This is a genomic window from Enterobacter hormaechei ATCC 49162 (assembly GCF_001875655.1).
Classification (GTDB): Bacteria; Pseudomonadota; Gammaproteobacteria; order Enterobacterales; family Enterobacteriaceae; genus Enterobacter; species Enterobacter hormaechei.
Genome location: NZ_MKEQ01000003.1, coordinates 1 through 56,963, shown reverse-complemented (window position 1 = coordinate 56,963; position 56,963 = coordinate 1). Strand labels below are relative to the sequence as shown.

Sequence of the window (56,963 nt, the reverse complement as noted above, 5' to 3'; positions counted from 1 at the left end):
ACTGCTCTTTAACAATTTATCAGACAATCTGTGTGGGCACTCAAAGTGACATGGATTCTTAAATGTCCTCGGACACTAAAATGAATACCAAGTCTCAACGAGTGAACACGTAATTCATTACGAAGTTTAATTCATTGAGCATCAAACTTTAAATTGAAGAGTTTGATCATGGCTCAGATTGAACGCTGGCGGCAGGCCTAACACATGCAAGTCGAACGGTAACAGGAAGCAGCTTGCTGCTTTGCTGACGAGTGGCGGACGGGTGAGTAATGTCTGGGAAAACTGCCTGATGGAGGGGGATAACTACTGGAAACGGTAGCTAATACCGCATAACGTCGCAAGACCAAAGAGGGGGACCTTCGGGGCCTCTTGCCATCGGATGTGCCCAGATGGGATAGCTAGTAGGTGGGGTAACGGCTCACCTAGGCGACGATCCCTAGCTGGTCTGAGAGGATGACCAGCCACGAACTGAGACACGGTCCAGACTCCTACGGGAGGCAGCAGTGGGGAATATTGCACAATGGGCGCAAGCCTGATGCAGCCATGCCGCGTGTATGAAGAAGGCCTTCGGGTTGTAAAGTACTTTCAGCGGGGAGGAAGGCGATAAGGTTAATAACCTTGTCGATTGACGTTACCCGCAGAAGAAGCACCGGCTAACTCCGTGCCAGCAGCCGCGGTAATACGGAGGGTGCAAGCGTTAATCGGAATTACTGGGCGTAAAGCGCACGCAGGCGGTCTGTCAAGTCGGATGTGAAATCCCCGGGCTCAACCTGGGAACTGCATTCGAAACTGGCAGGCTAGAGTCTTGTAGAGGGGGGTAGAATTCCAGGTGTAGCGGTGAAATGCGTAGAGATCTGGAGGAATACCGGTGGCGAAGGCGGCCCCCTGGACAAAAGACTGACGCTCAGGTGCGAAAGCGTGGGGAGCAAAACAGGATTAGATACCCTGGTAGTCCACGCCGTAAACGATGTCGACTTGGAGGTTGTGCCCTTGAGGCGTGGCTTCCGGAGCTAACGCGTTAAGTCGACCGCCTGGGGAGTACGGCCGCAAGGTTAAAACTCAAATGAATTGACGGGGGCCCGCACAAGCGGTGGAGCATGTGGTTTAATTCGATGCAACGCGAAGAACCTTACCTACTCTTGACATCCAGAGAACTTAGCAGAGATGGCTTGGTGCCTTCGGGAACTCTGAGACAGGTGCTGCATGGCTGTCGTCAGCTCGTGTTGTGAAATGTTGGGTTAAGTCCCGCAACGAGCGCAACCCTTATCCTTTGTTGCCAGCGATTCGGTCGGGAACTCAAAGGAGACTGCCAGTGATAAACTGGAGGAAGGTGGGGATGACGTCAAGTCATCCATGGCCCTTACGAGTAGGGCTACACACGTGCTACAATGGCGCATACAAAGAGAAGCGACCTCGCGAGAGCAAGCGGACCTCATAAAGTGCGTCGTAGTCCGGATTGGAGTCTGCAACTCGACTCCATGAAGTCGGAATCGCTAGTAATCGTGGATCAGAATGCCACGGTGAATACGTTCCCGGGCCTTGTACACACCGCCCGTCACACCATGGGAGTGGGTTGCAAAAGAAGTAGGTAGCTTAACCTTCGGGAGGGCGCTTACCACTTTGTGATTCATGACTGGGGTGAAGTCGTAACAAGGTAACCGTAGGGGAACCTGCGGTTGGATCACCTCCTTACCTTAAAGAACCTGCCTTTGCAGTGCTCACACAGATTGTCTGATGAAAAACAGCAGTAAAAAACCTCTACAGGCTTGTAGCTCAGGTGGTTAGAGCGCACCCCTGATAAGGGTGAGGTCGGTGGTTCAAGTCCACTCAGGCCTACCAAATTCTCCCTGAATACTGCGTTGCGAAATAACTCACATACTGAGTATGCTTCGTTATTCCACGCCTTGTCTCAGGAAGAATTACCGGTACAGAGGTGACTACGATGGGGCCTATAGCTCAGCTGGGAGAGCGCCTGCCTTGCACGCAGGAGGTCTGCGGTTCGATCCCGCCATAGCTCCACCATCTTTTACTGCGAACACAAGAAAACTTCAGAGTGAACCTGAAAAGGTGCACTGCGAAGTTTTGCTCTTTAAAAATCTGGATCAAGCTGAAAATTGAAACGACACACAGCTCATGTGTGTTCGAGTCTCTCAAATTTTCGCAATCAGAAGTGAAACATCTTCGGGTTGTGAGGTTAAGCGACTAAGCGTACACGGTGGATGCCCTGGCAGTCAGAGGCGATGAAGGACGTGCTAATCTGCGAAAAGCGCCGGCGAGGTGATATGAACCTTTGACCCGGCGATGTCCGAATGGGGAAACCCAGTGTGATTCGTCACACTATCGTTAACTGAATACATAGGTTAACGAGGCGAACCGGGGGAACTGAAACATCTAAGTACCCCGAGGAAAAGAAATCAACCGAGATTCCCCCAGTAGCGGCGAGCGAACGGGGAGCAGCCCGGAGTCTGAATCAGCGTGTGTGTTAGTGGAACGGTCTGGAAAGTCCGACGGTACAGGGTGATAGTCCCGTACACGAAAATGCACATGCTGTGAACTCGAAGAGTAGGGCGGGACACGTGGTATCCTGTCTGAATATGGGGGGACCATCCTCCAAGGCTAAATACTCCTGACTGACCGATAGTGAACCAGTACCGTGAGGGAAAGGCGAAAAGAACCCCGGCGAGGGGAGTGAAAAGAACCTGAAACCGTGTACGTACAAGCAGTGGGAGCCTCTTTATGGGGTGACTGCGTACCTTTTGTATAATGGGTCAGCGACTTATATTCTGTAGCAAGGTTAACCGTATAGGGGAGCCGAAGGGAAACCGAGTCTTAACTGGGCGTTAAGTTGCAGGGTATAGACCCGAAACCCGGTGATCTAGCCATGGGCAGGTTGAAGGTTGGGTAACACTAACTGGAGGACCGAACCGACTAATGTTGAAAAATTAGCGGATGACCTGTGGCTGGGGGTGAAAGGCCAATCAAACCGGGAGATAGCTGGTTCTCCCCGAAAGCTATTTAGGTAGCGCCTCGTGAACTCATCTTCGGGGGTAGAGCACTGTTTCGGCTAGGGGGCCATCCCGGCTTACCAACCCGATGCAAACTACGAATACCGAAGAATGTTATCACGGGAGACACACGGCGGGTGCTAACGTCCGTCGTGAAGAGGGAAACAACCCAGACCGCCAGCTAAGGTCCCAAAGTCATGGTTAAGTGGGAAACGATGTGGGAAGGCACAGACAGCCAGGATGTTGGCTTAGAAGCAGCCATCATTTAAAGAAAGCGTAATAGCTCACTGGTCGAGTCGGCCTGCGCGGAAGATGTAACGGGGCTAAACCATGCACCGAAGCTGCGGCAGCGACGCTTATGCGTTGTTGGGTAGGGGAGCGTTCTGTAAGCCGTTGAAGGTGGCCTGTGAGGGTTGCTGGAGGTATCAGAAGTGCGAATGCTGACATAAGTAACGATAAAGCGGGTGAAAAGCCCGCTCGCCGGAAGACCAAGGGTTCCTGTCCAACGTTAATCGGGGCAGGGTGAGTCGACCCCTAAGGCGAGGCCGAAAGGCGTAGTCGATGGGAAACAGGTTAATATTCCTGTACTTGGTGTTACTGCGAAGGGGGGACGGAGAAGGCTATGTCAGCCGGGCGACGGTTGTCCCGGTTTAAGCATGTAGGCGGAGGTTCCAGGTAAATCCGGTACCTTGTTAACGCTGAGGTGTGATGACGAGGCACTACGGTGCTGAAGTGATAAATGCCCTGCTTCCAGGAAAAGCCTCTAAGCATCAGGTAACACGAAATCGTACCCCAAACCGACACAGGTGGTCAGGTAGAGAATACCAAGGCGCTTGAGAGAACTCGGGTGAAGGAACTAGGCAAAATGGTGCCGTAACTTCGGGAGAAGGCACGCTGATATGTAGGTGAAGCCCCTGCGGGCGGAGCTGAAATCAGTCGAAGATACCAGCTGGCTGCAACTGTTTATTAAAAACACAGCACTGTGCAAACACGAAAGTGGACGTATACGGTGTGACGCCTGCCCGGTGCCGGAAGGTTAATTGATGGGGTTAGCGGCAACGCGAAGCTCTTGATCGAAGCCCCGGTAAACGGCGGCCGTAACTATAACGGTCCTAAGGTAGCGAAATTCCTTGTCGGGTAAGTTCCGACCTGCACGAATGGCGTAATGATGGCCAGGCTGTCTCCACCCGAGACTCAGTGAAATTGAACTCGCTGTGAAGATGCAGTGTACCCGCGGCAAGACGGAAAGACCCCGTGAACCTTTACTATAGCTTGACACTGAACACTGGTCCTTGATGTGTAGGATAGGTGGGAGGCTTTGAAGCGTGGACGCCAGTCTGCGTGGAGCCGCCCTTGAAATACCACCCTTTAATGGCTGGTGTTCTAACGTAGACCCGTAATCCGGGTTGCGGACAGTGTCTGGTGGGTAGTTTGACTGGGGCGGTCTCCTCCCAAAGAGTAACGGAGGAGCACGAAGGTTGGCTAATCCTGGTCGGACATCAGGAGGTTAGTGCAATGGCATAAGCCAGCTTGACTGCGAGCGTGACGGCGCGAGCAGGTGCGAAAGCAGGTCATAGTGATCCGGTGGTTCTGAATGGAAGGGCCATCGCTCAACGGATAAAAGGTACTCCGGGGATAACAGGCTGATACCGCCCAAGAGTTCATATCGACGGCGGTGTTTGGCACCTCGATGTCGGCTCATCACATCCTGGGGCTGAAGTAGGTCCCAAGGGTATGGCTGTTCGCCATTTAAAGTGGTACGCGAGCTGGGTTTAGAACGTCGTGAGACAGTTCGGTCCCTATCTGCCGTGGGCGCTGGAGAATTGAGGGGGGCTGCTCCTAGTACGAGAGGACCGGAGTGGACGCATCACTGGTGTTCGGGTTGTCATGCCAATGGCACTGCCCGGTAGCTAAATGCGGAAGAGATAAGTGCTGAAAGCATCTAAGCACGAAACTTGCCCCGAGATGAGTTCTCCCTGAGACTTTAAGTCTCCTGAAGGAACGTTAAAGACGATGACGTTGATAGGTCGGGTGTGTAAGCGCAGCGATGCGTTGAGCTAACCGATACTAATGAACCGTGAGGCTTAACCTTACAACGCCGAAGATGTTTTGGCGAAGAGACAGACAATCACATTTCAGCCTGATACAGATTAACAGAATTTGCCTGGCGGCTTTAGCGCGGTGGTCCCACCTGACCCCATGCCGAACTCAGAAGTGAAACGCCGTAGCGCCGATGGTAGTGTGGGGTCTCCCCATGTGAGAGTAGGGAACTGCCAGGCATCAAACAAGTGAAGAGGCCATCCGGAAGGATGGCCTTTTTGCGTTTTTGTACCCTATTCCTTTCCATAAACAAATCACCTATCCCCCTATATATACGGTAAACTATCCCGGTTTTTGCATCAGGATAGCGTCTATGAATCACTCCCTTAAGCCCTGGAATACCTTTGGTATTCAACGGAATGCTAATCAAATTGTACGTGCCGACAGTGCTCAGCAGTTGCTGAATGCATGGCAAAACGCAACAGAAAACGGTGAACCCGTACTTATTCTGGGCGAAGGAAGTAATGTCCTGTTTCTCGATGATTTTGCGGGGACGGTCATCGTCAATCGCATCATGGGGATTGAGCGTAAAGAGAGCGCTGACAGCTGGCATTTACACGTGGGTGCTGGCGAGAACTGGCACCATCTGGTGCAATATACCCTTGAAAAAGGGATGCCCGGCCTGGAAAACCTGGCCCTGATCCCGGGCTGTGCAGGATCATCTCCTATTCAAAACATCGGTGCCTATGGCATTGAACTGAAACATGTTTGCGAATACGTCGATTGCATTGAACTGTCGACCGGAACGGCGAAGCGCCTGACCGCAGAGCAGTGCCGCTTTGGCTATCGCGACAGCATTTTCAAGCATGACTATCAGGATCGCTTCGTCATTGTGGCGGTCGGTCTGCGTCTGGCGAAAGCCTGGAAACCCGTTCTGACTTACGGCGATCTGACCCGTCTCGATCCGGCCACTGTCACACCGCGTGAGGTTTTTGATTCCGTTTGCCATATGCGAATGACCAAGCTCCCGGACCCGAAAGTCAACGGAAATGCGGGCAGTTTCTTTAAAAACCCAGTGATCAGTAGCGAAAATGCGAAAACGCTTCTCACCGGCTGGCCAACGGCCCCGCATTATCCTCAGGCGGATGGCAGCGTGAAGCTGGCCGCAGGCTGGCTTATCGATCAGTGTGAATTAAAAGGTACGACTATTGGCGGCGCTGCCGTTCATCGTCAGCAGGCACTGGTACTGATCAATCAGTCCAACGCGACAAGTGAGGATGTCGTCAACCTGGCGCACCATGTTCGCCAGTGCGTGGGCGAAAAATTTAACGTCTGGCTGGAGCCTGAAGTTCGCTTTATTGGCCGAACGGGCGAAGTGAATGCCGTGGAGACCATTGCGTGAAGGACAATACTATTCCGTTAACGCTCATCGGTATCCTTGCCGATGGCGAGTTTCATTCTGGCGAGCAGCTGGGCGAACAGCTGGGCATGAGCCGCGCGGCTATTAATAAGCATATTCAGACGCTCCGCGACTGGGGCGTGGATGTGTTTACGGTGCCGGGAAAAGGCTACAGCCTGCCGGAACCGATCCAGTTACTGAATGAAGAGACCATCCGCAGCCAGATTGGGCACGGTAACGTCGCGGTATTGCCGGTCATTGATTCGACGAACCAGTATCTGCTGGATCGCCTGAGCGAGCTGAAATCCGGTGATGCCTGCGTTGCCGAGTACCAACAGGCAGGACGTGGCCGCCGGGGACGTAAGTGGTTTTCACCCTTTGGCGCCAACCTCTACCTTTCCATGTACTGGCGGCTTGAACAGGGGCCAGCTGCGGCCATTGGGCTGAGCCTGGTCATCGGCATTGTGATGGCAGAGGTGCTGCACGATCTGGGTGCCGATCAGGTGCGGGTAAAATGGCCTAACGATCTGTATCTTAACGATCGAAAGCTGGCGGGGATCCTGGTCGAACTGACGGGCAAAACAGGCGATGCCGCACAGATCGTCATTGGGGCGGGGCTGAACATGGTGATGCGAAACGTGCAGAACGATGTTGTGAACCAGGCGTGGACCAACCTACAGGAAGCGGGGATCACCATTGATCGCAATACGCTTGCCGTCCGCATGATCAATGAGTTGCGTAGTTCGCTGACGCTCTTTGAGCAAGAGGGATTAGCACCATTCCTCTCCCGCTGGGAAAAACTGGATAACTTTATTAACCGACCGGTGAAGCTGCTGATTGGGGATAAAGAGATTTACGGCACATCACGCGGCATTGACGCGCAGGGCGCGTTGCTACTTGAACAGGATGGCGTGATTAAGCCCTGGGTGGGCGGTGAAATTTCGTTACGAAGTGCGGAGTAACCCTCTCCCCCGCAGGGGAGAGGGTGTAGCAGGTCATCACTGCGGATAAGGCACCCAATCCCCGGCATTCAGTCGGACATAAGGCTTATTCTGATACTGGATCACCACCGCGTTGGCGTTTTCCGACACCTCCGCCGTCTGTGGCAGTCCGCTGGTGAGCTGATCCCAGTTCACGCTATCCTCCACGAACAGCTTACCGTCTACTGCACGAGCGACCAGTTCCGAGATAGCCAGATAGCTGCTTGGCTGGGTGATCTCAACTGGCGCGCCCTGATGCGGCGCCTTCATGCCAAAGAACTTAATCCCGGCCGGAACGTTAGTGATAGACGGGCTTGGGATATCGCGCAGACCAGACACCTGCATCCTGTCGCCTTTCAGCGCTCCCCCATGTTCCGGTACTACCACCACCATCACTTTACGGCCTGATTTTTCCAGCTCGTTGAAGAACGCATTCAGCTCGTCAAAGAACTTCTGCGCACGGGCCTTATAGTCGGCCGTTTTGCTCACACCCGGATAATGGTTCCCGTCGTGGAGCGGCAGCGTGTTATAGAACGTCGCACTACGTGTCCCTTCCTCTTTGCCGACGGTATCTAACCAGCGCTGAAGCACGGCGGTATCGTCATACACCGGCGAGCCATCAAAGCCCAGCAACGTTACCGGTAGCCCTTTCTGGTCCATCAGCGGGGCCTGCATGCCACCTTGTTCACGCACTTCTTTCAGGAAATTACCGAACTGCCCGTTATGGCCCATCATCAGGTGTTGGGTAAAGCCCAGTTTTGCCAGGTTATCAAACAGATAACACTGGTTAGCCGCTGGCTGGTAGAGGTTCTTATGCGAAGGTTGTCCGCAGCTTGCGCGCAGCAGGCGGATAGCCGCCGGTCCGCTGTACGACGTGGCGGAGTTGAAGTCTTTAAACTGAATATCGAAATGCGACCACAGCGGGTGCGACATCAGACCAGCCGCGTCAACGTCAGCCCAGGACAGAGAACAGATGTTAATGACCAGCAGCTCAAACGGCTGAGCATCGGCAGGCAGCGTGTCCGGGAACTTCGTCTGGCGCTTATCTTCCGCAGCGTAAAAACTGGAGAGCCACGCGTTCAGGTTAGTGGATGTCGGCGGTGCAGTCTGCGCGGGAATATCGCCTACCACAGGCGTATCCCCCGCTGTCGCGACGGTCGCGGCGGCGGAACCGCCCGTGGTGGTTACGGTTGTCGTCGGCTGACCGGCTGGCCACAGCGAGAAGCTCGGGCCCGTCAGCGTCAGGACGTTTAGCCAGATCATAATCGCGACGACAAACACCGTCACCCGGATCCACTGAGACAGGAACAGCCAGGCGACCAGCAGGACAAATACCGCGCCAATCATCTGCCAGTTAATAAAGCGCTCAACCAGATCGAGCATATAGTCCGCACTGAAACCTGCGACCTGAGAGCCCTGGCTCATGATGCTTTCAGGGCCAGGCAGCCAGGTATCATGCCAGAACAGGGCGAAACCGATGGGAATAGCAACCCAGTGACGGATACGGTGCAACCTGCGGTTCGGGACAGGCATCAGCAGGAATGCCATAAACACCAGGTTAAGCAGAGGGTGAAAATTAAGATAGCCTGCCCACAGCAGACCAAACTTCACCAGAAAGTAGAAATTCCAGCCGGACAGGCCGCGCCAGTATTGCCAGAGTGGCGATGGCGCCGAAGAGGTATAGGTAGAATTAGTCATGTTTTCGGTTTGCCTTGACGTTCGGAGCGCGAGTCAGTGTTCCGGCGGGTTTAATATAGCGAGGTTTAACGAACAGTAATCTGACCGTATCGCGAATACGGCGCAGGGAATGGCGTGCATAGTAGCCAAGCGGCAAAAAAATCAGCGCACACAGAACAACCAGTTGGATGATATCGCTGATATTCATAATGGCGCGCTCTCCTTGTTCTCATCCAGTAAGCGTAGCGGCTCAGGTACCCGACGCCAGATGTGCCCGTCGTGTTTCGCGTTGAGAACCGGTTTGGCACCGCTTGTGACAGGCAGCGGTTTTGCCCACTGTTCAGGGGCCAGAGTTCGCATCTGGACAAGCTCAGCGCTGATCAAATTATCTTCAAACCAGACCATGCGGTTCGAGAAAATATCTCCGGTAGGAAGCGGGAAGATATGGTTAAGCGCAGTATCCAGATCGTTCACCCGGCAGAAGGAGAGGAACAGCACCAGGCGGTTATCGCCAATGGTCATAATGTCCCCGATACGGTTAGGGCGGCACAGAGTGAGCGCCTGCTCAACGCGAATACCCGGCACGGGGCGCAGGGCAACCATCACCCCTTTTCCGTCTGCCGGTAACAGCGTATTGCTCATCATGTTACCCACCGCATCGCAGAAGGTGTCCCACTTCTGGTAACCGCGCAGTTTCATCGGCTGCGTCATTGAAAGCAGGGTGCTGATATCTTCCGGAACATGTCGATTAAACTGCTGGCCCTGGATGCTTTCGATCAGCGTCAAACAGCGCGACAGCGGAGCATTCCAGGGAATGACCATATTCGCGCCGCAGCCCAGTAATAAGCGCTCATCGGTGGCGCGCAGGCTGGTATTATTTTCACGCACCACAATTTTTAACGCGCTGCCGCGCTGCCGACGTAATGTGTGAATGTGCCTTGCCAGCGTTTCGATTTGGTTATTCTGAATCAACGAGAAGATAATGGTCGCCGCCTGCGTGGTGCGCGCTTCATCAAATAAGGCTTCGTTGGTATCGAACAGTGACCAGTGCTCAGACAGCGCAGGCGCACCTTCCAGTACCGCAATATGGCTCAGAATGCGTTTTTCATCACTACGTGGCTGAACGACCGTCTCTTCCTGTTGAGCAAGATGCCACTCGTCCCCGACATGTTTGAGGGTAAGTTGTTGTCGGGAGCTGACCCCTTTTTCATTGCACCAGAAAGCCACGTCGTAAAGATGACTGTCAGTCTGGATGCGAATACTGGCCAGGCCATAGAGGGAACGGTATTCACTCATTAAAAGTGAAAAAAGCTTGTCATTATTACTGCCAGGGTTAACAACCAATAAAGTGCAATTTTGATTTTTTGCCCATCTGTTGATTCTTCCCAGCCATTTCAGCAGTTTTTCCGACGGGATATTTTGCAAGCCGTTATTAGAGCATTTTAGAATCAGTAAATAGTGTTCAGGAACAATAGAACACTGAATATCGCGGGGTAAAAAGTCCAGACCGTCTGCCTCCGCTGGCATGGAAAATAATCGTACTGTCTGGGGGCCACGGTCACTGTCGAGCCTGATGATTGACTTCGGCGCTTCGCCCATCGTAATCACGGCCACGCGGGAATCCTTACCCTGCGCCGCTATCGTCTGGTTTACCAGACTGATGGCATCTTCATTACGATCCGTATTAACCCACCAGACTCCTCCGACTGGCATGTGGCGCAATTCGTCCCATAATGACTGGATGCCAATAGAAAATATGGAGTCCACGGTGTCCCTCTTTTCGTCGAATTTCTATCTCTCTCAGTTTACTAGCGAAAGCGTAGAAATAAACCTAACATTGAAATTAAAGAACATCAGATTTAGCATGTAAATGAAATTTAGTGGGCAGGACGCCTCGCTGTATCTGAATCTTATGATTTTACTCAAAGGGATGAAAAAAGAATGCAAAATAACGAACCCGCAACCCCGGTCGACTCAAGTCTGGGCTACACATTCCAGAACGATTTTTTGGCACTCACGCAGGCTTTTTCTTTGCCTGAAATAGATTACACCGATATTTCCCAGCGGGAACAGTTGGCGGCGGCTATTAAACGTTGGCCGTTATTAGCTGAGTTTGCCCAACAACAATAAGGAAGCCATTGATGGCTGTACTAGGATTACAGGGCGTCCGTGGTGGAGTAGGTACAACTTCCGTTACCGCGGCGCTGGCGTGGTCATTGCAGGTATTAGGTGAATCGGTACTGGTCATTGATGCCTGTTCCGATAATTTGCTGCGCATGTCTTTCAATGTCGACTTTGCGCATGCAAACGGCTGGGGACGCGCGCTTCTGGACGATAAAGACTGGCGGGATGCGGGTTTGCGCTATACCTCCCAGCTCGATTTGCTTCCCTTTGGTCAATTGACCGAAACCGAGCGCGGGAATGAAGCCGCGTATCAGCGCCTGTTCTCTCGCTTCACCACCGCATTGCAGAGCCTGAAAGAGAGCGGGCACTATCAGTGGATCCTGCTGGACCTGCCGCACGGCGCCGCGTCGCTGACCCGCCAGCTGCTGGCCCAGTGCGACCATGTGCTCTCCATCGCGAACGTAGATGCGAACTGTCATATCCGTCTGCATCAGCAGGCCATGCCTGCCAATGCCCATATTCTGATCAACGATCTGCGCATTGGCAGCCAGATCCAGGACGATCTCTACCAGGTCTGGCTCCAGAGCCAGCGCCGCCTGTTGCCGATGGTGATCCATCGTGACGAAGCGATGGCGGAGTGCCTCGCGTCGAAACAACCCCTCGGGGAGTACCGTAGCGATTCACTGGCGGCGGAAGAGATCCTGACGCTGGCAAACTGGTGTCTGCTGCACTTTGCTAAAAGGCCGGAGTCTGCCGGGAGTTCAGTATGAGCCGCCTGACCCACTGGCTGCTCATTCCGCCGGTCAGTTCGCGCTTAAGTGAACGTTACCGCCATTACCGTCATCACGGCGCTTCGTCGCTGAGCGCTGCGCTGGGCTGTTTCTGGATGATTCTGGCGTGGATGTTCATCCCCCTCGAACATCCCCGCTGGCAAATTATTCGTGCGCGCCACGGTGAACTCTATCCGCATATCAACCCAGACAAGCCGCGTCCGCTGGATCCCGCGCGCTACGCTATTCAGTCCATCTGGCTACTGGCGACCTCAACGGGTGGAGAGAGAAAAACATCCCGCTGGCGCAGCTTCGATCGTGTGCAGAACTTACGTGAACACTATCACCAGTGGCTTGACCGGCTACCCGACCGGGTTGGCGACAGAACGGGTCATTTAGATAACCACAAAGAGCTCGGGCACCTTCACCCGGGCTTGCGGCGTTTTATTCTCGGCGTGGTTGTGGTGTTCTCGCTTATTCTGGCGCTGGTCTGTATTACTCAGCCTTTCAACCCGCTGGCGCAGTTCACCTTCCTGATCCTGCTGTGGGGCGTGGCGCTGCTGGTGCGGCGCATACCGGGGCGTTTTTCGGCCCTGATGCTGATTGTGCTGTCGCTGACCGTTTCCTGCCGCTACATCTGGTGGCGATATACCTCAACGCTGAACTGGGACGATCCGGTCAGCCTGGTGTGCGGGTTAGTCCTGCTGTTTGCCGAGACCTACGCCTGGATCGTGCTGGTGCTGGGTTACTTCCAGGTTATCTGGCCGCTGAATCGACAGCCGGTGCCGCTGCCAAAAGACACGACCCAGTGGCCAACGGTGGACCTCTTCGTGCCGACCTACAACGAAGACCTGTCGGTGGTGAAAAACACCATTTACGCCGCGCTGGGTATCGACTGGCCGAAGGATAAAATCAAAATCTGGATCCTCGATGACGGTGGCCGCGCCGAGTTCCGCCAGTTCGCGGACGAAGTGGGGGTCGAGTATATCGCCCGTACCACGCATGAACACGCGAAGGCCGGTAACATCAACAATGCGCTGAAATATGCCAAAGGGGAGTTCGTTTCTATATTCGACTGCGACCACGTGCCAACGCGCTCGTTCCTGCAAATGACCATGGGCTGGTTCCTGAAGGAGAAAGAGCTGGCGATGATGCAGACGCCGCACCACTTCTTCTCGCCGGACCCGTTTGAACGTAACCTCGGTCGTTTCCGTAAAACCCCGAACGAGGGCACGCTGTTCTATGGTCTGGTGCAGGACGGAAATGACATGTGGGACGCAACGTTCTTCTGCGGCTCCTGTGCGGTGATCCGCCGTAAACCGCTGGATGAAATTGGCGGGATCGCCGTCGAGACGGTCACGGAAGATGCGCACACCTCGCTGCGTCTGCACCGGCTTGGCTATACCTCCGCCTATATGCGTATTCCTCAGGCGGCGGGGCTGGCCACGGAATCCCTGTCGGCGCACATCGGGCAGCGTATTCGCTGGGCGCGCGGCATGGTGCAAATTTTCAGGCTCGATAACCCGCTAATGGGTAAAGGGCTGAAGCTGGCGCAGCGCCTGTGCTACGTCAACGCCATGTTCCACTTCTTATCGGGTATTCCACGGCTAATCTTCCTCACTGCGCCGCTGGCGTTCCTGCTCCTTCACGCTTACATCATCTATGCTCCCGCGCTGATGATTGCCCTGTTCGTTCTGCCGCACATGATCCACGCCAGCCTGACGAACTCGAAGATTCAGGGGAAATATCGCCACTCCTTCTGGAGTGAAATCTACGAAACGGTGCTGGCCTGGTACATCGCGCCGCCAACCATGGTGGCGCTGATTAATCCGCATAAAGGGAAGTTCAACGTCACCGCGAAGGGCGGGCTGGTGGAAGAGGAGTATGTCGACTGGGTGATCTCCCGGCCCTATATCTTCCTGGTGCTGCTCAATATTGTGGGGGTGATTGTCGGAGTCTGGCGCTACTTCTACGGCCCGGAAAACGAAATCCTGACGGTCTTCGTGAGTATGGCGTGGGTGTTTTACAACCTGATTATCCTCGGTGGCGCGGTGGCGGTATCGGTGGAGAGCAAACAGGTTCGCCGCGCGCATCGCGTCGAAATCAGCATGCCAGCGGCCATTGCCCGCGATGATGGCCATCTCTTCTCCTGTACCGTACATGATTTCTCGGATGGCGGTCTGGGTATCAAGATCAACGGTCAGGCGAAGGTGCTGGAGGGGCAGAAGGTCAACTTACTGCTTAAGCGCGGCCAGCAGGAGTATGTCTTCCCGACGCAGGTTGTACGTGTGAGAGGAAATGAAGTCGGTCTGCAACTGATGCCGCTGACCAAAAAGCAACACATCGATTTTGTGCAGTGTACGTTTGCCCGCGCGGATACGTGGGCTCTCTGGCAGGACAGCTTCCCTGAGGATAAGCCTCTGGAAAGCCTGCTGGATATTCTTAAGCTGGGGTTCCGTGGCTATCGTCACCTTGCAGAATTTGCCCCGTCGTCGGTGAAATTAATTTTCCGGTCACTTACTTCACTGGTTTCCTGGGTCGTGTCGTTCATTCCGCGTCGACCTGAGCGAGATGAAGCGAAGCAGGCGGACCCGGTTATGGCTCAACAATGATGATAACGCGATGAAAACAAAACTTTCCTGGTTATGTGCAGTGGCAATGGGGATGAGTGCGCTCCCTGCAACAGTGGCTAACGCGGCGCCTGATAACGCAGCGACCACGCCCGCGCCAACGGTGCCTGTCGTCGCGCAAGCGACCGATCCGGTTGTGACGGCGGCACCGGGGCAGACGGAAAACGTCGTCCCGAATCAGCCGACGACGGGCAATACGCTGCCCGCCGATAACCCAGTGGTCGGGCAGGTTATGCCCGGCGTGCCGGGGGCCAGTGCGCCGGTGGTTGCCGAAAATACGCCGTCGCGTGACGTTAAGCTGACGTTCGCCCAGATTGCTCCTCCTCCGGGCAGCATGGTGCTGCGCGGCATCAACCCAAATGGCGGTATCGAATTCGGCATGCGCAGCGATGAAGTCGTGTCGAAAGCGATGCTCAACCTGGAATACACGCCATCGCCGTCACTGCTGCCGGTGCAGTCCCAGCTTAAGGTCTATCTGAATGACGAGCTGATGGATGTCCTGCCCGTCACCAAAGAGCAACTGGGTAAGAAAACCCTGGCTCAGGTGCCGATTAACCCGCTGTTTATCACCGACTTTAACCGCGTGCGCCTGGAATTTGTCGGCCACTACCGCGATGTCTGTGAAAACCCGGCCAGCAGCACCCTGTGGCTGGATGTCGGTCGTAACTCTTCGCTACAGATGACCTATCAGCCGCTGGCGTTGAAAAACGATCTCTCCGCCTTCCCGGTGCCGTTCTTCGACCCGCGTGATAACCGTCCGCTGAACCTGCCGATGGTGTTTGCTGGCTCGCCGGATGTGACCGAACAGCTGGCGGCCTCCATCGTGGCATCCTGGTTTGGTTCCCGCTCCGGCTGGCGTGGTCAGAGTTTCCCGGTCATGTACGACAAAATGCCGGACAAAAACGCGATCGTGTTTGCCACGAACACCAAACGTCCGGCATTCCTGCGTGACCATCCGGAGGTAAAAGCACCCACCATCGAGATGATCAGCCATCCGGACAATCCATACGTGAAGCTGCTGGTGATCTTCGGGCGTGATGATAAAGATCTGGTGCAGGCGGCGAAAGGCATTGCGCAGGGGAATATCCTGTTCCGCGGTAACAGCGTTGTGGTGGATGAGGTGAAACCGCTGCTGGCGCGTAAGCCTTATGATGCGCCGAACTGGGTGCGTACCGACCGTGCGATCACCTTCGGCGAGCTGAAAACCTATGAAGAGCAATTGCAGTCAACCGGGCTTGAACCGTCTCCTGTCAGCCTGTCACTGAACCTGCCGCCAGATCTCTATCTGCTGCGCACCAACGGCATTGATATCAACCTGAACTACCGCTACACCGCGCCAGCAACCAAAGACAGCTCGCGCATGGATATCAGCCTCAACAACCAGTTCCTGCAATCGTTCAGCCTGACCAGCAGCCAGGAGACAAACCGGTTAATGCTTCGTCTGCCTGTATTGCAGGGGCTGCTGGACGGCAAAACCGATGTGTCGATCCCGGCGCTGAAGCTTGGTGCGGTAAACCAGCTGCGGTTTAACTTCCAGTATATGAACCCCATGCCGGGAGGATCGGTGGAAAACTGCATTACCTTCCAGCCGGTGCAAAACCACGTGGTGATTGGTGACGACTCCACGATCGACTTCTCGAAGTATTACCACTTTATTGCGATGCCGGATCTGCGTGCCTTTGCTAACGCCAGCTTCCCGTTCAGCCGCATGGCAGACCTCTCTGAATCGATTGTCGTGATGCCAAAAGCGGCCAACGAAGGCCAGGTTACTACGCTGCTGGACACTATGGGCATCGTCGGGGCGCAAACCGGCTTGCCGGCTATCAACGTGACGGTGACGGATGACGGTAGCCAAATCCAGAACAAAGATGCCGATATCATGGTCATCGGCAACATTCCGGACAAGCTGAAAGACGAGAAGCGCGTCGATCTGCTGGTGCAGGCGGCTCAGTCATGGGTCAATACGCCGCTGCGTCAAACCGAGTTCCCGAGCATCATGCCGGACAGTGGCGATCGTCAGGCCAATATCAGGACGACCGTCAGCTCAACGGGCCCGATGGCCGCGATTGTCGGCTTCCAGTCGCCGTATAACGACCAGCGCAGCGTTATCGCCCTGCTGGCGGACAGCCCGCGCGGCTATGAGCTGCTCAACACGGCCATGAACGACAGCGGTAAACGCGCGGCCATGTTCGGTTCCGTCTCGGTTATTCGTGAGTCGGGGGTGAATAGCCTGCGCGTGGGGGATGTCTACTACGTCGGTCATCTGCCGTGGTTCGAACGCCTGTGGTACGCCCTGTCTAACCACCCGGTGCTGCTGGCCGTGCTGGCTGCGCTCAGCGTTGTATTGCTGGCCTGGGTACTGTGGCGTCTGCTGCGAATCATCAGCCGTCGTCGTCTTAACCCGGACCATGAGTAAGCGGTGATGAAAATCTTTCGCGGGTGTGTCGTTGCAGCGTTGATGCTGGCGGCGGCGAATCTTCACGCCGCCTGTCGCTGGCCTGCCTGGGAGACGTTCAAACAGGATTACATGAGCGACGGTGGGCGCGTCATTGATCCCAGTGACGCGCGCAAAATCACCACCTCCGAAGGGCAAAGCTATGGGCTGTTCTTTGCCCTGGCAGCAAACGATCGCAAGGCGTTCGATCTGTTGCTGGCATGGACGCGCGATAACCTTGCCGAGGGGGATTTAGCCCAACATCTTCCTGCCTGGCTGTGGGGGAAAAAGGACGACGAAACCTGGGCGATTATCGACTCTAACTCTGCGTCTGATGCCGATATCTGGATTGCCTGGTCGCTGCTGGAAGCCGGGCGGCTGTGGAAAAATCCCGATTATACGCGCACGGGTAAAGCACTGTTGACGCGCATTGCCAGCGAGGAAGTGGTGAAGGTGCCGGGGCTGGGTTCGATGCTGTTGCCGGGTAAAGTCGGTTTTGCCGAAGAAAATGCCTGGCGCTTCAATCCCAGCTACCTGCCGCCGCAGCTTGCGAGCTATTTCACCCGTTTTGGCGCGCCGTGGACGACGCTGCGTGAAACCAACCTGCGTCTGCTGCTGGAGACCGCGCCTAAAGGATTTTCTCCGAACTGGGTGAAATACCAGAAAAAGGGCGGCTGGCAGCTGTCGCAGGATGCATCCCTGACTGGCAGCTACGATGCGATTCGTGTCTATCTGTGGGTGGGAATGATGAACGATAGCGATCCGCAGAAAGCCCGATTACTGGCGCGGTTCAAGCCCATGGCGACCACCACAATTAAACAAGGCTTACCGCCGGAGAAAGTGGACGTAGCGACCGGGAAACGCACCGGAGATGGGCCGGTAGGGTTTTCTGCCTCCCTGCTTCCGTTTTTACAAAACCGGGACGCGCAGGCGGTGCAACGTCAGCTCGTCGCCGATCGTTTTCCCGATAAAAATGCTTATTACAGCTACGTTCTGACCCTCTTTGGACAAGGGTGGGATCAGCATCGTTTTCGCTTCACCGCGCAAGGTGAATTACTACCGGATTGGGGCCAGGAATGCGCACGTTCTCACTAAATCTACTCACTTTATCGCTTGGCCTGGCGCTAATGCCCCTGGCCCAGGCCGCCAACTCCCCGCAGCAGAGACAGCTGCTGGAACAGGTCCGTCTGGGCGAATCCACCCAGCGTGAGGATTTGGTGCGCCAGTCGCTCTACCGCCTTGAGTTGATTGATCCCAATAATCCGGACGTGATTGCCGCGCGCTTCCGCTACCTGTTACGACAGGGCGATACGGCGGGCGCGCAAAAAGAGCTGGATCGTCTGAAAGGGATGGCGCCCGATTCCAGTGCGTACCAGTCCTCCCGGACGACCATGCTGCTCTCCACGCCGGATGGTCGTCAGGCCCTTCAGCAGGCTCGCCTGCTTGCCACCACCGGCCACACGCAGGAAGCCATTGCCGCGTATGACAAACTGTTTGACGGTAAGCCGCCCAGTGGCGACATCGCCACGGAGTACTGGAACGTGGTGGCGAAAGAGCCTGCCCGCCGCAACTCGGCCATTAATCAGCTTAAGAAAATAAACGCCAGCAGCCCGGGCAACGTCACGCTACAGTCCTCGCTGGCACAGCTTCTGTTCCAGAGCGGACGCCGTGATGAAGGATTTGCGGTGTTACAGGAGATGGCCAAATCGAACAATGGCCGCAGTCAGGCGTCGGACATGTGGTACCAGCAGATCAAAGATCAGCCTGCCAGCAGCGCCAGCGTCAGCGCGCTGCAACAATACCTGAGCGTGTTCAGCGATGGCGATAACGTGACGGCGGCGCGCGCCCAGCTTGAAGCGCAGCAAAAACAACTTTCCGATCCGGCGTTCCGCGCCAAAGCCGAAGGGTTAGCCGCAGTGGATGCCGGGCAGGGCAGTAAAGCAGTGGCGGAGTTGCAGAAAGTGGTCAGCGCCAACCACGCCGACAGTGAAGCCGTCGGCGCGCTGGGGCAGGCCTATTCCCAGAAAGGCGATCGCGCGCGCGCGGTTGCGCAGTTTGAGAAGGCAATCGCCCTCGATCCGCAGAGCGATAATCGGGGCAAATGGGACAGCCTGCTGAAGGTCAACCGATACTGGCTGCTGATCCAGCAGGGGGATAACGCCCTGAAAGCCAACAATACGGCCCAGGCGGAGCGCTATTACCAGCAGGCGCGCAACATTGACAACACAGACAGCTACGCGGTGCTGGGGTTGGGTGACGCGGCGGCGGCGCGCAAAGATAACGACGCGGCTGAGCGCTTTTATCGCCAGGCGTTGCGGATGGACAGCGGCAACAGCAATGCGGTGCGCGGTCTCGCCAACATTTATCGCGCGCAGTCACCACAGAAGGCGACGCAGTTTATTCAGTCGCTCTCTGCCAGCCAGCGCCGCAGCATTGATGATATTGAACGTAGCCTGACGAACGAGCAGCTGTCAGCCCAGGCCGAACAGCTGGAAAGCGAGGGGAAATATGCGCAGGCCGCAGAAATTCAGCGCCGACGCCTTGCGCTTTCTCCGGGCGATGTGTGGATCACCTACCGGCTGTCACGCGATCTGTCCAGCGCAGGTCAGCGCAGCCAGGCGGATAACCTGATGCGTCAGCTGGCAAGCCAGAAACCGGGCGATCCGGATCAGATTTACGCCAGCGGGCTGTACCTGTCCGGTAACGATCAGGACCGGGCCGCGCTGGCGCATCTGAACACGCTGCCGCGCGACAAGTGGAACAGCAACATTCAGGAGCTGGCAGACCGCCTGCAAAGTAACCAGGTGCTGGAAACCGCCAACCGCCTGCGCGACAGTGGAAAAGAGCAGGAGGCGGAAACGCTGCTTCGCCAGCAGCCGCCGTCAACCCGTATCGACCTGACGCTGGCGGACTGGGCCGAACAGCGTGGCGACCACGAGGCCGCGAAAACCGCCTACAACACCGTCCTGCAACGCGAACCGCAGAACGAAGACGCGATCCTCGGCCTGACCGAGGTCTATCTTGCCCAGGGCAACAAGGACGCGGCGCGCAAGGCGCTGGCGAAACTGCCCGCGGCACAGAACGGCGAACCGCTCTCCATTAATATGCAGCGCAGGCTTGCCATGGCGCAGGCCGGTCTGGGGGATCCTGCTGCGGCAGAAAAGACCTTCAACGCCATTCTTCCGCAGGCCAAATCGCAGCCACCTTCGATGGAAAGTGCGCTGGTGATGCGTGATGCCGCCCGTTTTCAGGCTCAAAATGGCCAGCCTCAGCAGGCGCTGGACACCTGGAAAGATGCGATGGTCTCATCGGGCATCACGACGACCCGTCCGACCGATAACGACAGCTTTACGCGGCTCACGCGTAACGATGAGAAAGATGACTGGCTGAAGCGCGGGGTGCGCAGCGATGCAGGCGATCTTTATCGTCAGCAGGATCTGAACGTCACGCTGCAACATGATTACTGGGGGTCCAGCGGCACGGGAGGCTATTCCGACCTGAAAGCGCACACCACCATGCTCCAGGTTGATGCGCCGCTGGCGGACGGTCGTATGTTCTTCCGTAGCGATCTGGTCAATATGAACGCCGGTTCCTTTGACACCGACAACGGAACCTACGATCCGACATGGGGCACCTGCGCCGAAACGCCATGTCACGGCAGCACGAACCAGTCGGCCAACGGTGCCAGCGTGGCTGTCGGCTGGCAGAACAAAACCTGGGCATGGGATATCGGTACTACGCCGATGGGCTTTGACGTGGTCGATGTGGTGGGCAGCCTGAGCTACAGCAACGACTTAGGGCCGATTGGCTACACCCTGAACGCCCATCGCCGTCCGATTTCCAGCTCGGTGCTGGCCTTCGCCGGGCAAAAAGATCCCAATACCGATACCACCTGGGGCGGCGTGCGTGCCACCGGTGGCGGCGTGAGCGTGAGCTACGACAAAGGCGAAGCTAACGGTATCTGGTCAAGCCTGAGTGCCGACAGCCTCACCGGGAAGAATGTCGAAGATAACTGGCGCGTCCGCTGGATGACCGGCTATTACTACAAGCTCATCAATCAGAACAACGAACGCCTGACGGTTGGTGTGTCCAACATGCTGTGGCATTACGATAAGGATTTAAGTGGTTATTCGCTGGGCCAGGGCGGTTACTACAGTCCCCAGGAGTATGTGTCGTTCGCCTTACCGGTGAACTGGCGTAAACGCACAGAGAACTGGTCCTGGGAGCTGGGCGGCTCCGTCTCCTGGTCCCATTCAAAAACAAAAGATGTGATGCGTTATCCGTTGCAGGGGCTGATCCCGGACAATGAGCCAGGCCGTTACACCGATAAAGGTGTGATGGAAACCGGGAGTAGCTCGTCAGGGACGGGTTATACCGCAAGGGCGATTGTTGAACGCCGCGTGACGTCCAACTGGTTTGTCGGTCTGGGCGTCGATATTCAGGAAGCAAAAGACTATACCCCGAGCCATGCGCTGCTCTACGTTCGGTATTCTGCCGCGGGCTGGCAGGGTGATATGGACTTACCACCGGAACCGCTGGTGCCTTATGCAGACTGGTGATCGGATTTTTACTTAATCTAATTGTAAGTCTCTCTTAAAAGTGCAGCTATCGGGTATACTCGGACGCACCAGGTTTACACCCTGGTGCGCCCTGCGCTTCGAGTTTTGTGGAGAGTCATTTTGCGTGTCAGCCGTTCTTTAACGATCAAACAGATGGCGATGGTGTCTGCCGTCACAATGCTGTTTGTCTTCATCTTCTGCGTCATTTTGCTGTTTCATTCCGTACAGCAGAACCGCTATAACACGGCTTCGCAACTGGAAAGTATTGCCCGCTCGGTGCGGGAACCCCTGTCAGCCTCGATCCTGAAAGGGGATATCCCCGAGGCGGAATCCATCCTGAAGCGCATCCAGCCCGCCGGTATCGTGAGCCGCGCGGATGTGGTGCTGCCGAACCAGTTTCAGGCGCTGCGGATGAGCTTTATCCCGGAGCGTCCCGTCCCGATGATGGTAATGCGCCTGTTTGAACTGCCGGTGCAGATTTCCCTGCCGCTCTATTCTCTGGAAAGACCGGCTAACCCACAGCCGCTGGCCTACCTGGTGCTACAGGCTGACTCGTATCGCATGTATAAATTTGTCATGAGTTGGGTTGCTACGTTAGTAACTACTTACTTACTTTTGACATTAATGCTGAGCGTGGCGCTGACGTGGTGTATCAACCGTTTAATTGTGCATCCGTTGCGCCGCATAGCCCGGGAGCTGAACGACCTCTCTCCACAGGAGCATATGGGGCATCAGCTTCCCTTACCGCGCCTGCATCACGACGATGAAATCGGCATGCTGGTCCGCAGTTACAATATCAACCAGCAGCGTGTCCTGCGTCAGCAGGAAGAACTCAGTAACAACGCCACCCGTTTTCCGGTTTCCGATCTGCCAAACAAAGCGTTTTTAATGGCGTTGCTGGAGCAGACCGTCGCCCGCCAGCAGACCACTGCGCTGATGGTGATTGCCTGCGAAACCTTGCAGGACACGGCGGGCGTGCTGAAAGAGAGCCAGCGCGAAATGCTTTTACTGACGCTGGTGGAAAAGGTGAAATCCGTTCTGGCCCCGCGCATGGTACTCACCCAGGTCAGCGGCTATGACCTGGTGGTGATCGCGCACGGAGTTAAAGAGCCATGGCACGCCATTACGTTAGGTCAGCAAGTACTCACTGTCATTAATGAGCGGCTACCCATTCAGGGTATCCAGCTTCGCCCGAGCGCCAGCATCGGTATTGCGATGTACTATGGTGGCCTGACCGCCGAGCAGCTTTACCGTCGGGCCTTCTCGGCAGCATTCACCGCGCGCCGGAAAGGAAAAAACCAGATCCAGTTCTTTGACCCGGAGCAGATGGAAAAAGCCCAGCAGCGCCTGACCGAAGAGAGCGACATTCTGACGGCGATGGACAATCGCCAGTTTGCGCTCTGGCTACAGCCGCAGGTGAATCTGCGCACGGGTGAAGTGACCAGCGCCGAAGCGTTGCTGCGTATGCAACAGCCGGACGGCACGTGGGAGCTGCCTGAAGGGATGATCGAACGTATCGAGTCCTGCGGCCTGATGGTCACCGTCGGCTACTGGGTGCTGGAAGAGTCGTGCCGCCAGCTTGCGGCCTGGCAACAACGGGGCATCACGCTGCCGCTGTCGGTGAATCTCTCTGCGCTACAGCTGATGCACCCGACCATGGTGCCGGAGATGCTCGAGCTGATCCACCGCTACCGCATTCAGCCCCACACGTTGATCCTGGAAGTCACCGAGAGCCGTTGTATCGACAATCCTGACGATGCTGTCGCCATTCTGAAACCGCTGCGTAACGCCGGGATCCGCATTGCACTGGACGATTTTGGTATGGGGTATTCCGGCCTGCGTCAGCTTCAGCACATGAAAACCCTGCCGGTGGACGTCCTGAAAATCGACAAAACCTTTGTGGAAGGGCTGCCGGAGGATTGCAGCCTGGTACAGGCCATTATTCAGATGGCGCACAGCCTGAATCTGCACGTGATTGCCGAGGGTATCGAAACCGACGCCCAGCGTGAGTGGCTGGCTGCGGCGGGTGTGGAGAGCGGACAGGGCTTCCTGTTTGACCGCGCCGTACCGTCGGATATCTTCGAGCAACGCTATCTCGCCGACGCTGGCAATAACGCAAAAGTGTAATTTTGTTGCTGGCTTGTGCGAGCCAGCTCAAATTTCTTAACATTTGTGTTTCAAATTTGAACCCCGTTTATTTCTGTCCTGTTATGTGGGTGTTATTTTAAAGCCGCAGGTTAACCATAACCTTACAAAGCCTGTAGTTTTTCTTCCCAGGGACACCCTATGAAAACCTCACTCTTCAAAAGTCTTTACTTCCAGGTCCTGACAGCCATCGCCATCGGTATTCTGCTCGGTCACTACTACCCGGAGCTTGGCGCGCAAATGAAACCGCTTGGCGACGCGTTCGTTAAACTCATTAAAATGATCATCGCACCGGTCATTTTCTGTACCGTGGTGACTGGCATCGCTGGCATGGAAAGCATGAAGGCGGTCGGGCGTACGGGGGCGGTTGCCCTGCTGTACTTTGAAATTGTCAGTACCATCGCGCTGATTATCGGCCTGATTATCGTCAACGTGGTACAGCCTGGCGCGGGCATGAACGTCGACCCGGCCACGCTGGATGCGAAAGCGGTGGCGGTTTACGCTGAACAGGCGAAAGATCAGGGGATAGTTGCCTTCCTGCTGGACGTGATCCCGAGCAGCGTGATTGGCGCGTTCGCCAGCGGAAACATCCTCCAGGTGCTGCTGTTTGCGGTGCTGTTTGGCTTTGCCCTGCACCGTCTGGGCAGTAAAGGCCAGCTGATTTTTAACGTCATTGAAAGCTTCTCGCAGGTTATCTTCGGCATTATCAACATGATCATGCGTCTGGCCCCGATTGGTGCCTTTGGCGCGATGGCCTTCACCATCGGGAAATACGGCGTCGGCACGCTGGTACAGTTGGGCCAGCTGATCGTCTGCTTCTACATCACCTGTATTCTGTTTGTGGTGGTGGTGCTCGGTTCCATCGCCCGTGCGACCGGCTTCAGCATCTTCAAATTTATCCGTTATATTCGTGAAGAGCTGCTGATTGTCCTCGGCACATCCTCTTCGGAGTCCGCGCTGCCGCGTATGCTCGATAAAATGGAAAAGCTGGGCTGCCGTAAGTCAGTTGTGGGGCTGGTTATTCCTACGGGCTACTCCTTTAACCTGGACGGCACCTCGATATACCTGACGATGGCGGCGGTCTTTATTGCCCAGGCCACTAACAGCCACATGGATATCTTCCATCAGATTACGCTGCTGGTGGTGCTTCTGCTCTCTTCAAAAGGGGCGGCGGGCGTCACGGGCAGCGGATTTATCGTGCTGGCGGCCACCATTTCAGCGGTGGGGCATCTGCCGGTGGCGGGCCTGGCCCTGATCCTCGGTATCGACCGCTTTATGTCCGAAGCCCGTGCGTTAACCAACCTGATTGGCAATGGCGTGGCGACGGTCGTGGTGGCGAAGTGGGTGAAAGAGCTGGATCACAAGAAGCTTAACGATACGCTGAATAACCGCCCATCTGAGGACAAAACCCCCGGTTTATCCTCTTAATCCCTCATAAATGCCCGTATTCCCTTGTGGGGATGCGGGCACCTGCGCATAATAACCGTTCATACCTGTCATAATTCGACAAGATTTTTTTTGGGTATATTTCACTTCCGCCCGTGACGTTTAGCCGAACACGCTGTCTAATCGGAAGGTTTTCATCGTCATCTTTGAGTGCTCACGTCGCGAGACACTCTCTTTAACCAGGAATGTTGATCAGGGGTTCACATGCAGGGCACAAAAATTCGACTCTTAACCGGCGGTTTGCTGATGATGGCAGCAGCCAGTTATGTGCAGGCAGATGCGCTCCAGCCAGACCCGGCCTGGCAACAGGGAACACTGGCGAACGGCTTTCAGTGGCAGGTATTATCCACTCCGCAACGTCCGAGCGATCGCATTGAAATCCGTCTTTCTGTGAATACCGGCTCCCTCACTGAAAGCACCCAGCAGACCGGTTTAAGCCATTTTATTCCACGACTGGCGCTCACCCAGAGCGGCAGTTTGCAGGCGGTTCAGGTGCGTTCTTTATGGCAACAGGCCATCGATCCGAAACGCCCGTTGCCCCCGGCTGTGGTCTCCTATGACTACACCATGTTTAATCTGAGCCTGCCCAACAACCGTAACGATCTGCTTAAAGAAGCGCTAACCTATCTTTCCGATGCTACCGGCAAACTGGCGATTACGCCTGAAACCGTTAACTATGCGTTGAGCAACAGCGACATGGTGGCGACCTGGCCGACGGATACCAAAGAGGGCTGGTGGCGCTACCGCCTGAAAGGGTCAACGCTGCTGGGCCACGACCCGGCAGAGCCGCTGAAACAGCCGGTTGATGCCGCGCAGGTGAAATCTTTCTACCAGCAGTGGTACACCCCGGACGCCATGACCCTGATTGTGGTGGGCAACGTGGACAGCCGTGCGGTGATAGAACAGATCAACAAAGCATTTGGCGATCTGAAAGGGAAGCGTGAAACGCCCGCCCCGGTTCCTACATTGTCCCCGCTGCGTCCAGAGACGGTCAGTATCATGACCGATACCGTGCGTCAGGATCGTCTTTCTATGATGTGGGATACCGCCTGGCAGCCGATCCGCGAGTCTTCAGCCCTATTGCGATACTGGCGTGCGGATCTCGCCCGTGAAGCGCTGTTCTGGCACGTTCAGCAGACGCTCAGCAAGAACAACGTGAAGGATATTGGCCTGGGCTTTGACTGTCGCGTGCTGTTCCAGCGCGCCCAGTGCGCCATTAACGTGGAATCGCCGGGCGATAAGCTGAATGCCAATCTCGGCGTGGTGGCGAAAGAGCTGGCAAAAGTGCGTAAAGAGGGCCTGTCTGAAGAGGAGTTTAATGCGCTGGTGGCGCAGAAATCCCTCGAATTGCAGAAACTGTTCGCCACCTATGCCCGCGCCGATACCGATATCTTAATCAGCCAGCGCATTCGATCCTTGCAGAATCAGGTGGTGGACATCGCGCCGGAGCAATATCAGAAACTGCGTCAGGATTTCCTGAACGGTCTGACCGTGGAGATGCTGAATCAGGATTTGCGTCAGCAGCTGTCGCAGGACATGGCGTTGATTCTGTTGCAGCCGAAAGGTGAGCCGGAATATGACATGAAAGAGTTGAAGGCCACCTGGAACGCCATCATGGCGACGCCGCCGCAGCCAGCGCAAACGGCAGCCGATGATTTACATCAGGATGCGAGTGATATTCCGCAGGGCCAGTAAGCCCTGCGTTCCCTCTCCCTTGAGGGAGAGGGTTAGCGTGAGGACATCAGCCCGCACAGTCCTTAAGCAGGCATCGCCTCGCGCGGAATAATCGCTCCGCGATACTGAATCACCGTGCTGGCCGTCAAATGGCCGCGCTGCGCCGCCGCTTCCGGCGTCCCCCCTGTCAGACGTACCGCGAGATACCCCGCGCTGAAGGAATCTCCCGCCGCAGTGGTATCAATCACTTTCTCTTTCGCCAGCTTCACCGCCGGTACTTCTGTCACGGCTTCACCTGCAATCGCCACCAGGCAAGACTCCGCCCCGCGCTTAATCACCACTTCGCTGACCCCAGCGGCCTGCGTCCGGGCGATGACCTCATCAACCGGTTTTTCGCCCCACAGAGCATCTTCATCATCCAGCGTCAGGAAGGCGATATCGGTGCATTCGAGCATCTGCTGGTAAACCTGCTGGGTCTCTTCACGGCTGGCCCACAGGCGCGGACGGTAGTTGTTATCGAAAATCACCTTCCCGCCATTGGCGCGGCATTCGCGCAGCAGTGACAGCAGCTTCTCACGGCTCTGCTGGCTCAGAATTGCCAGGCTAATCCCGCTCAGGTAGAGATAATCAAAGGTCGCCAGTTCTTCGCAAATCGCAGCGGCGGCCTCGCTTTCCAGCCAGAATTTGGCGGCCGCTTCATTACGCCAGTAGTAGAAGGTGCGCTCGCCGGTACTGTCGGTTTCGATGTAGTACAAACCCGGCAGACGGTTTTCCATTCGCTGGATCAGCGAGGTCCCAACGTTTTCACTCTGCCAGGCTTCCAGCATCTGCTGGCTGAAGCTGTCCGTTCCCAGCGCGGTAACGTAGCTCACGCTCAGCGCATCGGGGGCGACCTGACGGGCAATGTAAACGGAGGTGTTCAATGTATCGCCACCAAAACCGCGGCTGACTTCCGCGCCTTTCTGGGACAGCTCAATCATGCATTCGCCAATCACGGCAATTTTTTTAGACATAGTCGTGAACCTGAACAGAGTAATTAAAGGTAGTGTGCGCTGTGTGTTTTTTACGGTCAACTATATTAAAACGACGTTCCATTATTTTTTTTGAGCCAGCGCGTATTCCGGCATATTTCTGTCATCTTAATTTCATTTTCCTGATGAATTGAACATAAAGTTCTCACCTGGCGGGCCGATAACTCAGTGACGAGTCCAGAAAGGCTATCCCATACAACAGGACATCCGAAATGAAGTCAGAGCAGGTTATCCAGCGGCTGAACACTACGCCTGAGGCAAGTATTGAGAACTTGCAGGAGCATCGCTACTGGCTGCAATGTGAGCGAGCGTATACCTATCAGCCCATCTACCGTACCGACGGTCGGTTAATGGCGATTGAGGTGTTAACGGTCGTCACTCATCCATCGAATCCTTCACAGCGTATCGCGCCGGACCGCTATTTTGCGGAGGTTGCCGTGCGTCAGCGTATCGACGTACTGGAAGAGCAGCTGAGAATGCTGGCGACGAAGCAGGCGTTCTTCGAGCAGCACGGTATCCTGGCGTCGGTGAACGTGGATGGCCCAACCCTGATGGCGCTACGTCAGAACGCAACGTTGCAGGCGCTGATTGCCACCCTGCCGTGGATGCGCTTCGAACTTGTGGAACATGTTCGGCTGCCGCAGGACTCCTCGTTTGCCTCAATGTGTGAATTTGGCCCGCTGTGGCTGGATGATTTCGGCACCGGTATGGCGAACTTCTCCGCCCTGAGCGAAGTGCGTTATGACTACATCAAAGTGGCCCGCGATCTGTTTATTATGCTGCGCCAGACGCCGGAAGGGCGGAATCTGTTTACTATGCTCCTGCAACTGATGAACCGCTATTGTCAGGGCGTCATTGTGGAAGGCGTAGAAACGCTGGAGGAGTGGCGCGACGTGCAAAATTCCCCGGCCGCGGCCGCACAGGGTTATTTCCTCTCTCGTCCTGTCCCCATGGATACCCTGGAAAAGGTGATAACCACCCTCTGATCTGCCCGCTTCCCTTTGTCTGAACTATAGTTTTAGAGGCAAGTTCATCAGGAAAGGGGACAACAATGACAAAAACAACCAGGGTGATTTCCTGGACAGCAGGGATTTTCTTGTTGCTGATCGTGGTCTTAATCATCATTATCGCCACGTTTGACTGGAACCGCCTCAAACCGACCATCAACCAGAAAGTCTCAGCCGAGCTGAACCGCCCCTTCGCAATACGCGGCGATTTGGGCGTCGTGTGGGAGCGCCAGAAAGAGGAAACCGGCTGGCGAAGCTGGGTGCCATGGCCGCACGTTCACGCCGACGATATCATTCTCGGCAACCCACCCGACATCCCCGAAGTGACCATGATCCATCTGCCGCGCGTGGAAGCCACGCTGGCGCCGTTAGCCCTGCTAACCAAAACGGTGTATCTGCCGTGGATCAAACTCCAGCAGCCCGACGCGCGGCTGATTCGCCTGTCAGAGAAAAACAACAACTGGACGTTCGATCTCGCCAGCAGCGGCGATAAAGATCCGAATGCGCAGCCCTCTTCGTGGTCCTTCCGCCTCGACAATATTCTGTTCGATCGGGGGCGGATCGCCATTGACGATAAAGTGAGTAAGGCTGACGTGGAGATCCTCGTCGATCCGCTGGGCAAGCCGCTGCCGTTTAGCGAAGTGACGGGCAGCAAAGCCAAAGGCGATGACAGCAAAGCGGGTGATTACGTCTTCGGCCTGACGGCGAAAGGGCGCTACAACGGACAGCCGCTGACGGGGAAAGGAAAAATTGGCGGTATGCTGGCGCTCAGAAGCGAGGGTACGCCGTTCCCGGTGCAGGCGGATTTCCGCTCCGGTAATACCCGTGTGGCGTTCGTGGGCACGGTTAACGACCCGATGAACATGGGCGGCGTCGACCTCCAGCTTAAGTTTGCCGGTGATTCGCTGGGTGAATTGTACGATCTCACCGGCGTACTGCTGCCGGATACCCCGCCGTTTGAAACGGACGGGCACCTGGTTGCCAAAATCGACACCGAAAAATCGTCCGTTTTTGACTACCGGGGGTTCAACGGTCGTATTGGCGACAGCGATATTCACGGTACGCTGACCTACACCACCGGAAAACCGCGTCCGAAACTGGAAGGGGACGTTGAATCCCGCCAGCTGCGTCTGGCCGATCTTGGGCCGCTGATTGGCGTGGATTCGGGTAAAGGCACGAAGTCAAAAGAGGTTAAAAAGGACGTTCAGCCTGCGGGAAAAGTGCTGCCCTATGACCGCTTCGAAACCGACAAGTGGGACGTGATGGATGCGGATGTGCGCTTCAAAGGACGTAAAATTGAGCATGGCAGCACGCTGCCGCTGAGCAATCTCTCGACCCATATCATCCTGAAAAACGCCGACCTGCGCCTGCAACCGCTGAAGTTTGGCATGGCGGGGGGGACGATTTCCTCGAATATCCACCTTGAGGGAGATAAAAAGCCGATGCAGGGACGGGCGGAGATCCAGGCGCGTCGGCTGAAGCTGAAAGAGCTGATGCCGGACGTGGAGCTGATGCAGAAGACCCTCGGTGAGATGAACGGCGACGCGGACATTCGCGGCACGGGTAACTCCGTGGCGGCGCTGCTGGGCAGCGGAAACGGCAACCTGAAACTGCTGATGAACGACGGGCTGGTGAGCCGTAACCTGATGGAGATCCTGGGGCTGAACGTCGGGAACTTTATCATCGGGCAAATCTTCGGTGACGACGAAGTGCGCGTTAACTGCGCGGCGGCAAATCTGGATCTGGTCAACGGCGTGGCGCGTCCGCAAATCTTCGCCTTCGACACGGAAAACGCGGTTATCAACGTCACCGGCACCGCCAGCATGGCGTCCGAGCAGCTGGATTTAACCATCGATCCGGAAAGTAAAGGTATACGTATCATCACCCTGCGCTCGCCGCTGTACGTCCGCGGGACCTTCAAAGATCCGCAGGCGGGCGTGAAGGCCGGGCCGTTGATTGCGCGCGGTGCAGTCGCCGCCGCGCTCGCCACACTGGTCACCCCTGCGGCGGCGCTGCTGGCGTTGATTTCGCCGTCAGAAGGCGAAGCGAATCAGTGTCGCACGATCTTATCGCAGATGAAGAAGTAGCTTCCTTTCTCCCTCTCCCTGTGGGAGAGGGCCGGGGTGAGGGCATCAGGCCGCAGTGAATTACAGCGCCTGATGCTTCGTCTCGTGCGTCAGCAGCAGCGCAATCAGCGTCAGCGCTGCCATTGCCGCCAGATAGACACCCACATAGAACAGGCCATAGTTCGCCTGAAGCCACGTGGCGATATACGGCGCTACCGAGGCGCCCAGAATCGACGAAACGTTATAAGAGAACGACGCGCCGGTATAACGCACTTCGGTCGGGAACAGCTCCGGCAGCAGCGCGCCCATCGGGCCAAAGGTCAGCCCCATCAGGCTCAGGCCAATCAGCAGATACGCCATCACCAGCGCAGGGCTACCTGAACCCAGCAGCGGCGGGAAGACAAACAGCGCGAACAGAATAATCAGCGAGGTGATGACGATCATGCTTGAACGACGGCCAAATTTATCCGCCAGCAGGCCCGCGATGGGCACCATCACACCAAATCCGATGACCGCCATCATCAGCATCCACAGCACTTCATTACGCGGCAGGCCCAGTCCGACCGGCGCGGCGGCGGTACTGTAGGTCATGGAGTAAACGGTCATGATGTAGAACAGCGTGTAGGTCGCCAGCATGATGAACGTGCTCAGCACGGTCACGCGCACGTGTTTGGTCAGCAGCGTACCCAGCGGCACTTTTACCTGTTTTTTCGCTGCGGCCACTTTTGCAAACACCGGCGTCTCATGCAGGGAAACACGAACATACAGGCCAATCAGCACCAGCACCGCTGAGAACACAAACGGAATACGCCAGCCCCAGCTCATGAACTGTTCATCGGTCAGCAGCCAGGAGAGCAGCAGGAAGGTGCCGTTAGCAAAGAAGAAACCAATCGGCGCGCCCAGCTGTGGGAAAGAGCCATACAGGGCACGCTTGCGCGCCGGGGCGTTCTCGGTCGCCAGCAGCGCCGCGCCGCCCCATTCACCGCCCAGCCCCAGACCCTGACCAAAGCGCGCCAGCGCCAGCAGCACAGGCGCCAGAATGCCGATAGTTTCATAGGTCGGGAGCAGGCCAATGGCGACGGTAGAGATCCCCATCGTCAGCAGCGAGGCAACCAGCGTCACTTTACGGCCAACGCGATCGCCAAAGTGACCAAAGACCGCTGAACCAATCGGACGTGCAACGAAGGCGATAGCAAAGGTGGCTAAAGACTGTAGCGTGGCTGCCGTCGGATCGCCCTGGGGGAAGAAAATATGCGGAAAGACAATGACCGCAGCGGTGGCGTAAATATAAAAGTCGAAGAACTCAATGGCGGTGCCAATCAGCGATGCGACGACGACTTTATTGCGCGAGTTGACCGGAACGTGTTCCGCCCCTTCGTTAAGTGTGGTGGCTGTTGCTTGCATAATATTTTCTTATTTTTGGACGAACGAAGGGCCATATTAGGCATAGCAAAAGCGACATTTCAATCTGTAACAAAGGCGTGGCGTGGTCATAAAAGCAACAAAAAGCGGATAATTTTCAGACCAGCGAAAACACTTCCATGAAATGCTTCACACTTTTTAAATATCAGACATTAAAACTGGTTTTGCGTTAAATAAAAGTTACGGTCTGGATTTATATGCTGAATTGATGAATCGGGCTGAAATATCAGCCCGACAGCACCTCAGCGGTGAGTTTTACCCGGCATGCGCGGGTCATCTTTATACTCTGCCGTGGCGATCCACGCGGCGCAGAACAGCGTCAGGCGAGCGAAGAAATAGAAGAAAGCCATCAGCCCCAGTACCGAACCAAAGGCCGCGCCGGAGGGAGACTTCACCAGCGACGGCAGTGTATAGGTCATCACAATTTTGATCACCTCAAAACCAATGGCGGCAATCAGCGTCCCGCGCATCAGCGCCTTCTTGCGTGGACGATGGCGGGGCAAACGCCAGAAGATCCAGAAGAACAGCAGATAGTTAGCAAAGATGGAGATGGCCAGCCCAATGCCGCGCCAGGCCGGTTTCAGCCATTCAATGTAATCCAGATACAGCGCGGAGATGATCATCTGCTGTGCTGAACCGGCGACCGAGGTGATGGAGAGCGTGATGACCAGCGCCACCAGCAGTCCAATCAGCGAAATAAAGTCGCGCAGATACTTCACCCATATCTTCTCCTGATCCTGCGGCGTACGCTCCCAGACGTCACGCGACTGGGCGCGAATGGCCTCACGCAGGTTGCCCATCCAGTTCACGCCCGAATAGAGTGCAATCAGCAACCCGACGATACCCACGGTAGTACGCTGCTGCACGGCGGTATTGATGGTGCTTTTGAGCGTCGTGGCGAGCGTCTGGTCGCTGACGTTGGTCAGGATCTTATTGAAGATGTCCTGCAATAGCGTCGGGTGAGACGCCAGCACAAAACCGGCGGCGGCAAATGACACCATCAGGATGGGGATCATCGACAGGAAAGAGAAGTAGGTGATCGCCGCGCCGAACTGATTTCCCATGCGGTCGTTAAAGCGCTCAGCGGCGCGGATCAGGTGAGCAATCGCGGGTATCTGCTGAATTTTTTCGGCTATGCCGGTCACGGTGCCCAGCGCTTTGCTGGCCGTTCCAGGCTCTTTCGGCGCTTCAGGCTCGTTATCCATCTTTTTGATGGGGTCATAATCTAAATGTTGAGTCGGTCGTTGCGGGTTATTTTCCGGCGTCACGCGCGTTTTCCTTTTCGTTGAGCTGGATGTTACTGAATTATAGCTTGCGACTAGTCCACGTAACCTTTTGTGAGTTCGGTAAGCCACTCCATAAACACATGCACCCGGCGGGAGAGGTTACGGCGATGGGGATAAATGAGGGAGACGGGCATCGGTTCGGCCCGGTATTGCGGCAGGATCTCGACAAGTTTTTTCGTGCGCAGGGCGTCACGCACCCCAACGCGCGGGACCTGAATAATGCCAAGCCCGGCAATACAGGCGGCCTGGTAGGTTTCCGTGCTGTTAACCGTTAATACGCCTCCCGTTTTTACCCACTGGGTCGCGCTGCCGTTGTAATACTCAAAACCCTGCGGACGTGTGCCCAGCGTGGCGGAGTAGTGAATGAGGGCATGCGAGGCCAAATCGTCCAGCGTCTCCGGGAAGCCGAATCGCGTCAGATAATCCGGGCTGGCGCAGTTAATCACCGAGAGTTGTCCAAGCGGGCGGGCGATAAGCCCGGAGTCCTTCAGGTTTCCCACGCGAACCACACAGTCAAATCCTTCGCGGATGACATCGACCAGACGATCGCTGCTACTCAGCTCCAGCTCAATGCCGGGATACTGTTGTAAAAAAGCAGGCAGTTTCGGAATGACTACATTTCGCGCAATGGCAACGGGCATATCCACACGTAGCCGACCGCTGATGGTGGAAGGATCGTGCAGGAACATGCCGTCCAGTTCGTCCAGATTCATCAGCAGATCTTTTGCGCGCTCGTAATAAACCATGCCGTCCTGCGTCAGGCTGACGCGGCGGGTCGTGCGGTGCAGCAGCTGCGTGCCAAGCACGTTTTCCAGCGCCTGGATCTGTCGCGATACGCTCCCCTTCGGCAGGCTTAACGTCTCCGCCGCACGGGAAAAACTCTCCAGTTCCGCGACGCGAAGGAAAAGCTGCATTGCGTGTATTTTATCCATAGATGTTGGTCATTGTTGTTATGAATGAAACAGTAAAACGCTATATGCGGTATTTATTGATTTTCTACCATCTAATAAGCTCTTTCTCAATCTTCATCACAGCCGAAACGAGGTGAATTATGAGTGAACGTATTGCTTTAGTGACTGGCGGTAGCCGCGGCCTGGGCAAAAATGCCGTTTTGAAGCTGGCCGCGGAAGGGGCAGGGATCATCCTGACCTGGAACAGCAGCCAGCAGGAGGCGCAGGACGTTGTGCAGGAAATTGAGAGAAAAGGCGGTAAAGCGGCAGCATTGCAGCTTAACGTCGGCGATACGGCAAGTTTTACGCGCTTTGCTCAACAGGTGAAGGAGACCCTTAAACAGGTGTGGCAGCGTGACACCTTTGACTATTTAGTGAACAACGCGGGTACAGGTTTATACGCACCCTATACCGAGACGACAGAGGCGCAGTTTGATGATGCGGTGAACATTCACTTCAAAGGTCCGTTTTTCCTCACGCAACAGCTGCTGCCGCTAATAAAAGACGGAGGGCGGATCCTGAACGTCTCAAGTGGGCTGGCCCGTTTTACTCAGCCAGGTTCAGGCACCTATGCGGCAATGAAAGGGGCGATGGAAGTGCTGACCCGCTATCAGGCAAAAGAGCTTGGCGCGCGTGGGATTTCCGTCAATATCATTGCGCCTGGCGCCATTGAAACCGACTTTGGTGGCGGACGCGTACGGGACAATGCGGAGCTTAACCAGCTGCTGGCCTCACAGACCGCGCTGGGGCGCGTGGGCCTGCCCGATGATATTGGAGACGCTATCGTGGCCTTGCTCAGCGATAAACTGGGCTGGATGAATGCGCAACGTATTGAAGTGTCGGGCGGTATGTTCCTGTAATGTTCACTCTTAAGGGGAGGGAACCCCTCTTAAGGAAATCCTTAAAGCAAGTATGTCTAAATCCTGGAAGATATAAAGAGAGCTGGGTGATTTGTAACCTCTCCATTCATTGAGTTTTTTCTTAAAAAATGCCTCTGTAGAATCCCCCTTCGCTATTCTCAGAGGAGTAAAACGATGCGAGTAATCATGTTTGACAGGCAGTCATTATTTATTCATGGAGCGATATACAGTTTGCAGAAGTTAATTCCGGAAATAGATATGACAGGGGCTCGTCAGACTGATGAATTATGGGCGCAATTATCCGCGTCGCCCTCCGCTATCGTCATGATAGATGGGGAATTAATTCGTGATAATGGTGTGGCTTTACTGGAAGAGATTATGGATCGTTTTCCAACGGCGCGCGTGGTATTGGTGTTAACGAAAAAAGAGCGGCGTTGGGTTGAGCAAATGTTTCAGCGCAACGTGGTGGCGATAGTTCCCCGCAATGCGAATCCCGAACGCTTTTCCGCAGTGCTGGATTCTGTATCGCGAGGGATGGTCTGTTTTCCCGGCGAGTGGCTGAAGCAGCACTCTTCCCAGGATGAACTGTCATTGTTAAGCGAGCGCCAGCGTGAGGTGTTGAAGTTACTGGCGGCCGGAGAGTCCAATAAAGAGATTGGGCGTAATCTCAACATCAGTGCGGCAACGGTAAAAGCCCATCTTGAGACGCTTTTCCGCCGCCTTGATGTTAAAAACCGGACGCAGGCCGCGATGTATTACACCCGGGCGACGGCCTGAAGGATCTTCTCTGGCAGAGGGGACTCTGCCCCAAAACTGAAAAGGGTTAATATCAGTGCATCATGCTGCTGTTGGGTTAAAGGGCGTGTGTTCATTTCCCGCAGCAGCGTCTCACATAATTGAATATCATTGAAAAGCAAATACTCCGCCTCAGCGGGCGTGATGAGACCGTTAAATTTTTCCCATTGGCGAATCACGTGACCATAACCAATAACCCATATTCCCTTTTCGTCACGGTATTTCGCCAGGGAAAGACCCTGTTGTTTTTTAATTAATGCGATTGCAGCAGAAGATATCTGCATTGCATAACCCGTCATAAGCGTTTCCTCTTAGGGGCGTGACTATAGAGGAAACACCGTCCGGGAAATATCCGCCAAATGGCTGTTGATCAGGTTTAACTGAACGGGTATTCCTTTTTCAGTAAACCGAATAGCCAGTCGTTATGCCATTGCCCTGAAAGGAAATAACTCTCACGTAACTCACCTTCCAGCTGAAAACCTGTTTTTTCGAGCAGTCGCCTTGAGGTGATATTTCCCGCGGTAACGGTGGCGGTAAGCCGACGAATATTGCCCTGAGTCAGCGCGAAATCACACACCGCCCGCAGAGATTCAAAGCCGTAACCTTTCCCCTGTGCAGAGGTCGTAAAGAGAAAACCGACTTCGGCACAGTCGGCTTCCCGGTGCACATAGCCGGTTACGCCCAGCGGCGTCTGGCTGGCCGTCTCACGCACGACGAGGCAGAGCCAGTGCGCGCTGCCCGGCGTCCACGGCAACAGACGAGCCTCGAAGGCTTCCCGAATGTCCGCCTCGCTACGCGCAGGGGCGACAAAACGCATTACCTCCGGATTTTGCTGTAGCGACAGAAAAAAGGGCCAGTCTTGCTCTTGCAGCGGCGAGCAGGTGAGACGCGTGGTGGTTAAGGCGGGCATGACGATCCTCCAGAGGCAGTGCAAATGATTATAAGGTTGTCACTTTATTTCAACAGAAACTCAGGTATGTTTAACCTCATATAAATAAAAAGAAAAACAACCTTTAAAACCGCTTTTGCGGTACGCATTGTCTCTCAAGGAAAACAATGATGATTAGCTCATCGCATCATACCCGCGAACAGTTTGAACACTGTCTGGCGGCGATCCGGCAGGCGTCTGTTGAAATCTTACTTCTGTTGAATGTACCTGTTTCTGAAGGAAAAGATCCACGCTGGTTTCTGGAACAACTGGATAGCGCCCGCCTGGGGCTGGGCGGGTGGGGCGCCGTAGCCAGCAAGCTGAACCTGAATGATGCGGAAATGACGGCCTTTACGCTGCAATTACGTTTGCTTCAGCAGCGCGTTCCCCAGTATGAAAGCGGGCAGGATGTCAGCGAAAACCAGCTGATTGCGGCGATGCGCTTCGTGACGGCGCTTGAATATCTGCGTCTGCAACAGCCCCTTCTGACCTACGATACCGGAATGGTGCCAGAGAAGGAGAGCCAGCTTCAGGCGCAGAAACAGGTGCGTGCCATTGAGCTGATGATAAAAGGGCTGATACAGCAGGCGTGGCCCGATCCGGTGCGGCTAAATAATCATCTTAAAACCTTGTTTAACGCTGAACGCGTGCGTCGCTGGCTGAAAAACGGTGAGATTAATGATGTTCTGAGCGGCATGTTGTTCAGCGAGCTGGCCCAGTTGCTGGTGGATAAAAAAGAATTTAGCCGCTACTACGCATCGCTGTTTAACGCCCCGGACATGCTGACGCTGCTGGTAGAGCCACGCAAAACCCTGCAAACCTTCCTCGAAGATATTCGACAAATCCGCAACAGCATCACCGTCCAGCAGCCGTTAAGCGGGGCGCAAATCCAGCTGCTCGACAGCTATTACACGCAGATCACCCGCTCCGTCCAGCGTGCGTTTGAGGAAGGGCGGACACGGGTTAACCCGGCGGCGCTGATGGCGGTGGCTGAAAGCGATCTGCACGCGTTCTGGGAAAAGGCGCAAAAACTGGACCGCACCACAGGCGGCGATCTTTTTGAAGTTCGCGACAGCATAGAGAAACCGACCCAGCGCGCGACGCGAACGCCTGAGCAGCGCGAGCAGCTGATCTCCGGGGTGCTGTGGGGCGCGGTTGGCGTAATGGTTATCGCCATTATCGTGGGGGGATTCTGGCTGGTGACCAGCAGTAAACCGCAGCAAGCCGTCGTGGCTGCCACCGGGGCGCCGCCAGCGCAGGAGATGCGTGAAACGCCTTCCTCACGGGAGACGTTAACCCGCATGGGGGTTACCTGGGATGAGAATAATTTCCGTTCGGCCATCAATCGCAATGACACCCGCGTGGCGCTCCTCTTCTTGCAGGGCGGGATGGACTGGAAAATGTCATGGACGGAGGAGGCATTGTCGGCAGGCTACGACGACGTGCTGGAAGTGATGTTGCGCTACCGCCTGCAAATGACAGAGCAAAAGCCCTGCCGACGCTTTATTAATACGCTGAGCCATGCAATGGCGAACGGCGAATCGCTGACCTCTATGCGTAAGCAGTACCTGAAAGCATTCTGTACCGTCCCGGCGGTAGTGAAACGTCAGCAGCACGACGCCGATATGGCAACGCGCCGCGCGAAGACGCAGCCCGATGCCAGTACAAAAAAATGGCAGTCCATCCAGACTGCCATTTATGAGGTGATCCGCTGATTATTTTTCCCCCTCACCCCAAAGGGGCGAGGGAGAAAAGGCCGCACCGTTAAGTCCTCTCTCCCCTCAAGGGAGAGGGCGAGGGGCAAGGCTCAAGGTTCACCATATAACCCAATCAATCGCCGCACCACGCCATTCGTCCAGCCGAAGCCATCCTGCAACGGATACTCACCCCCGCCACCTTCGCGTGGCGTACTGCTGGCGATGTGGTACTTCTCAATCAGCTTATGATGGGTTTTGTAGTAGTGATTCACCGTGTGCAGCCAGCTCCAGGCGATCTCATCTCCCAGCGAGTCATTGCCGTACTGTTTGAACCCCTGGATCGCCATCCACTGTAGCGGTGCCCAGCCGTTCGGCTTATCCCACTGCTCCCCGGTTTCGTATTCGGTGGCGAGAATGCCGCCCGGCGTGAGGAGGCGTGCTTTAACCGCATCGGACAGCCGTTCAGCCTGCTCATGCGTCGCCATCCCCACATACAGCGGCACAATGCTGGCCGCAGAGAACAGCGCCAGCGCTTCACGCCGCCAGTCGTAATCACGATAACAGCCGTTCTCTTCGTCCCACAGATAGCGGTTCACCGCCGCGCGCCGGTCGCTGGCTTTCTGACGGAACAGCTCAGCCGTCTCTTTATCCCCTTTCGACGCTGAGATATTGGCGATAGCGCTCTCCAGTTTGAACAGGAACGCGTTCAAATCGATGGGGATAAACTGTGTCGTGCGGATGCTGGCCAGCCGCGCAGGATCGCGCAACCAGCGGGACGAGTAATCCCATCCTGAGGCTGCTCCGGCGCGCAGGTCGCGATACACCTCGTTCGGCGGACGACCAGAATGACGGGCGGTTTCTACGTCCTCAATCCACGATTCATCCCGCGGCGTATCGCGATCGTCCCAGTAACGGTTGAGTAATGAGCCATCCGGCATACGTACCGCACTGCGATACGCCTGATTGAGCAGCAGCGATTCCGCCCCGTCCATCCAGAAGGCGTATTCCATTTTGAGATGCTCAAGATAGCGCTTCGCCCCGCGCACGCCGTCCTCTTCAAACAGCTCCACCATCAGGGCAAAAACGGGTGGCTGGGAGCGGCTGAGATAGTAGGTGCGGTTGCCGTTCGGGATATGCCCGTAGCGCTCAATCAGCCAGGCGAAGTTATCGGCCATACATTTCAGCAGATCGTTACGTCCGCTCTCTGCAAGCCCCAGCATGGAGAAGTATGAGTCCCAGTAGTAGGTCTCGCTAAATCGTCCGCCGGGCACAATATAAGCCTGCGGCAGCGCCAACAGCGACGACCACGGGATGTGATCCTGCGGCTCGCGCGTCAGCACCGGCCACAGATTATCAATGTGTTCTTTCAGGGAGAGGCCGGGATCAGAGACGTACTCTTTGCTGTAGTCCTCCGGCAACCAGAAGTGATTCTCCACAAAGCGCGCCAGGTCAAAATCACGGTGACGACGCACCTTGCGATAGCGGATCAAAATATCCAGCGGATCCATCTTCGGCGCGCAGTCGGGAAAGGTTTTGCTGTCCGCAAACAGCCGCGACGACTGGACGTGTTCAAACAGTTCAAGGTAGCGGTCTGCGGGCGTCAGGGCATCGGACGCCGGCAGTCCTTCAATCATTTCCGGTTCCGGCTCTGCCTCGATCATCTCATCCAGTTTTAACTCACAGGGATCGGTTTCGTAGCGCAGCTCTTCTGCGATTTCAAACTCGATATCCTCGGCAGTCTGTAGTTTCTGGTTGAACATGGTGTTCAGGACCTCCGGTTTTTGTCGTAACAAATACGGGTTTTTCCCGGCTATCTTTTAAGCGTAGACATTCGCTTCGGTTAATGCGGTGCGAAGTGTGCGGTAGATCACGCTTTCAAAATGGATTTAAACACGCTGAAAATCAGATATCCCTTTGATTATGAAATCATTAAATCAGTATCTTTGGATACAAAGCAGGAATAAAATTCAGAGCATTCGGTATTCTGCATAACGCAGGGATTAATGCGCCTGACGCGCATCGCCTGAAAGGCTGTTGGCGGTTTGATTGGCTTTCTGGCTGGCGCCTTCGCTTTTATCCATCGCCTTGCTGGCCGCTTTTTCCGCATGGGCGGCGCTGTACGCAGCCAGATGGGAAATCACGATGGCGTAAATGCTCATTAATGACACCCAGAGGATGCTATTTTTCCACCACAGCAGGGTAGGGATCGTCAGTATCGCCCATACCAGCGCGAGAACAAGGTGCATTTTGGCCATCAGTTTTGCGGTGATCTTCACGTGCATTTTCATATCTCTAATCTTTTTCCGTAGTAACAGGCGAACGCGTAGCGCTTTCTAAGATTAGTTAATTCCACCGCGGGTAGCGGGTTATTTTGTTACCGTTTGTACACCCGTTGGGTTTACCCATCACAGGCATAAAAAAACCGGCCAGCTGGCCGGTTTTGTTGCGGATCAGACGGATCAGCGCATGGTTACAAACTCTTCCGCCGCAGTCGGGTGGATCGCCACGGTGTTATCGAAGTCTTTCTTCGTTGCGCCCATCTTCAGCGCCACCGCGAAGCCTTGCAGGATCTCGTCCATGCCGAAGCCAATGCCGTGGATGCCGACGATCTTCTCGTCCGGGCCAACGCAGACCAGCTTCATCCGGCACGGCTGACGATGCGAGGTGACGGCGGTATACATCGCGGTAAACGCCGATTTATACACTTTCACCTGGTCATCACCGTACTGCTCGCGCGCCTGCGGCTCGGTTAAGCCGACGGTACCGATTGGCGGGTGGCTGAAGACCACGGTCGGAATATTGCTGTAATCCAGATGTTCGTCCGGCTTGTTGTTAAACAGACGTTCGGAAAGACGACGCCCCGCCGCCACGGCAACCGGGGTCAGTTCAACCGCACCGGTGTTATCGCCCACGGCATAAATGCCCGGTACGCTGGTGTTCTGGAACTTATCAACGACGATGTAGCCTTTTTCATTGGTTTTCACCCCGGTTGCGGCCAGGTTGAAGTTGTCGGTGGCCGGTTCACGGCCAATCGCCCAGATCAGGCAATCAACGGTCTGGCTACGGCCATCTTCCAGCTCAAGCGTCAGGCTACCGTCCGCATTTTTCACCACCGCTTTTGGTACGGCGTTGGTGTGCAGGGTTGGGCCTTCGGTGTTCATCACTTCAACCAGCGTATCGACGATCAGCGGGTCAAAGCTGCGCAGCGGCGCGTGCTTACGCACGAACAGGTGGGCTTGTGCGCCCAGACCGTTAATCACGCCGGCCAGCTCAACCGCGATGTAACCTGCGCCCACAATGGCAACGCGTTCTGGCAGAGCAGGCAGCTCGAAGAATCCGTCGGAGTCGATACCGTATTCCGCGCCCGGAATGTTCGGGTGGCTCGGACGGCCGCCGGTAGCGATCAGGATGTGATCGGCAGTGATCGTCTCGCCGTTTACCTCGATCGTCTTCGCATCCACGAAACGGGCGAAGCCGCGGATCACGTCGACGTTATTCTTGCCCAGCACGTTATCGTACGAGGTATGAATACGGTCGATGTAGGCGGTACGGCTGGCGATCAGTTTGTCCCAGTCGAAATGATTGATCGTGGTGTCAAAACCGTAGTCCGGGCCATACATATGGATAGCTTCACGGATTTGCGCGGCATGCCACATCACTTTCTTCGGTACACAACCCACGTTCACGCAGGTGCCGCCGAGTTCTTTGGCTTCAATCAGCGCACATTTCTGGCCATACATGGCCGCACGGTTGATGGAGGCGATGCCACCGCTGCCGCCGCCGATTGCGATGTAGTCATAATGCTTAGTCATAGCGTTGTCCTTAATCGTGAATTGCCGCGATTGTATACCTGAAATCAATAGTTTCCACCGATGGCTGCGATTACTCCGGCACGATCCAGCTTACGGTGGCGTGTCCTGTTCCGGCTGGCACCAGCGTTTTGTGCAGCCACGGCAGGACGTTGTTCATCTGTGCTTCAAGCTTCCACGGCGGGTTAATCACAATCATGCCGGAAGCGGTCATGCCGCGCTGGTCGCTGTCGGGGCGCACAGCCAGCTCAATTTGCAGGATTTTACGAATGCCGGTCGCTTCGAGGTCTTTGATCATGCGTTTAATTTGCGCGCGCAGCACCACCGGATACCACAGGGCATAGGTACCGGTCGCAAAGCGTTTGTAACCTTCATTGATGCCAGTCACCACCGCCTGATAATCGGTTTTGATTTCGTACGGCGGGTCGATCAGCACCAGGCCGCGACGGGAAACCGGCGGCAGCTTCGCTTTCAACTGCTGGTAGCCATCGGCTTTATCCACGCGGGCGCGGTTATCTTTCTGAAACTCTGAGCGCAGCAGCGGGAAGTCGCTCGGGTGCAGCTCGGTCAGCTGGAGGCTGTCCTGCTCGCGAAGCAGCTGGCGGGCAATCAGCGGGGAGCCAGGGTAATAGCGCAGCTGACCGTTGCGGTTGAAGTGGTTCACCACGCCGATGTACGGCTCCAGCTCGGCAGGCAGATCGTCCTGCTGCCAGATACGCGCAATCCCTTCCAGATATTCACCGGTACGCTCGGCATGCTCGCCGCTCAGCTGATAACGGCCCGCGCCCGCGTGGGTGTCCAGATAAAGGAACGGTTTATCCTTTTCTTTAAGCGATTCAATGATCAGGCTCTGAACGGTGTGTTTGAGGACGTCGGCGTGGTTGCCTGCGTGGAAGCTGTGGCGATAACTGAGCATGGGTAATGATATTCCGCTGAATTGACGATTTGCCACAGTTTACAGCAGAACGGCACAGATTACCCGCAGGCCCGGTAAGCGCGGCTATTGAAATCCTCTACACTTAACCCCATTACTGAACAATATGCACAGCGCCGGATGCGCGCTTCATTCATCTATTTCAACAGGACAGCGTTTATGACCAATCCATTACTGACGCCTTTTTCGTTGCCACCGTTTTCTAAAATCCTCCCTGAGCATGTGGTTCCAGCCGTTACCCAGTCGCTGGACAACTGCCGCGCGGCGGTAGAAAGCGTGGTTGCGCAAGGCGCGCCGTACACCTGGGAAAATCTGTGTCAGCCGCTGGCCGAAGTGGACGACGTGCTGGGACGTATCTTCTCCCCGGTGAGCCACCTGAATTCGGTGAAAAACAGCCCGGAGCTGCGCGAAGCCTACGAACAAACCCTGCCGCTGCTCTCTGAGTACAGCACCTGGGTCGGTCAGCACGAAGGGCTGTACAAAGCCTACCGCGACCTGCGCGACGGCGACCACTATGCCGAACTGAACACGGCGCAGAAAAAATCGGTCGATAACGCGCTGCGTGACTTTGAGTTGTCCGGTATCGGTCTGCCAAAAGAGAAGCAGGTTCGTTACGGTGAAATTGCCGCGCGCCTGTCTGAGCTGGGCAACCAGTACAGCAACAACGTCCTTGATGCCACCATGGGCTGGACGAAGCTGATTACCGATGAATCCGAACTGGCGGGTATGCCGGAAAGCGCGCTGGCGGCGGCAAAAGCCCAGGCCGAAGCGAAAGAGCAGGAAGGCTTCCTGTTAACGCTGGATATCCCAAGCTATCTGCCGGTGATGACCTACTGCGACAACCAGGCTCTGCGCGAAGAGATGTACCGCGCCTACAGCACCCGCGCCTCCGATCAGGGGCCGAATGCGGGCAAATGGGACAACAGCCCGGTGATGGCGGAGATCCTCGCCCTGCGTCATGAGCTGGCTCAGCTGCTGGGCTTCGACAGCTACGCGGATAAATCCCTCGCCACCAAAATGGCCGAGAACCCGCAGCAGGTGCTCGACTTCCTCACCGATCTGGCGAAACGCGCCCGTCCTCAGGGTGAAAAGGAACTGGCTCAGCTGCGCGCCTTTGCGAAAGCGGAGTTTGGCGTGGACGAGCTTCAGCCGTGGGATATCGCGTACTACAGCGAAAAGCAGAAACAGCACCTTTACAGCATCAGCGACGAACAGCTGCGTCCGTACTTCCCGGAAAACAAAGCCGTTAACGGCCTGTTTGAAGTGGTAAAACGCATCTACGGCATTACCGCGAAAGAGCGTACCGACATCGACGTCTGGCATCCGGACGTGCGCTTCTTCGAGCTGTATGACGAGAAAAACGAACTGCGCGGCAGCTTCTATCTGGATCTTTATGCGCGTGAAAACAAACGCGGCGGGGCGTGGATGGACGACTGCGTGGGCCAGATGCGTAAAGCGGATGGTACCCTGCAAAAACCGGTCGCCTACCTGACCTGTAACTTTAACCGTCCGGTGAGCGGCAAACCTGCGCTGTTTACCCACGATGAAGTGATCACCCTGTTCCACGAGTTCGGTCACGGCCTGCACCACATGCTGACCCGCATCGAAACCGCTGGCGTGGCCGGTATCAGCGGTGTGCCATGGGATGCGGTCGAACTGCCAAGCCAGTTTATGGAAAACTGGTGCTGGGAGCCGGACGCGCTGGCGTTTATCTCCGGCCACTACGAGACCGGCGAACCGCTGCCGAAGGAACTGCTGGATAAAATGCTGGCGGCGAAAAACTACCAGGCGGCGATGTTCATCCTGCGTCAGCTGGAGTTCGGCCTGTTCGATTTCCGCCTGCACGCCGAATTCAGCCCGGAGCAGGGGGCGAAAATCCTTGAAACGCTGGCCGAGATTAAAAAGCAGGTCGCCGTTATTCCAGGCCCAACCTGGGGACGCTTCCCGCATGCGTTCAGCCATATCTTCGCAGGCGGATACGCCGCAGGCTACTACAGCTACCTGTGGGCCGACGTGCTGGCGGCGGACGCCTTCTCTCGCTTCGAAGAGGAGGGGATTTTCAACCGCGAAACCGGTCAGTCGTTCCTCGACAACATCCTGACCCGCGGCGGGTCAGAAGAGCCTATGGAGCTGTTCAAACGCTTCCGTGGCCGCGAGCCGCAGCTGGATGCGATGCTTGAGCATTACGGGATCAAAGGCTGATTGATACGTGAAGATCTGCTTAGTGGATGAAACGGGCGCCGGGGACGGCGCCTTATCTGTTCTGGCGGCCCGCTGGGGGCTGGAACATGATGAAGATAACCTGATGGCGCTGGTGATGACTACAGCGCATCTCGAATTACGCAAGCGCGACGAGCCGAAGCTTGGCGGCATTTTTGTCGATTTTGTCGGCGGCGCGATGGCGCACCGGCGTAAGTTCGGCGGTGGTCGCGGCGAAGCGGTGGCCAAAGCGGTCGGCATTAAAGGGAGCTATCTGCCGGACGTGGTGGATGCCACGGCGGGGCTGGGGCGCGATGCCTTTGTGCTGGCGTCTGTCGGCTGTCGGGTGCGGATGCTGGAGCGCAATCCGGTTGTCGCCGCGCTGCTCGACGACGGGCTGGCGCGGGGCTACGCGGACCCGGAAATCGGTCCGTGGTTACAGGAACGTTTGCAGCTTATTCACGCCTCCAGCCTGACGGCGCTGACGGACATCACCCCGCGTCCGCAGGTGGTTTACCTCGACCCGATGTTTCCGCATAAGCAGAAAAGCGCGCTGGTGAAGAAAGAGATGCGGGTGTTTCAGTCGCTGGTGGGGCCAGATTTAGATGCCGATGGCCTGCTGGCGCCTGCTCGTCAGCTCGCGACGAAGCGGGTGGTGGTCAAGCGCCCGGACTACGCGCCGCCGCTGGCGGACGTAGCGACCACTAACGCGGTGACCACGAAAGGGCACCGGTTTGATATTTATGTCCCCTCACCCTAGCCCTCTCCCCATAGGGGAGAGGGAACGATCGAGCCCCTCGCCCCTATGGGGAGAGAGGTTGGGGTGAGGGGTATTTAACGCACTTACTCGTCTTCTTCGTCACGAAGTGGGACAATCAGCATATCCACGTGAACGGTATTAATCAGCTGGCGCGCGGAAGACATCAGCTTGCTCCAGAAGTCCTGATGATGACCACATACCACCAGATCCATATCGTATTTCTTAATGGCGTCAACCAGCACCTGGCCCAGATCGCCGCTACCGCTTAAGGTTTCAGTGATCGGATAGCCCGCGTTAGTGGACAGTTCGCTCAGGGCATGGTGAGTTTCTTCGGAGATGCGTTTCTGCATATCGCCGAGATTTACGTCGATCAGACCGGTGTAGAGGTCGGAGTAATTCACATCAACGTGAATCAGGGAGACTTTCGCGTTGTAGGGACGTGCCATGGATACTGCTTTATCAACCAGCACTTTGCTCTCCGGAGAGAGGTCTACCGCGATGAGAATGTGTTTGTAAGCCATAGTGTTACTCCTTCCTTAAGTTATCGATGACTAAATGAGAATGCCGTCGTCTGATACTTTCATTACGGCCCAGTTAAACATATTTTTCAAGCTTTGGTGTTGATAACGATTAACCTTGTGGCAAAAAAATTAACGGATCTCCTACACTATTTAATGAGCCGTTCGGATATTAAAACGCGAACCGGATCGACTTTTGGTCATTCTTTCACTGAACTGTCTGTCAGGGCATTGGGGTGCGGTAGCTCAGGAGCCTTGCTTCGTGGGCGGACGCCGGGGAGGATGTATGATTAGCACCGTCGCATTGTTTTGGGCGTTATGCGTAGTTTGCATAGTGAATATGGCGCGCTACTTCTCATCATTACGTGCGCTGTTAGTGGTACTTCGTGGTTGCGATCCGTTGCTGTATCAGTATGTGGACGGTGGAGGATTCTTCACCTCGCATGGACAGCCCAGCAAGCAGATGCGTCTGGTGGGGTATATCTACTACCAGCGTTACCGCGATCACCACGATGAAGAGTTTATCCGTCGCTGCGAGCGCCTGCGTCGTCAGTTCATTTTGACCAGCGCCCTGTGTGGTCTGGTTGTGGTGAGCATGATTGCACTGATGATTTGGCACTGAGCATAAAAAAAGCGGGCCAGTTTCCTGACCCGCTTTTTTGTCGCCTTTAGCCGATTAAATCAGCTTCAGCGAAATCCAGTACAGACCGCCAGACAGCAGGATGGACGCCGGGAGGGTGAACACCCAGGCCATCAGAATGTTGGTCACGGTTTTACGCTGCAAACCGCCGCCGTCAACAATCATGGTACCTGCCACGGACGAAGAGAGTACGTGGGTGGTGGAGACTGGCATACCGGTGTAGCTCGCCAGACCGATAGACACTGCCGCCGTCATCTGCGCGGACATACCCTGCGCATAGGTCATGCCTTTCTTACCGATCTTCTCGCCGATGGTGGTCGCCACACGACGCCAGCCAATCATCGTACCGATACCCAGCGCCAGTGCGACCGCCATGATGATCCAGATTGGCGCGTACTCAATGGTGTTGAGCATATCGCCTTTCAGTTTCTTCAGCAGACGCTTGTCGTCAGCATTAACCTCTGGCAGCTTCGCGACTTTATCGGTCACGTCGGAGATACAGAGCATGATGCGACGCAGCTGACCGCGCTGTTCAACAGCCAGTTTGTCGTAGCTTTCGATATCGGCCAGCATACCTTTCGCACGTTCCAGCGCGTTAACCGCGTTTGCCGGATGGCAATGGAACTCGCCCGGTGCCGTCGTTGCGCCTGAATCCGGAGAAGGAATCAGCTGGTCCACGCCGGTGGCTTTCTTCAGCAAATCAGGATGCTGCTGGAAGTAAGTCTCAACGTTGTTTACCGCATCACGGGTACGGGTGATTTCGTAACCGGAGGCATTCATGTTTACCACGAAGCCCGCCGGTGCGACGCCAATCAGAACCAGCATCACCAGACCGATACCTTTCTGACCATCGTTCGCGCCATGAGAGAAGGCCACGCCGATAGCGGAAATGATCAGCGCGATACGCGTCCAGAACGGCGGCTTTTTCTTGCCGTCTTTCTTCTCACGCTCTGCTGGCGTCAGGTGGATACGCGCACGTTTCTTCGTGTTGCTCCAGTAGCGACGCAGGATGAAAATCAATCCACCCGCGACCACCAGACCCACGATAGGAGAGATGATCAGAGAGCCGAAAATACCCAGTACTTTAGGGAGGTTCAGCGCATCAACAACCGATGTACCGGTCATCAGGGCGTTGGTTAAACCGATACCGATAATCGCGCCGATAAGGGTGTGAGAGCTGGATGCCGGCAGGCCGAAATACCAGGTACCAAGGTTCCAGATAATCGCAGCAAGCAGCATTGAGAACACCATGGCCAGGCCATGACCGGAACTCACGTTAAGCAGCAGATCCGTTGGCAGCATATGCACGATCGCATACGCAACGCTCAGTCCGCCCAGGAGGACACCAAAAAAGTTAAATACCGCCGCCATAACGACCGCAAGCTGCGATCGCATTGCGCGAGTGTAGATAACCGTTGCAACTGCGTTTGCAGTGTCGTGGAAGCCGTTGATCGCTTCGTAAAACAGCACAAAAACCAGAGCAAGCAATAGTAAAAGCCCGGTATGTAAATCCAGGCCGGCAAACAAATGTAGCATAGGACGTTACGCCATTTTGAGGACATGAACGCGGCGCATTATCCAGGACAAATGCGCAACGGGCAAAGTGAAATATAGACTTTTTTTGACATACCACCTGAATTGAGAAAAGTGCCTGAAAGGATAATCTTTAAATATCAATGAAATGGCTTTGTAATATCTTTTTACGCTGGTGCGACCACTGAGGAAACTTTACAATCCGCGGCAGTTAACGAAGAGGATTTTGACGTGGAAAGGTTTGATGCCGTAGTAATTGGCGCCGGTGCGGCGGGTATGTTTTGTGCGGCGATGGCCGGACAAGCGGGTCGTCGTGTGCTGCTGCTGGATAACGGAAAAAAGCCTGGTCGCAAGATCCTGATGTCTGGCGGTGGGCGCTGCAACTTTACTAATCTTTATGTCGAGCCTGCGGCCTATTTGAGCCAGAACCGTCATTTCTGTAAGTCTGCGCTGGCGCGCTACACCCAGTGGGATTTTATCGAACTGGTGGGTAAATACGGTATCGCATGGCATGAGAAGACGCTGGGACAGCTGTTCTGCGACGACTCCGCGCAACAAATCGTCGATATGCTGGTGGCCGAGTGCGAGAAGGGCGGCGTGGTAATGCGCCTGCGCACCGAAGTGCTGGACGTCGCCCGTGACGAGCAGGGTTACACGCTGCAACTAAACGGCGAAACCGTCAGCGCCGATAACCTGGTGATTGCCAGCGGTGGCCTGTCGATGCCGGGGCTGGGCGCCTCGCCGTTCGGCTATAAAATTGCCGAGCAGTTTGGCCTGAAGGTGCTGCCCACCCGCGCCGGGCTGGTACCGTTCACGCTGCATAAGCCACTGCTGGAACAGCTTCAGACGCTCTCCGGCGTGTCTGTGCCATCGGTCATTACGGCCGAAGACGGCACGGTATTCCGCGAAAACCTGCTCTTCACCCATCGCGGACTCTCGGGGCCAGCGGTATTGCAGATCTCCAGTTACTGGCAGCCGGGGGAGTTTGTCTCCGTGAACCTGGTGCCGGACTGCGATCTGGACGCCTTCCTCAACGAGCAACGCGCCGCGCACCCGAATCAAAGCCTGAAAAATACCCTGGCGATGCAGCTGCCGAAGCGTCTCGTGGAGTGCTTGCAGGTGTTAGGGCAAATTCCGGATGTCGCGCTTAAGCAGCTCAACAGCCGCGAGCAGGAAACGCTGGTAGAGACGCTGACGAACTGGCGCGTACAGCCAAACGGCACCGAAGGTTACCGCACGGCGGAAGTCACGCTGGGCGGCGTGGATACAAACGAACTCTCATCCCGCACGATGGAAGCCCGCAACGTGCCGGGTCTTTATTTCATCGGTGAAGTGATGGATGTTACCGGCTGGCTCGGCGGGTATAACTTCCAGTGGGCGTGGGCTAGTGCCTGGGCATGCGCGCAGGCACTCGCTGATGTCCGAGGACAATAAAGTTGTACACAAAGCACTAAAGTTGTAACCATTCTCAAAAAACGACGCTAATGTTGTATACTTACTGAATGTGTGGTTATAGGGTTGGAGACTATAAAATGCACATATAGGTACGTATCAATGTCGTTTTTAGGGTACGATCATGGCTAGGGGTAGGCGTCTCAAATCCTATTTGGATTATGAAAATGCGCTAGGTGACGGCATAGGAGTGGGCTATGGCCAAAGTTATCAGCCCTGGCTTAGAGCTCAGGACGTTAAATCCCGTGGAAACCGTTCGATAGTCTTTGGCCTTAAGACGTTTCGAAACCATCATCTCCTTTCTTCTGTCGAAAGTAACTTTTTCTATCTGGCTGAGTTTAATGACTCGGTGATTGATATCCGGGAACAATTCCCACTCTTTCCTCTCCGGCTTACCCAACAAATAGCAAATCATCTACATTTTCAACATCCTATGGTGAGGGGAGTAAGAGGAGTACCTGTCGAAGTTCTGAATGTTATGACAACCGATTTTTTACTGACCTTGAGAACTCCTGAAGGCGGACTTCGATACAAAGCTATAGCAGTAAAACATAACGAGAGCATACCTGAACGCGAAGCCCAAAAACTTGAAATAGAGAGGATGTTTTGGCAGTTGATTGATGTTGAGTTTCAAATTTATGTTGGCTCGGAACTCAATAACGTCGTCGGTAAAAACATTTGCTGGGCTACTTCTGTATTAAGAGATGGTTCTGAATTTTATGATAAATATCCTCTTGATAAAATCCTATGGAAGCTTAAACCAGATGTTTATCCCATAGTAGGACTACGTGCAATGATTTCATCAATCTTTGGGGTAGATGCACAAGAAGCGATGATGTTATTGCAGGCAATGATTGGATTAAAAATGATAAATGTTGATTTATCATATCCAATACTCGAAACCGGTCTGATAAAGATAATTTCCAATGACCACTATATAGGACTGAACGCAAATGGATATTATTAGGAATTCAGTCTGGCTCTCTCAAGGCACTGATTTGCTTGCAGAGGGACTTTACCGTGTTTTGGATTTTGACAGAAAGGTCGATTTGTTAATTTTGTTTAAAATAAAATCAGAAAGAACGGGTAAGCCAATCCCTTTCTCATTTTCAATGTTTAAATATTATATTGAATCAAATAGCATAACTTGTAAAGATTATATATATCCTTCATATATGTTAGTAGATGAGAAAGAATTAACAGATAAAGACAGAGGAAGGCGAGATGAAAATTACAATATCATTAAAGATCTTGTAGATGACAGAATGTTTCTGTTCGACTATGCATTACATAAAAAGTCGCACCTTTTAATGGATTACTCAAGAAATAAAAAAATATCACAATATACTATCAGAACGCTTCTGGCGTTGTATTGGCGACATGGGCAGGATATTTATGCATTGCTACCCGCATTCTCGAACTGTGGCGCCGCTGGGAAAAGTAGAATCAAACATGAAATTAAACTTGGGAATTCCAAAAAAAACAGAGCATTACCTAATGAACGATCACGTGTTTTCATTCTTAATGAAAGAGATATAAATAATATTAGAAAATCTCTCATTACGTATCATTATAAAGTTAACGGAGATACGATAAAGAAAACATTAGAGAGACATATTGATTTGTATTTTAGGGATGAAATTAAAACAGCAAACCTAGAAAATAGAGCTCCATATGTTCCTTCTTTAAAACAATTTTCATACTGGAATAAAAAACTCTTCACTAAAGATTTCTCGATAAATAAGAAGAACACGAAAAAAGAAATAGACCTCAAAATGCGGGCGCTTTTAGGTAGTGTGGCTAATACAACTGTTTTGCCGGGTGATGTTTTCGAAATAGACTCAACTGTCGCTGATGTACATCTTATTTCGAGTTTAAACAGACGAAAAGTCATTGGGCGTCCTACTATTTATACAGTGGTGGATCGTGCAACAAGAATGATTGTTGGCCTTCATGTTTCTTTATACCATGCTTCATGGCGAGCCGCCCGACAAGCGTTAGCAAATTGCTTTATGCCAAAAAAAGAATATTGTAGATTATTTGGAATCTCTATTACTGATGATGATTGGCCTTGTTCTCACATTCCATTAACATTGATGTGTGACAACGGGGAGATGATTGGTCTTAAACCTCAGGAAGAGATGACCCCCCTGACAAAACTTGAGTTTGCGCCAGTCGGTAGAGGCGACAGAAAAAGCATTGTTGAACGCTGTTTCGGCATTCTGAATGATGAGGTTATTCATAGGCTTATTGGAACAACACGAAGGGGAAAGATTGTTAAAGGAGAGCCAACACCGCAATCCAGGGCTTGTTTAACGATTCAGGAGGTCACGTCTTTACTGATTCGGGAGATACTTGCACATAATCAGAGAACGTATGAGGAACTGGCTTATATCAATCCTTACTGATTGAAAATGATCTCGTAATATCACCAAAAAATAGTTGGATGATAAGCTTAAAGCACGGGAGATTCAGCGCAAGAGCCGTTGGGGCCGACGAAGTGATCGCACGATTGTTAATCCCTGTGAACGCTAACATTACCGCCGGTGGGATTCAGTACAATAATCTTTTTTATGAATGTGATCCTGAAATTGCATCAGGTGTCAGAGTATTTGGAAGAACCACTTGTGAAGCAAGAATAGATGACAATTGCGTAGATTATATATATGTAAGATTTGACAAAAATAGCATTTTCAAAAAACATTACCTACTTAAGAAAAGAGATGTATTTAAAGGGAAAGCTCATCTTGATACAGATGTAATGGCTGATTGGGTAGATACTCAAAAAGAAATTAATTTATTTACTCTGGATTCGCTCAGCAATATCAATAATAAAGATGAATTTAACAGGAAAGGTAACGAAAGATTAAATGAAATATACGAATCTCGCCGGGTACATGGTAAAGATATTAAAAAGAACAGGAAAAATGAACTTGATTCATTAGGGCGAACTCATGTTGCTAATGGAAGATCTGAACCCCTACTTCCTTCATCCAGTAATGTTCTGCTTTTGCCTGGCCGGGAGGAAGAAACAAAGATGGTTAAAAGGTAACGAAGAAGACTGAGGACGCAGAATAATGAATCTTATACGGCGCGTTTCAGCGATATATAAAGAACAGGAAGTTACCTGAGTATCGTGCAATCCCTTAATTGAAGCACTTCCTGAAGCGCTTACGGAAGATGAAGTACTTCTGGAAATGAGTTATTTCCCCGAAATTGACGAAAAAATCCGCTGGACTGCCCCGGCGAATGTTAGAGAGCAGTATGTCGAACGTATAAAGAAATTCCGTTGCCCTCAAACCAATCTTATCCAGGCTTATAAGATGATCTTACGGGCACTTAGGGAAAGCTATGCAGCTCGTAATCCTTTAAAAAGCGGAACAATTCAATATCTTCATTACTATGGAAATGAGCGTCCTGATATTGAGCCAGAAAGTGGATATTTTAAATCCCAGGCTGAAACTATTACGATAGTTGGAATGAGTGGTTCTGGAAAAACTACCATGATTGAGCAAGTCATGGATCATTTCCCTCAGATTATAGAACACAGCAGCTATAAAGGAGTTTTTCCCGGCTTCAGTAAGCAAATTGTATGGGTAAAGATTAATTGTCCATACAATTCAAGTGTGAGAGACCTTTGTGAAGAGATTTTACAAAAATTAGATGATGCAATTGGTATTGAACGAACTACACCTGAGATTAGAAATGGTGCTCTGGCTCGCCAGATTGCACAAAGAATTAAATCATCATTTTTGGGTATCCTTGTTATTGATGAAATGCAGAGGCTTAAATTTTCAAGAACCGGGGGTGAGAGTAAGTTGATTGATTTTTTACATGAAATTGTAGATTCCATGGGGGTATCTATGGTTTTTTGTGGAAATCATCCTTTTGACGAGACGCTGACAAAGAAAATGAGAATTGCCAGGCGGGCAGAGTCTGGTGGTTACATGAAAATTAAGAATGTTAGATACGATTCACAAGACTGGCAATCGTTTATTCATTATTTATGGCCATTACAATGGACAAATGTTGAAACTCCATTAAATGATGAGTTAAACGAAAAATTATTCATTTTATCTAAAGGCAATATTGGATTGGCTCAGATGATTTATCGGGGGCACAATTAAAGGTTATCGGTAGCGGCAATGAAATCATCACTGGCGCAGTCTTGTCGGCCTCTGTACCGGTACTCGTGAGTCATACGGAGGAATATAAGGATACTCCACTCCCGGGGGCCGCGACTGAAGATGAGGAAGCTAAATGGCTCTCTGCATCTAATGAGGGTGATGCTTCGGCTAAAATCATGGCAGAGAAGTCCCTAAAGTCTTTGATCCCTGGGGATATAGACAGGCCACAGCACAAGGAATTCGTAGGAAAAATAGACGAGGTTTTGCGCAATTTCGACGAGAAAATACTGTCTCTTGACCACGATCTTGTTATCAACAGAACAGCTGAAAAGAAAAATACCTACGATGCTCTTCAGCGTTGCGGGCTTATAAATATAGATCCACTTAATAAATTGTAATGAGGTAACAGTTCGTAACGGTCAAAGAGAGGTGTGGGAAATGAGAATGTTGCCTGTTTTGCCTGATGAATCCTTGTTCAGCCGGTTTTGTCGGACAACTACCGTGTACGGTATGTCCCCATCTTCTCTGTTAACGATCATTTTCAACAAACCTGATATGAACGTCCATCCAATTCTCAATTCAGGATTAAAGGCTATTTCTCTCATACATCCGAAAGGGCAGATCAGCTCTGGCATGAACAGACTTTACTCCCTCTTTTTGCCTGGGCCACTACCAATCAGTCGTAATGAAATTATGGATTTCAACCACGACCCCTGCCAGGCTTAATCGATTGTGGCCGCCTTAGTAATTTTTCACTAGGGGCAGCGCACACTATTGAAGTTTTGCCCGGTTTGCGCTCGTGAAGATACTTTTCATTATGGTGTTACTTATTGGCATCTGGCGCATCAGCTTCATGGGGTTACAACCTGCCATCGGCATCCGGTAGCGCTTGAAAGCATCCATGTCCCTTCTTCACCGCACATACGTATTGGACTGATGCCTCCTGTTTCGTATACAGAACAACTTAGCAATGAGATAGACTTCGATTTTGCTAAGTTTTGTTATAAGTCCCTAAATATAATCAGAAGAAAAGATATTACACACCCCAATTACATGGATGTACTAAAAAGTTGAATTTATTATCATTGGATGGAAATTTAAAGAAAAATGTATTCTACGCACATGTTTATGCTAAGTGCCAGTTATTTGGGGAGGGTTCATCGGGACTTATACCAACATCCCTAACTGATTATCATTACTGGGAGCCTATACTCAAAGACAAATGTTGTCAGCATCCCACAAAGCATCTTTTGCTTTTGTTATTGTTTGTTAAATACTTGCTGGCCAACGTATGCAGGAAGTCGTACTAATAAAAAGAAAGAAATCTTTAAAAGTCATAAGAAATACAGTTTTCATATAGTTGAAAATAATACTAGTGTTAGCAACCTTGGGAAGGAATTTAGTCGCAGCAGATGTTACATTAAAACACTTATTTATAAAAAATACCTGAGGGCGTTTAGCGAACACAAAAATAATATATTCACTGAATTGCTTATCAAGTCTATGGCTGTAAGGGGGTTTAGTCTGGCATCCCATAGCTGAGAAAAACTCATTATCGGAAGGAGCTGTATCCTCTGTAATTCATCTTGTTACGGTTTATGCTCATGGCGTAAAAATGTAAAAAAGATTCTTTAAGACGGCGTCATAAGCAGAAAATATTAAGATTTATACATAATCAATCCGTTTCTATAACACGAAAGTTAGTCAAAGAAAGTTGTTATGCAAGTTTCTATTGGCTAAATAAACATGAATGTGACTGGCTTAATTCCTGTCTTCCTAAAACAATACGATGCTATAAAAATAAAAGAGTAGACTGGAGCGAGAGAGATATTATCTCATCATCATTAATAAATGATGTTTTATCTCAGGGGCAGTACTCGATGTCACTTACAAGTCTAGATGCTTTACTGGGAGGGCATGGCTGGCTTTTGAAATACAGAGAAACTACCAATGACAATGATACTTCTCAGAAAAATGGAACTAATTAAATAAGAGGGAGTTATATGGTTTACGAAAATGAATTGTGGCACAGTTTTCTTCTGCGTTCACAGATAATGTATAACTTA

At 53.8% G+C, this 56,963-nt stretch carries 36 protein-coding genes, 2 tRNA genes, 3 rRNA genes and 3 pseudogenes; 29 read left to right on the top strand and 15 right to left on the bottom strand.

All coding sequences use genetic code 11. The annotated features are described in order from the left end of the window. Positions 1-150 precede the first annotated feature (150 nt). The 7 genes from BH712_RS23565 (at position 151) to birA (ending at position 7,406) form a co-directional block, all read left to right on the top strand. Positions 151-1,692: ribosomal RNA gene (locus BH712_RS23565) — 16S ribosomal RNA — on the top strand. A 70-nt stretch (positions 1,693-1,762) separates the two neighbouring features. Next, positions 1,763-1,839, top strand: a tRNA-Ile gene (locus BH712_RS23560). Between the two features lie 105 nt (positions 1,840-1,944). Beyond that, positions 1,945-2,022, top strand: a tRNA-Ala gene (locus BH712_RS23555). Positions 2,023-2,192: 170 nt separating this feature from the next. Next, a 23S ribosomal RNA gene (locus BH712_RS23550) occupies positions 2,193-5,097 on the top strand. Between the two features lie 71 nt (positions 5,098-5,168). Beyond that, positions 5,169-5,284 (top strand): 5S ribosomal RNA (gene rrf, locus BH712_RS23545). Together the 16S, 23S and 5S rRNA genes with 2 tRNA genes alongside form the textbook arrangement of a ribosomal RNA operon. Before the next feature lie 134 nt (positions 5,285-5,418). Beyond that, positions 5,419-6,447 carry a UDP-N-acetylmuramate dehydrogenase gene (gene murB, locus BH712_RS23540; protein ID WP_006808589.1) on the top strand — a complete coding sequence of 343 codons (1,029 nt, stop codon included), beginning with the start codon at positions 5,419-5,421 and terminating at the stop codon, positions 6,445-6,447. Further along, positions 6,444-7,406, top strand: coding sequence for a bifunctional biotin--[acetyl-CoA-carboxylase] ligase/biotin operon repressor BirA (gene birA, locus BH712_RS23535; protein ID WP_006808588.1), 963 nt, complete (start codon positions 6,444-6,446; stop codon positions 7,404-7,406). Before murB ends, birA begins: the two co-directional genes overlap by 4 nt. 36 nt (positions 7,407-7,442) lie before the next feature. On the opposite strand, the gene bcsG is transcribed toward birA, so the two are convergent. The 3 genes from bcsG to bcsE are packed head-to-tail and all read right to left on the bottom strand — an operon-like array spanning position 7,443 to position 10,868. Next, complete coding sequence (gene bcsG, locus BH712_RS23530) at positions 7,443-9,122, bottom strand: cellulose biosynthesis protein BcsG (protein WP_006808587.1); 1,680 nt, start codon at positions 9,120-9,122, stop codon at positions 7,443-7,445. Further along, positions 9,115-9,309: a cellulose biosynthesis protein BcsF gene (gene bcsF, locus BH712_RS23525; protein ID WP_006808586.1), complete on the bottom strand. Its 195-nt coding sequence runs from the start codon at positions 9,307-9,309 to the stop codon at positions 9,115-9,117. The genes bcsG and bcsF overlap by 8 nt, the downstream gene beginning before the upstream one ends. After that, on the bottom strand, positions 9,306-10,868 hold the full coding sequence (gene bcsE / locus BH712_RS23520) for a cellulose biosynthesis c-di-GMP-binding protein BcsE (protein WP_006808585.1): 1,563 nt from the start codon (positions 10,866-10,868) through the stop codon (positions 9,306-9,308). Before bcsE ends, bcsF begins: the two co-directional genes overlap by 4 nt. Before the next feature lie 174 nt (positions 10,869-11,042). On the opposite strand from bcsE, the gene bcsR reads away from it, so the two are divergent. From bcsR to BH712_RS23475, 9 genes are all read left to right on the top strand, one after another. After that, a complete protein-coding gene (gene bcsR / locus BH712_RS23515; RefSeq protein WP_003861175.1) occupies positions 11,043-11,231 on the top strand; it encodes a cellulose biosynthesis protein BcsR in 189 nt (62 codons plus the stop codon). Between the two features lie 11 nt (positions 11,232-11,242). Continuing rightward, positions 11,243-11,995, top strand: a complete 753-nt coding sequence (gene bcsQ, locus BH712_RS23510) for a cellulose biosynthesis protein BcsQ (protein WP_006808584.1) — start codon at positions 11,243-11,245, stop codon at positions 11,993-11,995. Beyond that, positions 11,992-14,607 carry a UDP-forming cellulose synthase catalytic subunit gene (gene bcsA / locus BH712_RS23505; RefSeq protein ID WP_006808583.1) on the top strand — a complete coding sequence of 872 codons (2,616 nt, stop codon included), beginning with the start codon at positions 11,992-11,994 and terminating at the stop codon, positions 14,605-14,607. Before bcsQ ends, bcsA begins: the two co-directional genes overlap by 4 nt. A 10-nt stretch (positions 14,608-14,617) precedes the next feature. Beyond that, positions 14,618-17,041, top strand: a complete 2,424-nt coding sequence (bcsB, locus tag BH712_RS23500; protein ID WP_006808582.1) for a cellulose biosynthesis cyclic di-GMP-binding regulatory protein BcsB — start codon at positions 14,618-14,620, stop codon at positions 17,039-17,041. Positions 17,042-17,047: 6 nt separating this feature from the next. Continuing rightward, positions 17,048-18,154 (top strand): cellulose synthase complex periplasmic endoglucanase BcsZ, encoded by a 1,107-nt coding sequence (gene bcsZ / locus BH712_RS23495; protein ID WP_006808581.1) that lies wholly within the window; start codon positions 17,048-17,050, stop codon positions 18,152-18,154. After that, positions 18,136-21,618 carry a cellulose synthase complex outer membrane protein BcsC gene (gene bcsC, locus BH712_RS23490; RefSeq protein ID WP_006808580.1) on the top strand — a complete coding sequence of 1,161 codons (3,483 nt, stop codon included), beginning with the start codon at positions 18,136-18,138 and terminating at the stop codon, positions 21,616-21,618. The genes bcsZ and bcsC overlap by 19 nt, the downstream gene beginning before the upstream one ends. Before the next feature lie 120 nt (positions 21,619-21,738). Further along, complete coding sequence (gene hmsP, locus BH712_RS23485) at positions 21,739-23,745, top strand: biofilm formation regulator HmsP (protein ID WP_006808579.1); 2,007 nt, start codon at positions 21,739-21,741, stop codon at positions 23,743-23,745. Positions 23,746-23,904: 159 nt separating this feature from the next. Next, positions 23,905-25,191 (top strand): C4-dicarboxylate transporter DctC, encoded by a 1,287-nt coding sequence (gene dctA, locus BH712_RS23480; protein ID WP_006808578.1) that lies wholly within the window; start codon positions 23,905-23,907, stop codon positions 25,189-25,191. 222 nt (positions 25,192-25,413) lie between these two features. Further along, on the top strand, positions 25,414-26,904 hold the full coding sequence (locus BH712_RS23475; RefSeq protein ID WP_006808577.1) for a M16 family metallopeptidase: 1,491 nt from the start codon (positions 25,414-25,416) through the stop codon (positions 26,902-26,904). 62 nt (positions 26,905-26,966) lie between these two features. Here the strand turns inward: BH712_RS23475 and kdgK are convergent, their stop codons facing one another. After that, positions 26,967-27,896 (bottom strand): 2-dehydro-3-deoxygluconokinase, encoded by a 930-nt coding sequence (gene kdgK, locus BH712_RS23470; RefSeq protein WP_006808576.1) that lies wholly within the window; start codon positions 27,894-27,896, stop codon positions 26,967-26,969. A gap of 230 nt (positions 27,897-28,126) precedes the next feature. Between kdgK and pdeH the strand changes: the two genes are divergently transcribed. Further along, the gene (gene pdeH / locus BH712_RS23465; RefSeq protein WP_006808575.1) at positions 28,127-28,900 is read left to right on the top strand and encodes a cyclic-guanylate-specific phosphodiesterase; all 774 of its coding nucleotides are present in this window, start codon (positions 28,127-28,129) and stop codon (positions 28,898-28,900) included. A gap of 65 nt (positions 28,901-28,965) precedes the next feature. Continuing rightward, positions 28,966-31,008, top strand: a complete 2,043-nt coding sequence (locus tag BH712_RS23460) for an AsmA family protein (RefSeq protein ID WP_006808574.1) — start codon at positions 28,966-28,968, stop codon at positions 31,006-31,008. A 60-nt stretch (positions 31,009-31,068) separates the two neighbouring features. Here the strand turns inward: BH712_RS23460 and BH712_RS23455 are convergent, their stop codons facing one another. The 3 genes from BH712_RS23455 to BH712_RS23445 all read right to left on the bottom strand — a co-directional run bounded on the left by BH712_RS23455 (position 31,069) and on the right by BH712_RS23445 (position 34,627). Continuing rightward, on the bottom strand, positions 31,069-32,391 hold the full coding sequence (locus BH712_RS23455; protein ID WP_006808573.1) for an MFS transporter: 1,323 nt from the start codon (positions 32,389-32,391) through the stop codon (positions 31,069-31,071). 260 nt (positions 32,392-32,651) lie between these two features. Beyond that, the gene (gene yhjD, locus BH712_RS23450) at positions 32,652-33,677 is read right to left on the bottom strand and encodes an inner membrane protein YhjD (protein ID WP_006808572.1); all 1,026 of its coding nucleotides are present in this window, start codon (positions 33,675-33,677) and stop codon (positions 32,652-32,654) included. Positions 33,678-33,727: 50 nt separating this feature from the next. Next, positions 33,728-34,627 (bottom strand): LysR family transcriptional regulator, encoded by a 900-nt coding sequence (locus BH712_RS23445; protein ID WP_006808571.1) that lies wholly within the window; start codon positions 34,625-34,627, stop codon positions 33,728-33,730. A 119-nt stretch (positions 34,628-34,746) separates the two neighbouring features. On the opposite strand from BH712_RS23445, the gene BH712_RS23440 reads away from it, so the two are divergent. Further along, a complete protein-coding gene (locus BH712_RS23440) occupies positions 34,747-35,505 on the top strand; it encodes an SDR family NAD(P)-dependent oxidoreductase (protein ID WP_006808570.1) in 759 nt (252 codons plus the stop codon). A 174-nt stretch (positions 35,506-35,679) separates the two neighbouring features. Continuing rightward, positions 35,680-36,282 carry a helix-turn-helix transcriptional regulator gene (locus tag BH712_RS23435; protein WP_006808569.1) on the top strand — a complete coding sequence of 201 codons (603 nt, stop codon included), beginning with the start codon at positions 35,680-35,682 and terminating at the stop codon, positions 36,280-36,282. On the opposite strand, the gene BH712_RS23430 is transcribed toward BH712_RS23435, so the two are convergent. Then, complete coding sequence (locus BH712_RS23430; RefSeq protein ID WP_006808568.1) at positions 36,261-36,599, bottom strand: lysozyme; 339 nt, start codon at positions 36,597-36,599, stop codon at positions 36,261-36,263. The genes BH712_RS23435 and BH712_RS23430 overlap by 22 nt on opposite strands. A gap of 77 nt (positions 36,600-36,676) precedes the next feature. Further along, positions 36,677-37,210, bottom strand: coding sequence for a GNAT family N-acetyltransferase (locus BH712_RS23425; protein ID WP_006808567.1), 534 nt, complete (start codon positions 37,208-37,210; stop codon positions 36,677-36,679). Between the two features lie 146 nt (positions 37,211-37,356). On the opposite strand from BH712_RS23425, the gene BH712_RS23420 reads away from it, so the two are divergent. Then, positions 37,357-38,943 carry an STY4199 family HEPN domain-containing protein gene (locus BH712_RS23420; protein ID WP_006808566.1) on the top strand — a complete coding sequence of 529 codons (1,587 nt, stop codon included), beginning with the start codon at positions 37,357-37,359 and terminating at the stop codon, positions 38,941-38,943. Positions 38,944-39,035: 92 nt separating this feature from the next. Here BH712_RS23420 and BH712_RS23415 read toward each other — a convergent pair whose 3' ends face one another. The 4 genes from BH712_RS23415 to BH712_RS23400 all read right to left on the bottom strand — a co-directional run bounded on the left by BH712_RS23415 (position 39,036) and on the right by BH712_RS23400 (position 43,650). Next, positions 39,036-40,685, bottom strand: coding sequence for an alpha,alpha-trehalase (locus tag BH712_RS23415; protein WP_006808565.1), 1,650 nt, complete (start codon positions 40,683-40,685; stop codon positions 39,036-39,038). A gap of 240 nt (positions 40,686-40,925) precedes the next feature. Next, on the bottom strand, positions 40,926-41,213 hold the full coding sequence (locus tag BH712_RS23410; protein ID WP_006808564.1) for a hypothetical protein: 288 nt from the start codon (positions 41,211-41,213) through the stop codon (positions 40,926-40,928). A 171-nt stretch (positions 41,214-41,384) separates the two neighbouring features. Then, complete coding sequence (gene gorA, locus BH712_RS23405; RefSeq protein WP_006808563.1) at positions 41,385-42,737, bottom strand: glutathione-disulfide reductase; 1,353 nt, start codon at positions 42,735-42,737, stop codon at positions 41,385-41,387. Positions 42,738-42,807: 70 nt separating this feature from the next. Continuing rightward, entirely contained in the window at positions 42,808-43,650 is an 843-nt protein-coding gene (locus BH712_RS23400) for a 23S rRNA (adenine(2030)-N(6))-methyltransferase RlmJ (RefSeq protein ID WP_006808562.1), read from the bottom strand. Between the two features lie 177 nt (positions 43,651-43,827). Here BH712_RS23400 and prlC point away from each other — a divergent pair, with 177 nt between their 5' ends. Both prlC and rsmJ read left to right on the top strand, forming a co-directional pair. Further along, on the top strand, positions 43,828-45,870 hold the full coding sequence (gene prlC, locus BH712_RS23395) for an oligopeptidase A (protein ID WP_032673448.1): 2,043 nt from the start codon (positions 43,828-43,830) through the stop codon (positions 45,868-45,870). Positions 45,871-45,877: 7 nt separating this feature from the next. Beyond that, a complete protein-coding gene (gene rsmJ, locus BH712_RS23390) occupies positions 45,878-46,627 on the top strand; it encodes a 16S rRNA (guanine(1516)-N(2))-methyltransferase RsmJ (protein ID WP_006808560.1) in 750 nt (249 codons plus the stop codon). Positions 46,628-46,710: 83 nt separating this feature from the next. Here rsmJ and uspA read toward each other — a convergent pair whose 3' ends face one another. After that, the gene (uspA, locus tag BH712_RS23385; protein WP_003861223.1) at positions 46,711-47,148 is read right to left on the bottom strand and encodes a universal stress protein UspA; all 438 of its coding nucleotides are present in this window, start codon (positions 47,146-47,148) and stop codon (positions 46,711-46,713) included. A 283-nt stretch (positions 47,149-47,431) separates the two neighbouring features. Between uspA and uspB the strand changes: the two genes are divergently transcribed. Further along, positions 47,432-47,767, top strand: a complete 336-nt coding sequence (uspB, locus tag BH712_RS23380) for a universal stress protein UspB (protein WP_003861224.1) — start codon at positions 47,432-47,434, stop codon at positions 47,765-47,767. Positions 47,768-47,821: 54 nt separating this feature from the next. On the opposite strand, the gene pitA is transcribed toward uspB, so the two are convergent. Beyond that, on the bottom strand, positions 47,822-49,321 hold the full coding sequence (gene pitA, locus BH712_RS23375) for an inorganic phosphate transporter PitA (RefSeq protein WP_006808559.1): 1,500 nt from the start codon (positions 49,319-49,321) through the stop codon (positions 47,822-47,824). 228 nt (positions 49,322-49,549) lie between these two features. Here pitA and BH712_RS23370 point away from each other — a divergent pair, with 228 nt between their 5' ends. From BH712_RS23370 to BH712_RS25310, 5 genes and pseudogenes are all read left to right on the top strand, one after another. Next, entirely contained in the window at positions 49,550-50,752 is a 1,203-nt protein-coding gene (locus tag BH712_RS23370) for a BaiN/RdsA family NAD(P)/FAD-dependent oxidoreductase (protein ID WP_039274588.1), read from the top strand. Between the two features lie 142 nt (positions 50,753-50,894). Next, the gene (locus BH712_RS23365) at positions 50,895-51,737 is read left to right on the top strand and encodes a TnsA endonuclease N-terminal domain-containing protein (protein WP_000090707.1); all 843 of its coding nucleotides are present in this window, start codon (positions 50,895-50,897) and stop codon (positions 51,735-51,737) included. Beyond that, a pseudogene (locus BH712_RS23360) lies at positions 51,724-53,848 on the top strand (transposase). Before BH712_RS23365 ends, BH712_RS23360 begins: the two are co-directional and overlap by 14 nt. Then, positions 53,848-55,295: pseudogene (locus BH712_RS23355) on the top strand (ATP-binding protein). Before BH712_RS23360 ends, BH712_RS23355 begins: the two co-directional pseudogenes overlap by 1 nt. 40 nt (positions 55,296-55,335) lie before the next feature. After that, positions 55,336-56,889, top strand: a pseudogene (locus BH712_RS25310) (TnsD family Tn7-like transposition protein). Positions 56,890-56,963 lie beyond the last annotated feature (74 nt).

What these genes read in the sequence shown, in the direction of transcription:
- BH712_RS23430 (WP_006808568.1), bottom strand. Translation starts at nt 36,599, where the DNA reads ATGACGGGTTATGCAATGCAGATATCTTCTGCTGCAATCGCATTAATT.
- pitA (WP_006808559.1), bottom strand. Translation starts at nt 49,321, where the DNA reads ATGCTACATTTGTTTGCCGGCCTGGATTTACATACCGGGCTTTTACTA.
- bcsC (WP_006808580.1), top strand. Translation starts at nt 18,136, where the DNA reads ATGCGCACGTTCTCACTAAATCTACTCACTTTATCGCTTGGCCTGGCG.
- gorA (WP_006808563.1), bottom strand. Translation starts at nt 42,737, where the DNA reads ATGACTAAGCATTATGACTACATCGCAATCGGCGGCGGCAGCGGTGGC.
- BH712_RS23435 (WP_006808569.1), top strand. Translation starts at nt 35,680, where the DNA reads ATGCGAGTAATCATGTTTGACAGGCAGTCATTATTTATTCATGGAGCG.
- uspB (WP_003861224.1), top strand. Translation starts at nt 47,432, where the DNA reads ATGATTAGCACCGTCGCATTGTTTTGGGCGTTATGCGTAGTTTGCATA.
- BH712_RS23440 (WP_006808570.1), top strand. Translation starts at nt 34,747, where the DNA reads ATGAGTGAACGTATTGCTTTAGTGACTGGCGGTAGCCGCGGCCTGGGC.
- BH712_RS23460 (WP_006808574.1), top strand. Translation starts at nt 28,966, where the DNA reads ATGACAAAAACAACCAGGGTGATTTCCTGGACAGCAGGGATTTTCTTG.
- BH712_RS23410 (WP_006808564.1), bottom strand. Translation starts at nt 41,213, where the DNA reads ATGAAAATGCACGTGAAGATCACCGCAAAACTGATGGCCAAAATGCAC.
- bcsZ (WP_006808581.1), top strand. Translation starts at nt 17,048, where the DNA reads ATGAAAATCTTTCGCGGGTGTGTCGTTGCAGCGTTGATGCTGGCGGCG.
- BH712_RS23445 (WP_006808571.1), bottom strand. Translation starts at nt 34,627, where the DNA reads ATGGATAAAATACACGCAATGCAGCTTTTCCTTCGCGTCGCGGAACTG.
- BH712_RS23455 (WP_006808573.1), bottom strand. Translation starts at nt 32,391, where the DNA reads ATGCAAGCAACAGCCACCACACTTAACGAAGGGGCGGAACACGTTCCG.
- kdgK (WP_006808576.1), bottom strand. Translation starts at nt 27,896, where the DNA reads ATGTCTAAAAAAATTGCCGTGATTGGCGAATGCATGATTGAGCTGTCC.
- prlC (WP_032673448.1), top strand. Translation starts at nt 43,828, where the DNA reads ATGACCAATCCATTACTGACGCCTTTTTCGTTGCCACCGTTTTCTAAA.
- BH712_RS23415 (WP_006808565.1), bottom strand. Translation starts at nt 40,685, where the DNA reads ATGTTCAACCAGAAACTACAGACTGCCGAGGATATCGAGTTTGAAATC.
- BH712_RS23365 (WP_000090707.1), top strand. Translation starts at nt 50,895, where the DNA reads ATGGCTAGGGGTAGGCGTCTCAAATCCTATTTGGATTATGAAAATGCG.
- murB (WP_006808589.1), top strand. Translation starts at nt 5,419, where the DNA reads ATGAATCACTCCCTTAAGCCCTGGAATACCTTTGGTATTCAACGGAAT.
- BH712_RS23420 (WP_006808566.1), top strand. Translation starts at nt 37,357, where the DNA reads ATGATGATTAGCTCATCGCATCATACCCGCGAACAGTTTGAACACTGT.
- BH712_RS23400 (WP_006808562.1), bottom strand. Translation starts at nt 43,650, where the DNA reads ATGCTCAGTTATCGCCACAGCTTCCACGCAGGCAACCACGCCGACGTC.
- bcsG (WP_006808587.1), bottom strand. Translation starts at nt 9,122, where the DNA reads ATGACTAATTCTACCTATACCTCTTCGGCGCCATCGCCACTCTGGCAA.
- bcsA (WP_006808583.1), top strand. Translation starts at nt 11,992, where the DNA reads ATGAGCCGCCTGACCCACTGGCTGCTCATTCCGCCGGTCAGTTCGCGC.
- BH712_RS23475 (WP_006808577.1), top strand. Translation starts at nt 25,414, where the DNA reads ATGCAGGGCACAAAAATTCGACTCTTAACCGGCGGTTTGCTGATGATG.
- bcsR (WP_003861175.1), top strand. Translation starts at nt 11,043, where the DNA reads ATGCAAAATAACGAACCCGCAACCCCGGTCGACTCAAGTCTGGGCTAC.
- bcsB (WP_006808582.1), top strand. Translation starts at nt 14,618, where the DNA reads ATGAAAACAAAACTTTCCTGGTTATGTGCAGTGGCAATGGGGATGAGT.
- pdeH (WP_006808575.1), top strand. Translation starts at nt 28,127, where the DNA reads ATGAAGTCAGAGCAGGTTATCCAGCGGCTGAACACTACGCCTGAGGCA.
- dctA (WP_006808578.1), top strand. Translation starts at nt 23,905, where the DNA reads ATGAAAACCTCACTCTTCAAAAGTCTTTACTTCCAGGTCCTGACAGCC.
- bcsQ (WP_006808584.1), top strand. Translation starts at nt 11,243, where the DNA reads ATGGCTGTACTAGGATTACAGGGCGTCCGTGGTGGAGTAGGTACAACT.
- BH712_RS23425 (WP_006808567.1), bottom strand. Translation starts at nt 37,210, where the DNA reads ATGCCCGCCTTAACCACCACGCGTCTCACCTGCTCGCCGCTGCAAGAG.
- bcsF (WP_006808586.1), bottom strand. Translation starts at nt 9,309, where the DNA reads ATGAATATCAGCGATATCATCCAACTGGTTGTTCTGTGTGCGCTGATT.
- uspA (WP_003861223.1), bottom strand. Translation starts at nt 47,148, where the DNA reads ATGGCTTACAAACACATTCTCATCGCGGTAGACCTCTCTCCGGAGAGC.